Genomic DNA, 57,671 nt, shown 5'->3' with positions numbered 1-57,671 from the left:
CGGCCGATTCCTCGGTACCGTGCACGGATATTTTCCTTTCCTGGAGAACATCTGATGCGACTCACAACCTCCGCCAGTGTCGTCCAAGGAGTTCCGTGAGCGGTAACTCGGCACTCTTTCCCCTGGGAACGGCGCCCGGTGACCAAGGGCTGGCGAGCCGATTAGCGTCTGATTACAGGGCCGTTACGAGGCGCCGGTAGGGTTCCGGACACGTAGGCCTCATAGATAGGGAACCCGACGCGAAATGAATCCGGAGATCGAATACCAGGACCTTGCGGAGCCCTATCTCGGGGGTCTGCTCGCCTCTCTCGGACTGGACGTCCACTATTCCAGGGCGGAAAAGGACACTCTCTTCTACCGTGACGGGACGGGGCGTGAGGTCCCGGTGCTCGACCTCGTCGGCGGCTACGGCTCGACGATCGTCGGGCACAGCAATCCCGAGATCGTCGGCTGTGCGAGGGAACTGCTGGAGCAGGGCGTGCCGGTGCACTCGCAGTTCTCCCGGCACCCGTACGCCAACGAGCTGGCGCAGCGGATCAACGCGGTGATCCGGCGGGAGTTCGGCACCTCGGAGAGCTACTCGGCGATCTTCGCCAACAGCGGTGCCGAGGCGGTCGAGATCGCGATGAAGCACGCCGAGTTCGACCGGGTCGCGAAGGTGGCGGAACTGGCCGCGGAGATCGACGCACACCTCGAGAGGGCCCGGGCGGCGGGCTCCCCGGTGGCCGGCGGCGGGTCCTACGACCGCCTGGCCGCGGCGACGGAGCTGCCGGCCGGGTCCGCGCCCGACGAGGTGATCGCCGCGATCCGTGGCGTCAACGCCTCACGCGTGACCACCGCGCCGGTGTTCCTGGCGCCGGAGGGCTCCTTCCACGGGAAGCTGGTCGGCAGCGTCCAGCTCACTCACAACCCCGGCTTCCGGACGCCGTTCTCCGCGCTGGCCGCGCAGTGCCGCTTCGTGCCGGTGCACGAGCCGGACGCGGTGGCCAAGACCATCGACTCGGTCCGCACGACGCTGTTCGGCCTCCAGACGGCCGAGGGCGCCCTGCGCGTCGTCGAACACGAACTGCCGGTCGTCGCCGCGTTCGTCCTGGAACCGGTCCAGGGCGAGGCGGGGATCCGGGTGTTCGACCGGGAGACCCTGGAGCGCGTCCGGCAGGCCTGCGCGACGGTGGACTGTCCCGTGATCGTGGACGAGGTGCAGAGCGGCATGGGCCGCACCGGGGCCTTCTTCGCCAGCTCGCACGTCGGCCTCCAGGGCGACTACTTCACGCTGGCGAAGAGCCTGGGCGGCGGCGTCGCCAAGGCGGCCGTGACCCTGGTGCGCGGCTCCCGCTACCGCCAGGAGTTCGAACTGGTGCACAGCTCGACCTTCGCCAAGGACGCCTTCTCCACGTCGATCGCCATCAGGACGGTGGAGCTGCTGGAGGCGGACGGCGGCCGGGTCTACCGGCTGGCCGTCGAGCGCGGCAACCGGCTGGCGGACATGCTGCGCAAGCTCCAGGAGGAGTTCGCCACCGTCGTCAAGGACGTCCGCGGCAAGGGTCTGATGATCGGCCTGGAGCTGCACGACCAGTCGGACTCGTCCTCGGAGGTCATCGCCGGACAGGCCCGCGCGGGTCTGCTCGGCTACCTGCTGTCCGGCTACCTGCTGCGCGTGCACGCCCTGCGGATCCTCCCGACGGCCAGTGCCGTGAACACCCTGCGCCTGGAGCCGTCCGTCCACATCACCGACGCCGAGATCGACCGGCTGGAAGCCGGTCTGCGCGGGCTGCTGACCGTGCTCCGCGACCAGGACGGCGCCGCCCTGCTGCCCGCCGGTCCGGTCTCGGGATCCGCCGCCTGAAAAGACCGGCACCCTCGCATCGCGACTGTCCAGGACGACGAAGGAAAGAGCTGTTCAGATGGCGACATGGCATGACGGGCACAGGGACGGTCATGACGAATCGGTGGCGATCGTCGGAATGTCCTGCCGCTTGCCCGGATCAACGGGTACGGCGGAGTTCTGGAATCTCCTCAGCGACAGTCGCAATGCGATAACCGAAGTTCCTGTCGACCGTCGGCAGGGGATATCTGATTCGGTCCGGAACGACGGCGGGGCGCGTTTCGGAGCGTTCCTGGACGGAATCGGGGACTTCGACGCCGCTTTCTTCGGCATTTCCCCCCGGGAAGCCGCGGCAATGGACCCGCAGCAGCGTCTCGTGCTGGAGCTGGCCTGGACGGCGCTGGAGGACGCCGGCATCGTTCCCGCCGGTCTGGCCGGCTCGGCCGCCTCCGTGTTCGTGGGGTCGCTCCGCGACGACTACGCCGGTCTGGTGCTGAGCGGTGGCGACGGCACGATCACCCAGCACACCAACACCGGTGTGCACCGGGGGATCATCGCCAACCGGGTCTCCTACGCCCTGGACCTGCGCGGCCCCAGCGTGGTGGTGGACACGGCCCAGTCGTCGTCGCTGGTCGCGGTCCATCTGGCCGCGCAGAGCGTGCGGTCGGGCGAGTCGCCGATCGCCATCGCGGCGGGTGTGAACCTCAATCTCCTCGCGGAGGGCGCGCTGGGCGCGCAGCGGTTCGGAGGTCTGTCTCCGGACGGCCGCAGTTACGTGTTCGACGCCCGGGCCAACGGCTACGTCCGCGGCGAGGGCGCGGTGGTTATGGTGCTCAAGCCCCTGTCGGCGGCCCTCGCCGACGGGGACGACGTCTATGCCGTGGTGCGCGGCAGCGCCGTCAACAACGACGGTGCCACCCCCGGTCTGACCGTGCCCAGCCCGCAGGCGCAGGAGCGGGTGATCCGGGCCGCGCTGCGGCGTTCCGGGATCACCGCGGACCAGGTGCAGTACGTCGAGCTCCACGGGACCGGCACCCCGGTCGGCGACCCGGTCGAGGCGGCGGCGCTGGGCGCGGCCTTCGCGGAGCGACGCGCGGACGCGGTCGTCGCGGGCGAGGACCCCCTGCTGGTGGGGTCGGTCAAGACCAACATCGGGCACCTGGAGGGAGCCGCCGGCATCACCGGCATGCTCAAGGCGGTGCTCGGCATCCGGCACCGGCGCCTGCCCGCGAGCCTGGACTTCGCCACCCCCAACCCGGACATCCCGTTCGACGGTCTCGGGCTGCGGGTCAACACGGACCTGCGCGACTGGCCGCACTCCGACCGGCCGCTGATCGCCGGCGTCTCGTCCTTCGGGATGGGCGGCACGAACGCCCACGTGGTCCTGAGCGAACCGCCGGCCGCCGACCGCCCCGCGGCCGTGCCGCTGCCGGACACCAGGCCCGAGCCGGACACCCGGCCGGTGCCGGTGCCGGTACCCGTCTCGGGACGGACCCCGGCCGCGCTGCGGGCGCACGCCGCCCTGCTGCGCGACACCGGTCTCACACCGCAGGACCTCGGCTTCTCCCTGGCGACGACCAGGACGGCGTTCCGGCACCGGGCCGTGGTTCTCGCCTCCGACGCCGACGACCTGCGCAGCGGCCTCGACGCCCTCGCGGAGGACCGGCCCGCGCCGCACGCGATCACGACATCCCCGCCCGGCGCCGAACCGGTGGACGAGCCGGCCGACGAGCGGACCGCGCTGCTGACCGGGCTCGCGACGGCGTTCGTCGGCGGCGAGGACGTCGACTGGCTGCCGGCGTTCGCGGACGTCCGGGCCGAGCGGGTCCGGCTGCCGGGCTACCCGTTCCAGCGGGAGCGGTTCTGGACCGGCGAGGCCCTCACCCCCGCACGGGACACCGAGGACCTCGGCACGGGCGAGTCCGGCGCGGATCCGGCGGCCCTGGTCACGCACCAGGTGGCGGCGGCCCTCGGCATCGGCGACCCGGGCGACGTGGAACTGGACACCACCTTCCGGGACCTCGGGTTCTCGTCGCTGATGACGGTCGAACTCATCGACAGCCTGGCCACCGCCACCGGACGTCCGCTGCCCGGCGGCCTGCTGTTCGACCACCCCACTCCCCGGGACCTGATCGGCTACTTCACCGGAACCGGGACCGGCCCGGTCCACGCGGGAGGGAGCGCGCACCCGACGGTCCCGGCGGGGCGGCCGGACCGGCGGTCCGGCCGCGACGGGGACGCGATCGCGATCGTCGGCATGGCCTGCCGCCTCCCGGGCGGCGTCGCCTCCCCCGAGGACCTGTGGCGTGTGGTGGCCGACGAGCAGGACGTGACCGGAGCCTTCCCGACCGACCGCGGATGGCAGCCCGGTGAGGGCTACTCCCGTGTCGGCGGCTTCCTGGGCACCGCCGCCGAGTTCGACGCGGAGTTCTTCGGCATCTCCCCCAGAGAGGCACTGGCCATGGACCCGCAGCAGCGGCTGCTGCTGCAGACCACCTGGGAGGCCCTGGAACGGGCCGGCATCGACCCGAAGTCGCTGCGGGGCAGCCGCACCGGCGTGTTCGTCGGCGGCACCGCCTCCGACTACGGCCCGCGGATGCACGAGGCCGACGAGGACGTCAAGGGCTACGTCCTCACCGGGACCACCCCCAGCGTGCTGTCGGGCCGGATCGCCTACCAACTCGGCTTCGTGGGGCCGACGCTCACCGTGGACACGGCCTGCTCGTCCTCCCTGGTCGCCCTTCACCTGGCGGTACGCGCCCTGCGCGCCGGCGAGGCGTCCGCGGCGGTCGCCGGCGGGGTGACCGTGATGGCCACTCCGGGCATGTTCGAGGAGTTCTCCCGCCAGCACGGGCTGGCGGCCGACGGGCGGTGCAAGCCGTTCTCGGCGGACGCGGACGGCACCGGCTGGTCCGAGGGTGTCGGAATGCTCGTGCTGGAGCGGCTTTCGGACGCCCGGCGCAGCGGACACCCGGTCCTCGCGGTGATCCGTGGAACGGCGATCAACTCGGACGGCTCGTCCAACGGGCTGACCGCGCCCAGCGGCCTGTCCCAGCAGCGGCTGATCGGCACCGCGCTGGAGGACGCCGGCCTGACCGGTGCCGACGTCGACCTCCTGGAGGCGCACGGCACCGGCACCTCGCTCGGCGACCCGATCGAGGCCGACGCGATCCTCGCCGCCTACGGACAGGACCGCGACGTCCCGCTGTTCCTGGGCTCGCTCAAGTCGAACATCGGTCACACCCAGGCCGCCGCCGGCGTCGCCGGCGTGATCAAGGCCGTCCAGGCCATGCGGCACGAGGTCCTGCCGCGCACCCTGCACGTCGACGTCCCCACCTCCCGGGTCGACTGGGAGTCGGGCCGGGTCGAGCTGCTGACGCGGGCCCGCGGCTGGGAGCGCGCGGACCGGCCGCTGCGCGCCGCCGTGTCCGCCTTCGGCATCAGCGGAACCAACGCCCATGTGGTCCTTGAGGAGGGCGAGCGGACCCCCACGGCGCTGGTGTTCACCGGCCAGGGGGCGCAGCGGCCCGGCATGGGCCGGGAACTGTACGCGCGGTTCCCGGTGTTCGCGCGAGCGCTCGACGAGGTGTGCACAGCCTTCGACCGCCATCTGGACCGGCCGCTGAAGGACCTGATGTTCGGTGACGGACCCGACGCCGCGACGGAGCTGAACCAGACCCGTTACACCCAGCCGGCGCTGTTCGCCTTCGAGGTGGCGCTGGCCGAACTCGCCACCGAGCAGGGTCTGGGCGCCGACATGCTGGCGGGCCACTCCATCGGCGAGCTCGCCGCCGCCTATGTGGCCGGTGTGTTCTCGCTCGAGGACGCGGCGAAGCTGGTGGCCGCCCGTGGCCGGCTGATGCAGCAGGCCCGTTCCGGCGGCGCGATGATCACGGTGGAGGCCACCGAGACCGAGGTCGCCGAGACCCTGGCCGACGGAGTCGTGGTGGCCGCGGTGAACGGTCCGGTGTCGGTGGTGCTCGCCGGAGACGCCGAGGCCACCGAGGCCGCCGCGGCCGGCTGGCGCGAACGCGGCCGCAGAGTCACCCGGCTGACGGTCAGCCACGCCTTCCACTCGCCCCACATGGACGACGTGCTCGACGAGTTCCGGGCGGTGGCCGAGACGGTCGGTCACCGGCCGCCGCGGATTCCCGTGATCTCCACCGTGACCGGGCTCCCCCTGCCCGCCGACCCCTCCGGATACGCCGAGCACTGGGTCACCCAGATCCGCGCCACCGTGCGGTTCCACGACGCGGTGTCGGCCCTGCGCGAGGCCGGCGCCGGCCTGTTCGTCGAGATCGGGCCGTCGGCGGCGCTCACCCCGTTGCTCCGGTCCGCGGGCGTTCGGCGGGCCGTCCCGCTGAGCCGGTCCGCCGGGTCCGAGGCGGACGTCCTCGCCGCCGCTCTGGCCCGGGCCCGGGGCGAGGAGCCCACGCACCCCTTCCGCCGGGACCGCTTCTGGCTGCCGCCGCGCCCCACGCGCGGCGCCTCGGGGCACCTGCTGCTCGACTCGGTCGTGGAACTGGTCGACCGGGACGAGGTGGTGCTCGCGGGCACCGTCTCGGTGGACGGCCATCCCTGGCTCGCCGGACACGTCATCAACGGTTCGGTCCTGCTGCCGGGAACGATGTTGCTGGAGATGGCGCTGTTCGCCGGCGAACGGGTGGGCCTGCCCGAGGTGGCGGACCTGACCCTGGAGAGCCCTCTGCGGCTTCCCGCCTCCGGCTCCGTCGAACTCCAGGTCACCGTGCGGGAACGGCAGCTGGCGATCCACTCCCGCCGGGAGGGCGAACAGGACTGGGCCCGGCACGCGTCCGGCCTGCTCGGTGACGCCGACGCGGGGCTGGACTCCGGCGCGGAGGACCGGCTCGACTGGCCGCCCGCCGGCGACCCGGTGCCCGTGGAGGACGCCTACGCGCTCCTCACCGAGCGCGGCTACGACTACCACGGCGTGTTCCGCGGGCTGCGGGCCGTGTACCGCGACGGGGACACGGTGTACGCCGAGGTCGGCGTCCCGGACGGGCACTTCGCCGCGGACCAGGGTTTCCTGCTGCACCCGGCCCTGGCGGACGCGGCGCTGCACCCCATCGTGCTCGGCCTGGTCGACGGCGGGGAGGGGACTCGGCTGCCGTTCGCGTGGAGCGGGGTCCGCCTGCACGCAGGCTCGACCGGCGGGACCGAGTTCCGTGTCCGGATCACCCCGGCCGGAGGCGACACGTACGAGCTGCTGTTCGCCGACCCGACCGGTGCGCCGGTGGCCTCCGTGGACGCGCTGGCCCTCCGGGCGTCGGGGGCGGCCACCGACGCCGTCCCGATGTACGAGCTGTCCTGGCGGCCCCGGAGCGCCACGAGTGCGGACGCCGCCGGCGCGCTCCGGCCCACCGTCGTCGAGGTCACCCCGGACGGCGACCCGACGGCCGCGGCCCTCGCCGCGCTGGGGGCGGTCCGTGACTGGCTGGCCGCCGAGCACGACCCGGACGAACGGCTGGTCCTCGTCACCCGGAACGCGGTGCCGGCCGCGCCGGGCGAGGGCGTCGCCGATCCGGCCGCCGGCGCGGTGTGGGGTCTGGTGCGCACCGCCCAGAGCGAGTACCCGGACCAGGTCGTCGTGGTGGACCTCGCCGGGGCGGCCGATTCGGCGGACCTCACCCCGGTGGCGGAAGCGGTCGAAGCGGCCGTGCGGAGCGGGGAGCCGCAACTGGCCGTCCGCGACGGGTCGTTGCTGGTGCCCCGCATCACCAGGTCCTCCCCGGCCGACGCCACGGGCGCCGAGACCGGACTCGGCTGGAACCCCCGGGGCACCGTCCTCGTCACCGGCGGCACGGGCGGGCTGGGCGCGCTGGTCGCGCGGCACCTCCACCGCCGGCACGGTGTGCGGAACCTGCTCCTCGTCAGCCGCCGCGGCCCGAACGCGCCCGGCGCAGCCGAGCTGACGGCCGAGCTGGAGGGCGCGCGTGTCGCCGCCGTCGATGTGACCGACCGGGCCGCGCTGGCCGGGCTGGTCGACGGCCTGCCGGCGGACGCGCCCCTGACCGCGGTGATCCACGCCGCCGGAGTGCTGGACGACGCCACCATCCCGGCGCTGACCGAGGGCCACGTCCGCACGGTCATGGCCGCCAAGGCGGAGGCCGCCCGGCACCTGCACGAGCTGACCGCGGACCTGGAGTTGGACGCCTTCGTCCTGTTCTCCTCGATCTCCGGCCTGCTCGGCACCGCCGGCCAGGGCAACTACGCGGCCGCGAACACCTACCTGGACGCGTTGGCCGCGCACCGCCGTGCCCTCGGCCTGCCCGGGACGTCCCTGGCGTGGGGGCTGTGGGAAGAGGGCATGGGGCAGTCCCTCGGCGCCGCCGACCTGGACCGCTGGGCGCGTTCCGGCGTGGAGCCGCTGACCGCGGAGCAGGGCCTCGCCCTGTTCGATGGGGCCCTGTCACCGAACGCGGCGGACGCCGTCGACGCGGCTGACACGGCACTGCCGGTCCCGGCGGCGCTCCGGCCGTCCCTGCTGCCGGACGCGGACGCCGTGCCGGTCCTGTTCTCCGGTCTGGTCCGGCGCCGCCGGAAGCCGACCGGTCCCGCGCAGGCCGCACACGCCGGGCGGTCACTGACGGCGCAGCAGGCCGAGGAACTCGTCCGGGTGACCACGGCCGGGGTGCTGGGGCTCCCCAGCCCGGCCGTGCTCGACGCGGGCAAGGCGTTCCGTGAGCAGGGCTTCGACTCGCTGGCCGGCGTCGAACTGCGGAACCGGCTGATCGCGGCCACGGGCCGGCAGCTCCCCGCGACTCTGGTCTTCGACCATCCCACACCGCGGGCCCTGGCCGCCTTCCTCGCCGAGGACGACGACCAGGGCGCGGGCCGGGAGCGGACCGGCGCCCCGCGGCGCAGGAACCGGGGCCGGGGCGACGATCCGCTGGCCATCGTCGGCATGGCCTGCCGCTACCCCGGTGGTGTCCGCTCGGCCGACGACCTGTGGCAGCTGGTGGTGGAGGGACGCGACGCCATTTCCGAGTTCCCGGACAACCGCGGCTGGGACCTCGACGGGCTCTACCATCCCGACCCGGAGCACCTCGGCACCAGTTACACGCGGCACGGGGGGTTCCTGCACGACGCGGACCTGTTCGACGCGGCGTTCTTCGACATGTCGCCGCGGGAGGCGCTCGCCACCGACCCGCAGCAGCGACTGCTGCTGGAGACGGCGTGGGAGACCTTCGAGGACGCCGGCATCGACCCGTCGGGCCTGCGGGGCAGCCGGACCGGCGTGTTCACCGGCGTGATGTACGACGACTACGCGTCGCGGCTGCCGGCCACCCCGCGCGAGGTGGAGGGCTTCGTGCTGGCCGGCAACACCTCCAGCGTGGTCTCCGGCCGGCTCGCCTACAGTTACGGCCTGGAGGGGCCGGCGATCACCGTGGACACCGCGTGCTCGTCCTCGCTGGTCGCGCTGCACCTGGCCGCGAACGCGCTGCGCTCGGGGGAGGTGGATCTCGCCCTGGCCGGCGGTGTCACGGTCATGTCCGGGCCTGGCACATTCGTGGAGTTCTCCCGGCAGAAGGGGCTCTCCGGGGACGGGCGCTGCAAGTCCTTCTCGGCCGACGCCGACGGCACCGGCTGGTCGGAGGGGGTCGGCCTGCTGCTGGTCGAGCGGCTGGAGGACGCCCGCCGGAAGGGACACCGGGTGCTGGCGGTGCTCCGCGGGTCCGCGGTGAACTCCGACGGAGCCTCCAACGGCCTGACCGCCCCGAACGGGCCCTCGCAGGAGCGGGTGATCCGCGCCGCGCTCGCCGACGCCGGTCTGTCCGGCGGTGACATCGACCTCGTCGAGGCGCACGGCACCGGCACCCGCCTCGGTGATCCGATCGAGGCGCAGGCTCTGCTGGCGACCTACGGCCAGAACCGCGAGGAGCCCGTGCGGCTGGGTTCACTGAAGTCCAACCTCGGACACGCCCAGGCCGCCGCAGGCGTCGGCGGCGTGATCAAGGTGGTCCAGGCGATGCGGCACGGCATCCAGCCGCGGACGCTGCACCTGGGCGAGCCGTCACCGCACGTGGACTGGTCCGCGGGCGCGATCGAGCTGCTCGGCGAGGAGCGGGAGTGGCCGGACCCCGGCCGCCCGCGCCGGGCCGCAGTCTCCGCGTTCGGCATCAGCGGCACCAACGCCCACGTGATCCTCGAGCAGGCCGGACCCGTCTCGGGCGCGGACCGGGCGGCCGAGCCCCTCACCGGCGAGTCCGGCGAGTCCGGCGAGTCCGGGGAGTCCGGAGAGCCGTCCCGCCCCGGCCGGCCGCCGGTGCCCCTGCTGCTGTCGGCACGGACCGACCAGGCCCTGCGCACCCGCGCCGCGGAGCTGCGCGCCCACCTGGAGCGGAACCCGGACGTCGGCCTCCCGGACGTCGCCGGCACGCTGGCGCTCCGCCGCGCCCAGCTGGACCGGCGGGCCGTCGTCGTCGGCGCCGACCGGGACTCCCTGCTGCGGGGCCTCGACGCCGTCGCGACGGGTGCCGCCGCGACGGGCGTGGTCCAGGGCCACGGAACCGGCCGCGGCGCCACGGCCTTCCTGTTCACCGGCCAGGGCGCGCAGCGGGCCGGGATGGGACGCGAACTGTACGAGCGGTCCGAGGTCTTCCGCGCCGCGCTCGACGAGGTGGCCGCCCACCTCGACCCGGCACTCGACCGGCCGCTGACCGCCGTCCTGTTCGCCGAACCCGACAGCGCCGACGCGGCACTGCTCGACCGGACCGCGTTCACCCAGGCCGCGTTGTTCGCGGTCGAGGTGGCGCTCCACCGGTTCGCCGAGCACCACGGCGTCACCCCCGACTACCTCCTCGGGCACTCGGTCGGCGAGGTGGCCGCGGCGCACGTGGCGGGCGTGTTCGACCTGCCCGACGCCTGCCGCCTGGTCGCCGCACGCGGGGCCGCCATGCAGTCCGCCCGCGACGACGGGGCGATGGCCGCGCTGGAGGCCTCCGAACAGGAGGTGCGCGACTGCCTGGTGACCGGAGCGGAGATCGCCGGGGTGAACGGCCCCCGGGCCGTGGTGGTGTCCGGGGACGAGGACGCCGTGACCGCGATGGCCGGGCTCTGGTCCGGCCGCGGCCGGCGGACACGGCGGCTCCCGGTCAGCCATGCCTTCCACTCGCCGCACATGGACGAGGTGCTGGGGGACTTCCGCTCCGCGCTGGACACCATCGCCTTCCACGAGCCCCGGATCCCGGTCGTCTCGAACGTCACCGGAGAGCTCGCCACCGTCGGGCAGTTGACGTCGCCGGACTACTGGGTCACCCATGTCCGTCAAGCCGTACGGTTCCTCGACGGTGTCCGGACCCTGCGGGCGCACGGCGTCACCGAGTTCGTCGAGCTCGGCCCGGACGGGGTGCTCACCGCGATGGCCGGGCAGGCGGTCGCGGACGAGGGCGCCGACGTGAACCCCGGCGCCTCGGTGTCGATGCTGCGGTCCGGGCGCGGCGAGGTGGAGACCGCGTTCGCCGCGCTCGGCGCCCTGTACGTGCGGGGCGTGCCCGTCGACTGGTCGGCGGCGCTTCCGGCGACCGGACTTGTGCCGCTGCCGCGTTACCCCTTCCAGCACCGCCGGTACTGGCTGGAGAACTCGTCCGACGCGCACCCGCTGCTGGACACCGTGGTCACCCTCGTCGACGGGGCGACCGTGCTGACCGGCGAGGTCGGGGCGGTCGGCTGGATCGGCGACCACCGGATCCGCGACGAGGTCCTCGTCCCCGGCACGGCGCTGCTCGACATGGCGCTGTACGCCGGGTCCCGCGTGGACTGCCCGACGGTCGCCGAACTGACCTTCGTCGCGCCGCTGGTGGTGCCCGAGGAGGAGACCGTGGCGGTCCAGGTCCGGGTCGATGCCCCGGGTCCGGACGGCAGCCGCCCGGTGCTGATCCACTCCCGGCCGGGCGCCGGGGCGGACTCGTCGGACGGGTGGACCCGGCACGCCCACGGTGTGCTCGTTCCCGGGCCGCAGGCGACCCCCCAACCGGCCGCGGCCGAACCGGCCGGCGCCGAAGCGGAGCTGGCCGGCGTGTACGAGCGGCTCGCCGAGCACGGCTACCACTACGGTCCGGCGTTCCAGGGCCTGCGGTCCGCGCGCCACACCGGCGAGGACCGCTTCGTCGAGGTGGAACTCCCACAGCGGTACCGGAGCGAGGCAGGCCGCTACGGCGTGCACCCGGCGCTGCTCGACGCGGTGCTGCATGTGCTGCTCCCCGGTGTCGTGGACCCCGGCGCACCGGCTGTCCTGCCGTTCTCCTGGACCGGGGTGACCCGGTACGCGACCGGTGCCACGGCGCTGAGCGCCCGGGTCACCGTCCGCGGCGGCGCGGCGAGCCTGGCGGTCCACGACCGGGAAGGCCGGGCGGTGCTGACGGTGGACGAGCTGGTGCTGCTGCCCGTCGGGCGGAGCAGCGCGCCCGCGGGCATGCACACCGTCGTCTGGCGCGATGCCACCGGCCCCGACGCCGCCCTCGAGCCGGCCGTCATCCACCGCGTGAGGACCCCGGCCGGTCTCCCCGAGCAGGACGTGCCGACGGCGGCGAAGGCGCTGGTGCACTCGGTTCTCGTAGAGCTCCGGGCGGTCCTGGCCGAGGACGACCGGTACCGGCACGCCTTCGTCGTCGAACCGGGCCCGGAGCACGCCGCGGTGCGCGGCCTGGTCCGCAGCGCCCAGGCGGAGAACCCGGGCAGGTTCGTGCTCGTCGAGGCCGGGGCGGACGTCGGGGAGGCCGAACTGGGGGACGCGCTGCGGATCCCCGAACCGGAACTGGCGCTCCGCGACGGCCGGACCCTGGTACCGCGGCTGGCCCGCCCGGCCGGTGCCGCGGCGGCCGCCCCGGACGCCGTCGTCGACCTGGGCGCGGGCCCCGTTCTGGTCACCGGTGCGACCGGAACCCTGGGCACCGTGCTGGCCCGGCACCTCGTCGGCCGGCACGGGGTGCGGAACCTGGTGCTGGTCAGCCGACGGGGCGGGAAAGCGCCGGGTGCGGCCCGTCTGCGGGACGAGCTGACCGCGCTGGGCGCCGAGGTGAGCCTGGTGGCCGCCGACGTGACCGACCGGCAGGCCCTGGAGCGGGTGTTCGCCGCGCACCGGCCGGCCGCGGTGGTGCACACCGCGGGCGTCGTCGCCGACGCCACCCTCACCGGACTGACCACCGAACAGGTCGACGCGGTGCTGGGCCCGAAGGTGGACGCGGCCTGGCACCTGCACGAACTGGCGGGTGACCGGCCCTTGTTCCTGTACTCGTCGGTCGCCGGGCTGCTCGGCACTCCGGGACAGGCGAACTACGCGGCGGCCAACACCTTCCTGGACGCGCTGGCCGAGCACCGCCGGGCGCTGGGCAGACCCGCGGTCTCCCTGGCCTGGGGCCTGTGGGCGCAGACCAGCGCCATCTCCGAGCAGTTGACCGACGTCGACCTCCAGCGGCTGGCTCGCTCGGGCCTGCGCCCGTTGGACACCGCGGAGGCGCTGTCCCTGTTCGACGCCTCCCTCGACGTGGTGGCCGAAGACGGCGCCGCGGTGCTCGCCCTGACCAGGTTCGACCGCGCCGCGCTCAGGGGACGGACCGACGTCGCGGGAATGCTGCGGGACCTGTCCGGACCCCCGCCCGTCGCCGCGGCCGCGGCAGGGGACGGCGCGCCGGGCGGGCCGGGCGCGGACACGCCCGAGGTCGTCGCCGACCTCCCGGACCTCGTCCGCGTCCAGGTCGCCGCGGTGCTGGGCCACGCGGACCCGTCCGAGGTGGAGGAGCACCGCTCGTTCAGCGAGCTCGGGTTCGACTCCCTCACGGCCGTCGAGCTGCGCAACCGGCTCGGCACCGCGCTCGGCCGACGGCTGTCCGCGACCGTGGTGTTCGACCACCCCACCCCGGCCGCGCTGACCGAGCACCTGCTCGGCCTGGCCGGGGCCACGGAGAGGCCGGCCGCGTCCGCGACCCGGGACCGTGCGGCGACGGCCGGGGGCCACCACGACGAGCCGATCGCGATCGTCGGCATGGCCTGCCGCTACCCGGGCGGTGTCGCCTCGCCGCAGGACCTGTGGCAGCTGGTCGCCGACGGCAGGGACGCCACCTCGGAGTTCCCGGTGAACCGGGGCTGGCCGGCCGACCTCCACCACCCGGATCCGGACCACCCGGGCACCTCCATCACCCGCAGGGGCGGGTTCCTGCACGACGCGGACCGGTTCGACGCCGAGTTCTTCGGGCTGTCGCCGCGGGAGGCGCTCGCCGTCGACCCGCAGCAGCGGCAGCTGCTGGAGACCACCTGGGAGGCGGTGGAGCAGGCCGGACTCGACCCGCTGGCCCTGCGCGGCAGCCGGACCGGCGTGTTCGTCGGTGTCATGTACAGCGACTACGGCTCCCGGCCGGACCTGCCACCGGAGGGGGTGCAGGGCTACCTGTACAGCGGCAGCGCCGGCAGCATCGCCTCCGGCCGCCTCGCCTACACCTTCGGGTTCGAGGGGCCGGCCCTCACCGTGGACACCGCGTGCTCGTCCTCGCTGGTCGCCGTCCACCTGGCCGCGAGCGCGCTGCGCCGCGGCGAGTGCGAGTTCGCGGTCGCGGGAGGCGCGACCGTGATGGCCACGCCGACGCCGTTCGTGGAGTTCTCCCGGCTGCGCGGGCTCTCCGAGGACGGCCGGTGCAAGTCGTTCTCCGACGACGCCGACGGCACCGGATGGTCCGAGGGCGCGGGCATGCTCCTGCTGGAGAAGCTGTCGGACGCCCGGCGCAACGGACACCGGGTGCTCGCCGTGCTGCGCGGCTCGGCGGTGAACTCCGACGGCGCCTCGAACGGGCTGACGGCCCCGAACGGGCCCGCCCAGGAGCGGGTGATCCGCGCCGCGCTCGACTCCGCCGACCTGGCCCCGGCCGACGTCGGCCTCCTGGAGGCACACGGTACGGGGACCAGGCTGGGCGACCCGATCGAGGCCCGGGCGGTGATCGCCGCCTACGGTCCCGAGCGGGAGCACCCGTTGCTGCTGGGGTCGCTGAAGTCGAACATCGGGCACGCCCAGGCGGCTGCGGGCGTCGGAGGGATCATCAAGGTCGTCCAGGCCATGCGGCACGGGCTCGCCCCGGCCACCCTGCACGTCGGAACCCCGTCCCGGCACGTCGACTGGGCGGAGAGCGGCGTCGAGCTGCTGACGGAGGCCCGCCCGTGGCCGCGGGGCGCACACCCACGCCGGGCCGGCGTCTCCTCCTTCGGGTTCGGGGGCACCAACGCCCACGTGATCATCGAGGAGGCCGAGGCCGTCCCGGCCCGGGTGCCTGAGCGGCCGGCCGGTCCGCCGCCCGTCCCGGTTCCGTGGGTGCTCTCCGCCCGTACCGAGCAGGCCCTGGCGGAGCAGGCGGAGCGGGTCGCGGCGCTCTCCACCGTGGACGAGTCGTTCACCCTGGCGACCCGTGCCGCTCTGCCGTACCGGATGGCGGCGACGAGCCCGGCGGGTCTGCGGAAGGCGGTTGCGGTCCGTGCGGTCGGAGGCCGACTGGCCTTCGCGTTCACCGGGCAGGGCGCGCAGCGCATCGGCATGGGGCTTGAGCTGGCCGCCGCACACCCGGTGTTCGCCTCGGCGTTCGACGAGGTCTGCGCGCACTTCGACACCGCCCTGCAGGCGAGGGTCCGGGCGGCGATCGCCGACGGGGACGGCCTGGACGAGACCGGCACGGCGCAGCCCGCGCTGTTCGCCGTCGAGGTGGCGCTGTTCCGCCTGGTGGAGTCGTGGGGGATCCGGCCCGACGTGGTCTTCGGCCATTCGGTCGGAGAGCTGGCCGCGGCCCACGTCGCCGGTGTGCTGACGCTGCCCGACGCGGCCCGGCTGGTCGCGGCCCGCGGCGCCCTGATGCAGGCACTTCCCCGTGGCGGCGCGATGGTCGCCGTTGAGGCGGCCGCCGCCGAACTGGACGAGCTGGAACTGCCCGCCGCGGTGGCGGTCGCCGCGATCAACGGCCCCGCCTCGGTCGTCCTGTCCGGTGCCGAGGAGCCCCTGCTGGCCTTCGTCGAGGAGTACTTCTCCGGCCGGGGCCGGCGCACCAAGCGGCTCACGGTCAGTCACGCCTTCCACTCTCCGCTGATGGAGCCGATGCTGGACGACTTCCGGGCGGTCGCCCGTGAACTCACCTACCGGGCCGTGGAGATCCCCGCGCTCTCCACGGTCACCGGCCGGCACGCCGGGGAGTGGGCCGACCCGGAGTACTGGGTGGCGCAGGTCCGGGCCACCGTCCGGTTCCACGACGCGGTGCTGGCCGCCCGTGACGAGGGCGTGCGCACCGTGCTGGAGGTGGGCCCCGACGCGGTGCTGACCGGCATGATCGCCGCCGGCTTCCCCGCCGGGGAGGACGACGGCCCGGTCGCCGTGCCTCTCCGGCGGCACGGCCGGTCCGAGGCGGACTGCGCCGCCGGCGCGCTCGGCACCCTGTTCACCCGGGGCGTCCGGATCGACTGGAGGGCGGTGTTCCCCGGCGCGGAGCCGGCCGACGTGCCCACCTACGCGTTCGGCCGTAGGCGTTTCTGGCTCGCTCCGGCCGGACGGGCCGACGTGACCGGCGCCGGTCTGCGTGCCGCGGGGCACCCACTGCTCGGCGCGGCGGTCGACCTCGCGGCGGGTGGCGCGGCGGAAGGCGGCGTCACCGTGTCGACCGGACGGCTGTCGCTGGCCACGCACCCGTGGCTGGCCGACCACCGGGTGCGGGGCACCGTGGTCGTGCCCGGTACGGCGCTGGTCGAGCTGGCCGCGTCGACGGGCGCGATCGCGGAGTTCACCGTCACCGAACCGGTGGTCGTCCCGGAGACCGGCGCGCTCACCCTTCAGCTGGTGGTCGACGGCACCGCGGTCACGCTGTACTCGCGGAGCGCGGACGCCGGCTCCGACGACCTCCTGTGGACCCGGCACGCGGTCGGGACCCTGGCCCAGGAGGAGCCCGGGCCGGTTCCCGACGCCGAGCCGTGGCCGGAGGAGCTGACCGAGATCGATCTCACCGGCATGTACCAGCGTGTCGTGGAACACGGCTACGTGTACGGCCCCGTCTTCAGGGGGCTGTGTGCGCTGCACCGGTGCGGCGACGAACTGTTCGCCGAGGTCGAGGTCCCGACGGAGCCGGCGTTCTCGACGGCGGGGTTCACCGTGCACCCGGCACTGCTGGACGCCGTCCTGCACGCGCTGCTGCCCGGCGTCGGGGGCGACGACCGGCCGGCCTCACTGCCCTTCGCCTGGAGCGGGGTGCGGTTCCACGCGCCCGCCCCGACCGTCGGCGGCGCGGTCCTGCGGGCCCGCCTCACCCCCACGGGTCCCGACGCGGTGCGCCTGCTGGTGACCGGCGAGGACGGCCTCGTCGTGGCGGAGGTGGACGAGTTGGTGCTGCGGCCGATCCCCGCTCTCCCGTCCGGCACCGCCGCGGGCGAGAACCTGTTGTACACCCCTGTCTGGCGCGGGCCCGAGGTGTCCGGCGTGCCCGCGGACGGCACCGCCCCCACGGTGGTGCGGGTCGAGGCCGGCGCAGGCGACCTGCCGCAGCGGGCCCGGCGCGCCGTCCACCACACGCTCGGTGTGCTGCGCGACTGGCTGGACGGCGACGCCGGGGGACGGCTCGCGGTCGTCGTCGGGTCCGACCTGGCCCATGCCGGTGTCCGTGGCCTGGTCCTCAGCGCCGCGACCGAACACCCCGGACGGTTCCTGCTGGTGGACCGCCCCGACACGGACGGCTCCGCCGACGTCCGGGATTCCGTCCGGGAACTCCTGGCCTCGGTCGGTGACCTGGACGAGCAGGAGGTGCGGGTCCAGGACGGCGAACTCCGCGTCCCCCGGCTGGTCCCGTACCGGCCAACGGCCGGGACCGGGTCGGACGGCGTGCAGGACGCGGCCGGTGCGGCGGTGCCCTGGAACGAGGGCACCGTGATGATCACCGGAGCGACCGGCGCGCTGGGGACGGAGCTGGCCCGGCACCTGGTGGCACGGCACGGCGCCCGCTCGCTGCTGCTGGTGAGCCGGAGCGGAAAGGCTCCGGACATCGGCGGCGCGGACGCCGGCGTCGAGGTCCACGCGGTGGCCTGTGACGTGACCGACCGCGAGGCAGTGGCCGACGTCGTCGCCCGGTATCGGCCCGTCGCCTTCGTGCACGCCGCCGGAACGCTGGCCGACGGCACGCTGGTCGGACTCTCGCCCGACCAGGTCGACGCCGTCCTGCGACCCAAGATCGACGCGGCGTGGCATCTGCACGAGGCGGCCGGCGACCGGCCTCTGGTGCTGTACTCCTCGATCGCCGGGCTGCTCGGCACGGCCGGCCAGGCCAACTACGCGGCAGGGAACACCTTCCTGGACGCCCTGGCCGAGTACCGCACCTCGCTCGGGCTGCCCACCGTCTCGCTGGCCTGGGGGCTGTGGGAGGCCGGAATGGGCGACCGGCTGTCCGGGACGGACCTGAGGCGGATCCACGCGCTCGGGCTGCGCCCGGTGGAGGTGGCGGACGCACTGCGGGCCTTCGACACCGCCACCGCGGGCATCTCCGGCCCGGTGACCGCCGACGGCCGGATCCCGGTGTTCGCCGTCACCGGGATCGACCGGGCCACGCTCGGCGCCGCCCCGAACCCGCCCTCGGTGCTGAGGGGTCTCGCGCCCCGACCGGCCGCCGTGCGTGCCGGCGCGGCCCCGTCGGCGTCCCGGACGCGGACCCACGTCGCCTGGGACCAGCCGGGCGCCGTGCTCGACCTCGTCCGCCGCGAGGTCGCCGCCGCGCTGGGACACGACGGGGTGTCGGCCATCGCCTCCGACGTGCTGTTCACCGATCTCGGTCTCGACTCGCTGACGGCGGTGGAGCTGCGCAACCGGCTGACGGCCGTCACCGGGGAACAGCTGCCGGCCACGCTGGTGTTCGACCATCCGACGCCGGCCCAGCTGGCCGGCAACCTGCGCACCATCGTGGCAGCCCGGCAGGCCGCTCCGCTTCTCGACCAGTTGGAGACACTGATGCGGCACGGAGGGCTCGACCCGGACGCGGTGGACCGGATCCGGCAGCTCGTCGGCGGCGCTCCACCGGCCGTCCACGTGCGCGACGAGCAGCTCGAGAAGGAACTGTCCGACCTGGAGGACGCCGCGGACGAGGACCTGTTCGCCATGGTCGACGACCTCGAATGAGCCGCCGCCGGCCCTGTGCGACCCACGGTCGACCACAGCTACAAGCGCAGGCAACAGGCACAGTTACAGGTACAAGAAGGAGAGTGTGACTCATGGACGGCAACGGCGTGACCGGGCTGGTCGAGAAGTACATCGCGATCTGGAACGAGCCCGACGGCCGGCTCCGGCAGGTTCTGGTGGAAGAGGTGTTCACCCCGGACGCGACGTACACCGACCCGAACATCGTCGCTCACGGAACGGTGGCGATCGGGGAGTACATCACCGCCGCACGGCGGAACTTCCCGGGGATGCCCTTCACCCCCGGGACGATCCTGACCCATCACGATGCCGTGCACTTCTCCTGGCAGGTGGGCCTCCCCGCGGGCTCACCCGTGGTGAGCGGCTTCGACACCGCCACCTTCGAGGGGGGCCGGATCAACCGGCTGTACGGCTTCTTCAACGGCTACTGACCTGTTCGTCCGCCGCGTGGTCGCCGGGAAACACGTTCGTCCCGACGACCAGCGGCAGGGCCCGCAGCAGGCGGGCCCGCTTCGCCGACGCGGCGTCGGGATCGCCGAAGACGCGGTGGAACGTCTGCCAGGTCGAGTCGGCGATGCAGTCCCCGATGGTGACGATCAGGTTGTCGAACAGCCGGGCGACGGCATCGACCGACAACGGCTCCAGCAGGATCCGCGCGCTGTTCAGCCGGCCGAGACCCCACTGCGGGAATCTGCGGTGGAAGCCCTCGTTGGCGCAGGCCACGATCAGCAGCATCCCGGACCGGCTGCCCGCTCCCAGCCTCTCGAAGAAGGCGAGGGTCGCCTCGTCGGCAAGGTGAAGGTCGTCCACCGCGATGACGACCGGGCGCTTCCGGGCGATCGCGTGCACGAGGCTCTCGGCCTCCTGCACCCGGCGTACCGACTCCGGCTGGTCCGGACCGGCCGCCTCGACGGGGGCGTCGGGCTCGGCCTCGCGGTGGAGCGACCGCAGCGACCTGACGACGGCGAGCGGATCGATGCCCACCGACCTGCTCACCCGGTACTTCACGATGAACGGAGCGGGCCCGGTGTTCTTCTCGAGCAGGTGACAGAACTCCAGCAGGAGCCGGCTCTTCCCCGTCCCGTGGTCGCCGAGGACGGTGATCAGATGCGGAATGCCGCGCTGCTCGACGCGCTCGAAGGTCCGCCGCAGGATCTCCATCTCATGGTCCCGGTCCATGAACGGCTTGGTGTCGACCGGATACTCCACCGAGGGCGCCTCCGCGACCCAGTAGGGCAGCTTCTGCGCCGCCGGCGCCAGGTACGACACCTGTCCGAGGGTCAGCGACCTGGTGCGGTCCGACACCCAGATCGCGCCGGCCGGTACCTGCGGGAACGTCTCCCAGCACTGGTCGAGCAGGGTGCCGTTGACCGACAGCAGGCTCTTCCGGGGGACCGGGTCGAAGCGCCTCTGGAGATCACCGGTCGCCACCATGGCCCGTATGGTCAGCCCGTGCCGGTTCTCGTCCGACACGTCGAGGCTGTCCCTGAGCAGCAGGGCGAGCTGAGTGGCCCGCGTGGCGCCCTCCGCCGGATCGTCGAGGTCGAAGAGGGCTATCGTCGCGGACCCCACGGAGGCCAGGACCTCACCGCCGCAGCACTCCACGCCGGTCCTGACCAGGGTGTGGATTCCGTCGAGGAGGTCGTCGACACGGACCGGGTGCGCCGAGGACGCCCCGGATCCGACATGGGCCCGGACGATCATCACCGTCACCTCGCGCCGGTGCGAGCCCGCCGGGGGCGGCACCGGGGGCGCCGACCGGGCCGGCTCGTCCAGCACGTCGTGCTTATGCCCGACCTCGCCCTCGCCGGCGGGGGCGTCCGGCGCGAGCGGCGCCCCCGCACCGGCCACGACCGCCCGTCCGGCCGCGCCGAACTCCCCGATCGTCACCTCGGCCCGGGGAAACTCGCCGAGTGTCGGGTCGTGCGTCAGGATGCGCTGTTGCAGGCTCCGCAGCCACGGCCCGGGCTCCAGGCCGAGGCGGTCCACGAGTTCGACGTGCGTACGGTGGTAGACGTTCAGCGCCTCGGTCTGCCGACCGGAACGGTACAGGGCCAGCATCAGCAGCCCACGGGCCCGCTCGCGCAGCGGCTCGGCCTCCACCATCTGCTCGATGCCGCTGGTCACCTCACCGTGGTGGCCGCAGTCCAGCTTGGCCTCGAAGTACAGTTCCTGCGCGTCGATCCGCCCGTTCTCGACGGCACTCGACTCCGGCCAGACGATCCCGGCTTCCACGAGGTCTGCCAGGACCTCACCCCGCCACAGGTCCAGTGCGTCCCGCAGGACCGCGGCCGCCTCCGCCGGGAGCCCGTTGGCCATTTTCTTGCGGCCGAGTTCCAGCTGCCTGCCGAAGACGTGCACGTCGACCAGGTCCTCGTCGATGTCGAGTATGTAGCCGGGAGACCGCGTGATCAACGCCGGATGCGGCCCCCGCGCGCGCAGCGACCGCAGGACCGACCGGAGCGACCACACGGAATTCTGCAGGATTTTCCGCGCCGTAATCGGTGGCTCACTGTCCGGCCAGAGTGATTCCATCAGTCGGCTGTTCGCGACCGCCTGATTCGGTTCGAGAAGAAGACGGCCGAGCAGCGCTCGCTGTTTTACGCCTCCGAGAACCGCCCGTTCACCATCGCAGATCACTTCCAACGGGCCGAGTACACGAAACTGAATCATGAGTGCCCCCCACCTCTTCATAGTCAATTATCTTGCCCGCACACCGCATCGGAATACCCTGTTCGCGCCGGACACATTATGACCCGTGGGCAGAACGCTCGGTGGGGAAGAAGCGTTCCGGTCAGGCCGGTGCCGCGAAGATCGGCACCCTCGGTCCGAGGGTGCCGGACACCCCACTCCCCGGGACTCGCACGGCGAAACCGGCCTCACGTCATGTGCCGCCCTCCCCCACCGCGCAGTCATCGACTCCACGAGAATGGCCGAAATCATCAGCCGTGGTCCCGCAGGGCCCCGGGGAGAATCCCGTTCGCCCGTTTTGATCATGGGATGCCGTGCAGGCTGAGGGCTGCGTCGGGGCGGGTGTGAGCACGTCGGCCGCTGGCGATGTCGGTCCAGCCGGCCCGATCGAGGGCCGTGCGGGTCAGGTCGCGCAAGGCGCTCATGACGGCCGGGGTGTAGTGACGTCGGACCTGGCTGGCGTCCTCGGCGAAGGTGACGTCCTTGGTCCAGTGGACGGTGTTCTCGATGATCCAGTGGCCGCGGGCCCAGGAAGCGAGCTCGGCGGGGGACGCCTGGTGGGTGGGCAGGTCGGTGACGGCGTAGCCCGTCTCGCTCTGCCACTTCTTCGCACCGAGGGGCCGGCGTTTGCGGTGGATGCGAACGACCTGGCGGGCGTGCGGGAAGAGCAGGCCGTCCACAAAGACCACCTTCACTTCGCGTACCTCCTCACGGCCGTGTCCGCGATCGCGTGAACGGTCAAGGACAGGCGCCTTGCCCCAGGGCAGCTTTCTCGACTGGCTCGCGAGCGTGGGCTGGTTGTTCTTCACCGACAGCAGGTAGTGCGCGTGACGGTCCTCGACGAGGTGGCGGGCGTGCTCCTTCTGTGCGTGCATCGCGTCCACCGTGATCACGGCCTCGCGCAGGTCCGCGTCGTCGATGGCGTCCAGGAGCGGGGCGAACTCAGGAATCTCGTTGGTCTTCGCACCGATCTCGTGTAGGGCGGCGGTCAGTGCGTCGTCGTGACGGACGGCGGTCAGGACGAACATCCGGGTGCCGTCGGCGCGGACGGCTCCGCGCAGGCACTTGCCGTCCACGGCGAACGCCCGCCGCCTCAACTGGGCCGGCTCCGGGGCAGGCATGGCGGCTCGGTGGGCGCGGCGCTGTGCACGTTCGGGGACACCGTCGGGGCTCAGCCCTCCGGCCGCAGACGAGGCCGGCGCGGTGAACCGGGCGAAACCCGCGGCGGTCAGCGCGCCGGGACCCCCTTTGGCGAAGGCGTCCCGCAAGGTCCGCTCGCCCGGAGCCCGATACCGGCCGGCGAACGGATCGAACGGGCAGCCCGGACGGGCCAGCACCTCCTGATCGCACCGCTGGGCCCATTCCGCGATCGCAACCAGGGAGTTGTGCCCGGCCGCCGTCATCGCGCACACCCCGATCGCAGGCAGCGTCGCCAGCCGATACCGAACGCCCCGCCGATCACGAGGGCCGGGCACCTTGGCCAGCGCCTGGAGCAGCCCGTCCGCAGAGGCCTCCCCGACCGCACCGGTGAGCGAACAGGGCGACGCGCCCAGGGACACGGACATGAGAGAGGATGGAGCGACGAGCACGGCAGCCTTGCTGATCTGGGAGCGTAGAGAACTCCATGATCCACAAGAGCCGTGCTCGTCTCATGTCCGGGCATCAATGATCAACCGGTCAAAACGGGAGCGACGGGATTCTCCCCGGGGCCCTGGTCGATGTGCTGCGCGGCAACCGCCGTCCCCCGGACCCTGTGTGCGTGGGAGGATGCGGTGGCCACCTGATCTCGTCGGCCTCCGCGTCAGCCCCACATTCCGAAGCCGATTTCTTCGAAGAGCCTGCTCCACTCGCTGTCTTCGTCGCTGAAAGGGATTTCGTCAACCTCGGAAATTTGTCGTTTCATATTTGCCACGACGCGGGCGCGTTCACCTTCTTCGCCCGCCGGAAGCCCTTTGTATTCTCTCTTCCCCTGCTCCAGGACGATGAGGGAATGGACGAATGAGGAAAGGTCTGTGTTCATGGCGGTGTAATTCTCTTCCCCTTCGGGGAAGGAGTAGATTCGCCCATCGCTCGGGTCCATGGCGATCGTCGCGTAGTTGAGGACTCCCAGAATCTCCCACCCTTCGGATTCGGGTGGGCATTCGGCACCGTCTTCCTCGAAGGCGGCCTTCAGGGTCGGCCTGGCGTCGATCCTTTGCAGGGACTCGTCCTCGAGGTCGAAGCGGCACGAGAAGAACGGGCTTTCCGGCAGGCCGACATCTGACAGAAAGTGCGCCACCTCGCTTCGCATGTGGCTGTCGGCGGAACGAGGGAAGTACGTGACGCAGGCAAGACCGAAGCTGTCGACTACCTGGCGTGGTGTGATGCTGATCAACAATTACGCGTCTCCTGCTAACCTCGATTCGTCAGCGGTGATCGCTGCTTCGTGAGGCGGTGAGTTCGCCCCGTTTGTTCCGCTGGTGGGCGGGTGGGGCCGTCGCGTGTCGCCGCGGGCTGCGCCGGGTTCCACGGGCCCGGAGTCTGCGGTTCTCCTTCCTGGTGTTCGTCGGAACGGTTCGTGCTGGTCAAGTGGTCTGGGGCAGGCGGGTGAGCCGGTTCCAGGCGAGGGTGGACGTGGCTGCCCAGGGCCATGATGCGTCGAGGCGGAGGTGCCGGCGTCGGGCGTGGTGGGCGAGGCGGGCGGCCTGGTGGTAGATCCGCAGCCGCATGGTCTGGGGTTCGGCGTCGGCGAGGCCGTCCTGGTCGTGGAGGGCCAGGAGACGGAGCCAGGCGTCGAGGTCGGCGGCGATGTTCGCCGCGAGCATCCAGCTCCGGTTTGTCGTCCAGGCTTTGGCGGGGAGGTTGTGCAGACCCATGGCCTTGTTGGTGCGGACGCGGTCCTCGACGACCGCGTGATGCCGGTGCAGGGCGTCGATCCACTGCACCTGGTGTGAGCCGGGGACGCCCCAGAGTTTGGTGATGTTGGTGGCGATGACCGAGTACTTCCAGCCGGTCCTCTTCTCGAGGTCGGTCAGGTTTTCCAGGTGCCGGCCCGACGGGCGGACCCGGCGGACGATCAGCCGCATGCCCGCCGGCCAGCCCTCCCGCCGGTTCAGGCCGGTCAGCTCCGCCACCCCGCTGTGATCGTCGTCGTGCGGGGTGCCGTCCTGCTTGAGGCTGGACTCCCAGGCGTGCTCGGGCAGTTCGGCGATCGCGGCCTCGTCGACGGCGGTGATCTTCCAGCCGGTGGTGAAGCGGACCCGCCGCCGGGTGGTGGTCAGCCTGGCCAGGTGTTCGTGCAGGCCGTGGGTGGCCCCGGCTCCGTCGGGACGGACCAGGATCTTCGCGCCGGAGGAGCCGGGGATCTGCCGCAGTGCCTCGTCGAGGACGCTGATGTGGTCGGCTGCGGTGTTCGAACCGGCGCTGCCGGGCCGCAGCGTCATGGCCAGGCATTCCTGCGTGTTCGCGCACCACGCCGCCAGCGGATGAAACCCGTAGCTCTTCTTGAAGGTGGCGGACGCTCCTTCCTTCCTGGAGGCGGCGGTGATGATCGTGGCGTCGATGTCGACGATCACCCAGCGCTGCAGGTGCTTGCCCGCGACGGTCAGCCAGGGGAAACCCTGCGGCCGCAGGGCCAGCCACGTCCAGACGATCCGGCGGACCCTCGCCCGGGCCCGCGAGAGCCCGGCGAACGCGTTGTCATCGAGGCCGGCCAGCAGGCGGCGGATCGTGGAGTCCGAGGCGGACCGGCCGAACACACGGCGCTGGTGGAGGGCGGGTTGTTCGGCCTCCAGAACGCTGCGGGCGCCGAGCGCGATGGATATCGCGAGGTGGACGAAGACCACCGCGCGGTCCCGCCAACCGCTTCCGCCCGCGGGAAACACCCTGGTCAACGCGGTGACCAGACCACTTCTGTCCGCGAGACGGCGCAGCAGGACCGCCCCGCTGTGACCGACCATGCCCTTGCCGTCGGCCCCGACCCGCAGGCCGTGGTCCCACGCGGTAATGTTGCGCACCAGAAAGGTGTCCTGACTTCTGCACCGGATATGACTTCGACACTCACATCCTTGCAGGTCACGGACACCTTTCTGCTGTCAGGGCGTCAGCTCACCCAATTCCGCTGAACAGCCGAGGTGAAGGGAAGGCCCGTTCGGGCTGCTCTCCGACCTCGGGCACAGAGAAGAAGGACGGCGGTCGGCGAGCACCGGCAGCCCCGCCTCACACGCGGATCAGGACACGTTCCGCGCGGGCCAAAGCCCGTGACGGGGCCCGGGAACTGGGCGGTGGAAGGGCACCCGATGCGGGCGGGGAGGCGACCACCGGCCTGGACGGTGTCCTCGTGGTCGCCCACTCCGACAAGGAGGACGCCGCCCCGACCTGGAAGAAGACCTACGGCCACCATCCCCTCATGGGTTTCGCCGACCACGGCCCGGGCGGCACCGGAGAACCGGTCTCGGCCCTCCTCAGGCCCGGGAACGCGGGCTCGAACACCGCGGCCGACCACATCACCCCCTCCCGCCTGGCCCTGGCTTGTGGTTCGAGGCCACGTCGTAGGCCAGGTTGCGGGCTGGCGCCTTACGGCCTTTGCCGGGGCAGTGGTTGAAGCGCGGGCCATCGAGTGAGCATGGCTCCCTTGACGGCCGCGGCGAGTTGTCCCAGGCCCTTGAGCCCACTGCCGCCAGCGGTCACCTGGCTGACGATTCCGAGACGGTGGACGAGTCGCTGCCGGGCCGTTGCCGTGCCCCATTTCCAGTCCCGGTTCGGGATCTCGGCCAGGTGGTCGATGGTTCCGCGTTCGGCTCGCTGGACCAGTGCGTCGCCTCGTAGCAGCCAGGCAGCACACGCATCGGTGAGATCACCTTGGACATCGGTGCCCGTCGCGTCGCGCCAGGTCGCGCGATAGGCGGTCTCTGCTGCGTGCAGCAGGGGCTGCGCCGGGGCCGTGGCGCACCAGCAGGTCGGGAAGCCGATGCGCAGATAGGCGAGTTCCACGAGTCCGTTGCCCAGCGCGGCCTGTTCGAAGTCGATGAACCGGACACCGTTACTGGTGTGCATGTCGTTGCCGGGGCAGGGGTCACCATGCAGCAGGGCATGGCCCTGTGTGTCGGCCAGGCGGTTTACGAGGTCGTCCAGCTCGGTTCGGACTCCGGTCGGAACCGCGACGCCGAGCGTCCGGGCAAGTCCGAGGAAGGAGTCGATGTCGCCTTGGGCCGGGCCGGACCAGGCGGGGAGTGTGCCTGTGTCGTCGGTGCTGGTGGCCGCATGGAGCCGGGCCAGTGCAGTGGCGTAGTCGACCACCCAGTCCTCCCGGGGCGGCTGGTGGTCCAAGTGCTCAAGAACCAGGATGCGTTCGTCCGGATCGGTGCCGAGAAGCATCGGCACCACGGGTGGGTCGACCCGGGACGCGAGCTTCAACGCCGCCACTTCGCGGGCATACCTCTCGGCCGCCTCTGGAGCGTCGACGAGCTGCTTGACCACCACGGGTGTGCCGGACAGCTCGGCCCGCCATACGCGAGACCGCGGGCTGCTTCCCAGTCGGCGAGCCCGACGAGGTGAGCCCAGCTCGGACCGCAGCTCGTCCCCGAATGGCAGTCGTGACCACATGGACTCATGCTCGCACGCACACTTACCGCGTGAACTGCCTTTTCGCCACGGCATTGCTCCGCCTATCCGCGTGGCCTCCAAGCTTGACATGTGAGCTGTCCCCGGTTTCGTGGAGTCCCTGAAGCCAGGCATGTGTTCCCGGTCCGTAGGGGAACCACGAGCAGCGGCAGCACCACGTAAATACCCGGACGAGTTCCGTGAGCGGGCCGTCCGCGAGGTCCGCACGACGGGCCGGCCGATCGCGCATGTCGCCAAGAACCTGGGCATCCACAAGGAGGCCTTGTGCGGCTGGGTTCGCCGGGCCGAGGCGGACGCCGGCGAGCGTGACGACCGGCTGACCACCGCCGAGCCCGGGGAGTCGAAGCAACTCCGCGTCGAGCGGGCGATCTTCCAGCGGGTCACCCGGTACGACGAGGAACGACTCCGTTCCGCCCTCGACCACGTACCGCCCGCCGAGTACGAACGCGGCCGGTGGCGACAACAGGAAGCCGCCCCGCAGTCCGCCTGAGACAAGATCACCGGGCTCTACGGATCTCGGGGCAGCTCATCACCACCGGTGAGGCTGGTGACGCGCCGGCCTTCGAGGCGGTCATGGCCGGGATTCGGATCCCGCGCAGCGGACTCGGGAGGCCAAGAACCCGCCCGGTGACCGTCCTGGCGGATCGTGCCTACTCGTCCCGCGCGATCCGTGGTCACCTTCGGCGTCGAGGCGTCCTGGCTGTCACCCCGCAGCCCGCCGATCAGATCGGTCACCGTTTGCGGCGAGGCCGCGCCGGAGGCCGCCCGCCCAGCTTCGACGCCGGGAAATACAAGGAGCGCAATGCCGTCGAGCGGTGCACCGCCCGCCTCAAGCAGTGGCGCGGCCTGGCCCTGCGGACCGACAAACTCGCCATCGCCTACCAGGCCGCACTCCACGTCGCGTCCCTCCTTGTCCGGGCGCGTCAGTGACATGACTGCGGACGCTACAGGCCCAAGCGTGAGACGAAGTCCGAGAAAGCAGGTGCTACGCCCGCCACTGACACAGAAGGGGGTCCGTCCAGAAGTCGCTGCCTACGACGCGGGGATCTGAAGGGTCAGTCCGGTAGTCAAGAGCCAAGGTGCCATCATCTCCGGGGTTGCGGGTGATGGCGATCAGCACCGCCTGTTCAACGTCGAGCCAAGGAAGTTCCAGCTGGGCGACGCCCTTTGTTCCGCGTGCCTGGCGGAAGAAGGCGGAGTGCGGATCATCGGCGATCATGCCCAGTGATCGGGACGCGTACTCCATCTGCTCGGAGTTCGACACGAAGACAAGTGGGTCCCTGAACCACGGAATGACCTTCGCCAGCACCGCATCGCCCGGGTGACGCCAGAGGTCGCGGTCGATGAGCGACGTCAGCAGGGCCGGCAGAGCAAGTCCACGGACTGTCGAAGGCGCCATGACGCACAGCTTCGCACGGCGGATGACACCGAGGAGACACGCTCCAGTGATCAACGGGTGTGTTCGAGCGCCTGGAGGATCTGCCGTACTTCCTGGCGCCATTGGTCGGCGTCGGCGCTGTCGACCCAGCCGGTTGCCATTTCGGATCCGTCCTGGAGAACCCGGTCCAGTGCGAGTCTCGCCGACGCGTGAAGCGAGGCCGGCAGTTCGGGCAGCGGTTCCCCGGGGCCGTCATCGGGGTCGATCACGATGGGGCTGTCGGGGAGGGTGCCGGCCAGGTCGTAACGTGGCAGCAGACCATTGAGGCCCCGCCGAAGCGGGCGAAGCCCGCCGGCCCGGCCCTCCTTCCCGCTGCGCACCGGTACAGGACCGGCCTCCGATGACCGGCGGCTCCTCACTCTCCCCCGTCGGCGGAATGGAGCTGGAAGTCGACGACGACGCAGGCAACCTGTCCGTCATCGGTGCGGCCGATCCAGACGGGGTAGGTCCCGTCGCCCCGGCCGGCACGGAAGGCGATGAGGTTCGGCTCGGGCCCCGTGCCGGGCAGGTCGACGCTGAAACGGCTGTCGAGGGGCATGAACAGGTCCTCGTCCAGCCGGTCTTCGCTCACCGTCCGAGTCGCGTCCATGAAAGCCGCTGTGCCGGTGTCCACGCCGACCCCGTAGAACCGGCCCTCGCCGAGCAGCCCCGGGTCCTCGTCGGGCCGGAGGGCCATTTCCCACTCGCGGGGCGGGATGTCCAGGAACGTCACCCTGGCCGCGGCGACACCGGCCCCGCGCGCCGTGCGCAAGAGCGACAGCGTGACCGGGAACTCGCCCGGTGGCACGGCGACGGTCCGCGGGGTCTCTCCGATCCAGCCGGGGTCCGAGACCACCAGCTGCCCCGACGTGATCCGCAGCCGGCCGGCGTCGACGGGCTCGACGACGGCCGGCCCGTCCGGGGTGTCGCACGCGCCCGGACCGAACAGTTGCTCGATGCCGGTGGCGCGCAGCGGTCCCGATCCTTCGTCCGCCGACACGTCGCTCAGGACCACGGCCGCGGCGGGCTCGTGGCCCTGCTGGGCGAGGAACGGCACGAACACCTGCCAGTCTCCGAACTCCGGTACGGGGCAGAGGAAGCTTTCGACGGGCGCCGGGAACCGCCGCACGGGGACGCTCGACGGACCGGATGTCCGAGCGTGCAGCGGCTCCGCCGACGCTCCCCCCGGCCCGGCGGACTCGGACCTCACCTCGACCTGCCCGTCGGCCGAGACGGTCGTGGTCTCCTGGACCTCCCACTTCCCGGACACGTACTCCTGCTCGCTGGAGAACTGCCACCGGGTGCTCCGGTGAGCCAACAGCATCCCCGTGCCGTGCGGCTTGAGGTCGATCATCTGCACGCGCCAGGACCTGTCGTCGAACAGGTACATACGCCACATCCGACGCGGCCAGTACTCGACCAGTGCCAGCGGTCGCTCCCGCGCGGACAGCAGAACCGCGTAATCCGTCCCGGCGGCATGTCTGCGTGCCGCGACCGCGCGCGGCAGCGGGTCCGGGTGGGTCGTTCCCTGATGGGAACCCCACAGTTCGCCGTACGACACATCAAGACTGTCGAAGATCACAGCCGCGCATCTCCCCCCGTGGCACCAGCCACTTCCCGAGCAGCGGCGCCCGACGGGTGACCCCTGCCGCAACGCGCTGCCCTTCCGGAACTTCGTCGTGCCGCAGTCTGCCACTGGGGTGTGACACACAGGATCGCGAGAGGCCGGCAAGGGGGTGTCGGTTCGACGGAGGGTCCTGGTTGTCGAGTGGTCGGTTGTCGCTCGGGGCCGGGCGGCCCTCGAAGGTGATCCGGAAGGCGTTCAGGGGTGCCTTCCCGCGCATGGTCCACCGTCTGCGGCACTTGCCCGTCGGGTCCAGGCTCATCAGCGCCGTGTGGACGCATCTGAGGGCGGCAGTCTCGTCGGGGGAGTGCCCGCGGGGCCGGACGGCCTTGCGCAGACCGCGGTGACGCCGAGGGGACGTGAGGGAACCGCTTCGGCGCGAGGGGCGAAGGACGGGTGAAAGCCCCAGTGTTCGAGCATCGTCCCCTGGACGAGAGGAGTCCCGATGGCCGTCGGACCAGGCGTCGGCATCGGCACCGCGCGTGCCGATGCCGAGAGCGACGCCTCAGTGATCGCGCGGTCCCGGGAGGAGCCCGAGGCGTTCGCCGCGCTCTTCGACCGGCACGCCGACGCCGTGCACCGCTATGCGGCCCGCCGCCTCGGCGGCGAGGTCGCCGACGACCTCGTGGCGGAGACCTTCACCACCGCGTTCCAGCAGCGGCATCGCTACGACCCGGCCCGCGGCGCGGGCGCCGACGCCCGGCCCTGGCTGTTCGGCATAGCGACCAACCTGGTCGGCCAGCACCGGCGGGCCGAGGCCCGCCGGTTCAAGGCCCTGGCCCGCGTCCCGGCCCTCGCCGACCACGACGAGCCGCTGGCCGACCGGGCCGCGGACCGGGTGGTGGCGCGGGCCGTGCGCCGCGAGCTGGCGGCGGCGTTGGCCGCGCTGCCCGCCCGGCACCGGGACGTGCTCCTGCTGGTGGCCTGGGCGGATCTCAGCTACGGGGAGGCGGCCCAGGCCCTCGGCATCCCCGTGGGCACGGTCAGATCACGGCTGCACCGGGCGCGCGGCAAGCTGCGCGAAGCACTGGGCGGATCCGATCCGACGGCACTGCGAGAGGTATCCGGCCATGAATGACGAACTCGGACTCCTGAGGGAGTGGGACGCGGACGCGGCCCCGCTCACCGGCCCGGCCCGGGACCGGGCCCGGCGCCGGCTGCTCGACGCGATGGCCCATGAGGGAAAGCACACCCGTACCCGTACCCGTACCCGCACCGGCACCGGCCCCGGTCGCCGCCGTGCACTGCGTCTCGTGGCGGCCGCGGCGGTCGCCACGGCGGTCACGGGGACGGCGGTGCTGATCGGCGCGGACGGCTCCGGCGAGGACGGCGCACCCGGCACGAGCACCCCGCGGGTGGAGAACGCCGCCGCGACGGTGCTGAACGGGGCGGCGGCGTGGGAGCGCGAGCGGGAGAAGGAGCCGGTGGCGCCGCGCGACGACCAGTTCGTCTACTCGAAGCGGATCATCAAGGAGACGGAGCAGAAGACCGGCGAGGTCAAGACCTACACCGACGAGATGTGGGACTCGGTGGATGCCTCCAAGCCCTCCTTGGCCATGGAACTGGGCCGCGAGATGTGGGAGGAGACCACGGAGAAGGGCAGCGTGGTGTGGCCGCCCCGGAAGTGGAGCGAGCTGGAGAAGCTGCCGCGCGACCCGGAGAAGCTCGTCCCGGCCATCCTCTCCTTCGGCTCCCGCGGCGGGTCCGACGACCGGTCGGTCAGCGATCTCGACAAGCGCGAGCGGTACGAGGCCTACTGGCTGCTCGGCGAGCTCCTGAAGAACCCGGTGCTGCCCCAGGGGCTGCGTCCCGCGGCGTACGAGGCGCTGGCCCTTGTGCCCGGCGTCAGGACGATCCCGGGAGTGAAGGACTCCGCCGGGCGGACCGGGGTGGGGATCGCCCACACCGGGCGCGGGCCCTACGAAAGCAAGTACCTGATCTTCGACCCGGTGTCGTACGAGTTCCTGGGCTTCCGCGACGAGCGGATCTCGGCTTCCGGGGAGCAGAAGTACATCCAGCTGTCGCACGTGGTGGACTGGGGGATCGTCGACCGGGTGAGGCAGCGCCCGTAGGCCGCTGTCCCGCGACCGGGGCCCGCAGGGCCGTCGGCACCGGCGGATTCCGCCGACGGCCCCGCGGGGTGCCTCCGGGAGGTCAGGGAACCTTTTTCATCTTGAATAGTTGCAGGTCAGGGATGTGCTGGCGGCCTGGACGAGGGTGCCGGCGCGACGGGTGGAGCATCTGGCTCGCCGGAGCGGTCGCCAGGACTTCAGCTGGGCGAAGGCGCGTTCACCGGGGCCCGCGGCGTCGAGGGCGTGCACCAGGTCGCTGTCGAAGGAGAGCAGGCCGAGGACATTGCTCCTGCGGACCCGCCGCAGCGTCTCGCTCGGCAGCCGTCCGCCCCACACCTACTTCTCGTGGTGCAGTCGCGGCTCCTCGGCGTCCTGTTCCTCGCTCGTGACCGGCCTGCGCACAGAGGATCCCCTTTCGCCGGGACGGCCGCGGGAACCCCTGCCGGGCAGGCCGTCACATGCCTCGCATCATGCCGCAGGCCACTGACGACAGGGTTTCTGCGACCGGAGGTGACGTCAGCGACGAGACCGGCCGTCAGCGCGTTCCTGGATACGCCCCGTCCGCGCCGCCGCCCGCCATGAGCGGCCGGTCCCGGCAAGCCGGCGGCGCACGCGGCCGTACCGACGACTCCGGGCGGCGCCCTCCCGGTGGGGAGAGCGCCGCCCGGGGCGACGTCGAGGGCGAGGAGAGCGAAAGGACTTGATTCAGGAAAGGAATGGAGAAGGAAGCCCTTTCATGGCCTCGCCACGGGCAACGCTAGCACTCAGGCCGGGATCAGGTCGCGCAGATTTCCGAGGGTGACGGCCCGGGAGTCCGGGTGCAGCCCCTCGGGGCGTTCGAGACCGATGTACGTCACGGGCCCGTCCGGCACCGACTCACCGTCCCACAGCTCGACGGCCGTGGCGGGGCCGGTCATCAGGCCGGTCAGGTACCGCACCGTCAGATACTCGCGTTCCGCGAAGGCGCGCACCACCTTGGAGACCGACACCTGGTTCTCCTCGACCCGGTTGGCCGCGGAGATGCCCTTCAGGTACAGGTGCAGCCACTTCGCGCGCCACCGGCCGTCGTCCTCGCGCCGGAACACCAGCGGCAGCGCCACCCGGCCCGTGCCGCGCAGCTCCGACTTCATCCGCACCGTGCGCGGCTCGAACGGCCGGCCCTTCTGCCCGCCGTCGCGCACCATGAAGCCGAAGAACGACTCCTCGACCTCCTCGAAGCCCTCACCGGCGTAGATGTCGACCTGCGGGACGATGAAGGCGCCGCGTACCCGGTCCAGGGACAGCTCGATGAACTCCGAGGCCCCGTCGGGTGCTTCGGTGACGTCGCCGGAGTGCACGCCCCCGACGGTCTTGAGCGAGGTGTAGGACAGCCAGGAGTCGGTGCTGTAGTCGGCGCGCAGGAGCAGCGCGGAGAGGTCGTAGTCGGTCCGCCTCCCGCTCTCCTTCCAGTACGTGAAGAAGCGCAGCCGGTCCCCGCCGACCGCCGAGAGCGAGCCCCGCGGCAGGACGCCGAGTCCGGCCGTGGACGCCCGGCCGCTGAGCGGGAGGGCCACGTCGAGGACGTCGGGGTCGAGCAGCAGCCGGTCCGGCGCCGGGAGCCTGCGGCGCATCTCGGCGTCAAGGGCGGCGATGAGGCGGTCGCGGTCGGCGGCGGGGACGGGCGGCCGCGTGTCGGGGGCGACCCAGCCGCGGCCCCGGTGGTTGACGAAGATCCGGGGGCCGCCGCTCTCCCGCTCCCGGTTCCGGAGGTGCTCGCGGACCGACAGCACGACCCGGCCGGAGACCTCGGGCGCCACCCGCACCGCGGCGGCCACCACCGCGTCCCGCTCCTCCTGGCCGGCGGCGGTGCGCAGCAGGTGGTCCAGGGCCCGGAACAGCTTGCCGGGAGCGGACTCCAGCAGCCGCACCGCGCCGGGCACGCCGGACTCGTCGAGCAGCTTGCCGACCCGGCTGTCGAAGGACCGCGCCTCCTTCTCGCCCCGCGCCACCGCGAACACGTCGGCCGCGTGCGGCCAGCGCGGGTACTCGTGCGGGTGGAGCCGCTCGCCGAGCCGCTTGAAGGGCTCGCGGTGCGCGTGCACGTCGGCCAGCTTGGCGGGGTTGGCCGCGACCACGGCGCCGAGTCCCGCGAGCAGCGCACGGCGCACCGGCCGCGGAAACGTCCGGAACCGGGTCGGTTCCCGCAGCGTCACGTCGCCGCCCGACAGGGCGCAGGCCAGCCGCAGCACATCGGTGACGGTGTCCAGCAGCGGGTCCGCGCCGGCCGCCAGACGCGCCTCGTTGACGACCGCCCGGTTCTCCCTGACCGGGAACGACTCCGGCTGCGGTCCGAGCGCGCACCGCCCGGCGAGGAGCTTCAGGTCGTCCAGGTGCTCCTCGCCCAGCGGTGTCGTGCTTCCCGCCAACGCCAGGTACAGGTCCGTGAGTTCCGCGTCCAGGTCCCGTCCGAGGTGCAGCACGGTCACCCGGTCGCCCGCCGAGGCGATCAGCTCGTCCTGCGCCGCGAGCAGCTCCTCGTAGGTGTGCTGGTAGCGGCCGTACGTCGGGAGGCTGAGCAGGTCCAGCACGCCGCGCGTCAGCTGCGACAGCACGTTCTCGCGCGCCGTGTCGTCGCCGAGCGCCTTCACCACGCACCGCGTCCAGAACTCCTCGGTGTCCGGCACGTTCGCCGGGAAGTCGATGAAGTACGCGTTGTGCCGGACGTGGTCGCCCACCATCTCGCCCACGACGCGCAGTGTCCGCCTGGCGGTGTGCACGACCGCGGCCTCGGACAGCCCGGACAGCCGCTCCAGCAGCTCTGCCGAGAGCTTGAACCCCACGGACGTCAGCGCCGCGTCGAACTGCCGCGCGGCGGCGGCGCCTTCCCCGGGGGAGCCCTTGGGAAGGGGGATGCGGTGGGTGTGCCGGATGACCAGTGACTCGAGTCCGTACGCCATCCGGGGATGATCGCAGAACTGTGCGAATCGGCGCGCGGGAGTTTTCCGCGCGAACCCGGAGCACGCCGGGCCCGAGGGCGTCATCGTGGTGGGCGGCGCCGGGCGGCGCTTCTTCCTCGACGACCACAGGAGGTGTCGGTGCGCGGTCTCACGGACTCGATCGAATCGATGGAGCAGCTCGCCACGGTCTGGCGGACCATGGTGCTCGACCGGGACCCGGACGCGGATGTACGGGACCTTCCGGGCGTCGCCGTCCGGTGGGCCGACTGCCGCTTCGCCTTCTGGAACTGCGTCACGCTGACCGAAGCGGGCGCGGACGCCGGGCTTCTGGAACAGCGCCTGCGCGAGGCGGCGGAGATCATGCGGGAGAAGGAACACCCGGGGTTCCTGTGGGTGTTCGAGGACCTCCTCGACGCGGAGGCGCGCGCGGCACTCGGCGCGGCGGCCGGCCGGGCCGGTCTGGAACACGCCTTCTCCGGCACGGGCATGGCGGGCGACCTGCTGCCCCTCCCCGAACCCTCCCACCCCGACCTGACGTTCGTACGCGTCACCGACGACGAGCAGCTCCGGGCCTACGCGGACATCAACTCGCGTGCCTACGGATTCCCGCTGGAGGACGGACGGGACGGGCTGGCCGGCTCCGCCCTGTGGAAGGAGCGGGTCCACGCCTACCTGGGACTGCGGGACGGGACCCCCGTCACCTGCGCGGCCACGGTGGAGGCGCAGGGCCGCCTCTTCGTCCTGCTCGTCGCCACCGACCCGCGGTGGGAGCGCAGGGGCTACGGGGAGGCGGTCACCCGCAAGGCCCTGTACGAGGGGGCCCGGGAAACCGGGCTCACCCGCGCCACCCTGCACGCGACGGCCGCCGGCGCGCCGGTGTACCCGCGCATCGGCTTCGAGCCGAACTCCCCCCTCCACTTCTACGCGCTGGGCGGTCCTTCCTGATCCCGGGCCCGGCCGTGAGGCGCGTACGACTCGGCCTCCCCCGGCATGACCGGGGGAGGAGGGCTGCGTCGTGCCCGACGGGCCGCTCCGGCTCCGCGGCGAGCCCGTCCTCCGCGGCCGGGGACGGGCCGGAGCGATGAGTTCCGGAAGCGCGCCGGGTCATACCTGAGGGAGCCGACGAGGAACAGTCAGGTGCGGCCACCGGTCCGTGCTCCCGTCGGCCGGCCGCGGGCGAGGAGAACGGCATGACCGTCAGCTACACCTACGACGTCTTCTGCAGCCTCGACGGATACGGCGCCGCCGGCGGCGACTGGACCGGCTACTGGGGCAAGCAGGGCCCCGAGCTGCTCGACCACCGTCTCTCCCTGTACGACACGGAGCAGCGGATGGTCCTGGGAGCCCACACGTACAGGGCGTTCGCGCGGATGCTCGCCTCGAGCACCGAGGAGTCCGAGGTACGGGACCCGTGGGTCACACGGATGAGGAACCTGCCGGCGACGGTGATCTCCAGCACGCTGGAAGGCCCTCTCGACTGGCCGGACGCGACCCTCGTGAACGGTGACGCCGTGGACGTCGTGGCCCGGCTCAAGGAGGAGTCCGAGGTGCCCCTGCGCTCCCACGGAAGCCTGTCGCTGAACCGGGCACTGATGGCCGCCGGGCTGGTCGACCGCCTGCAGGTGACGCTCTTCCCCGTCATCACCGGCCGCACGGGGCTGGACCCGGTCTTCCGGGACGCGGCCGACTTCGACCTGGAGCTGCTCGGGAGCCGGACGCTCGACGGCCGCGTCCAGGAACTCGTCTACCGGCCCGTTCTCCACCGACCCGCACGGAACCGGGACCGGCACCGATGACGCGGTCCCGGCCGCTCCCGGCGGTCCCGGCTGTCCTGTACGGCGCCCTCCTCCCCCCACACCTCCTCGCCGGCCCCGCACACCGCGGCCCGGTCCCGGCGGACCCCTCGGCTCGGAGGACCGGTACCCCGCCGCCCACCAGGACGTGGACAGAACGGCCGGGTGCCTGGGACCACCGCCGAACGCGACCGGGCCGGACCGTGAGGAACGGGCTCAGGCGCGGGCGAGCTCAGCGGCGCCGAAGGAGACGTCGAAGCGGTCGCACCAGATGCTCACGCTGGTGTAACGGGACGGATCGACGCCGGCGGGCAAGGCGTAGTTCTGGTTCCCTCTGTTGCCCTTGAGCCTGCCGAGGCTGGTGTGCTCGCCGTCGTCGAACACGTGCCAGCCTGCCTTCCCCGGAATCACCGGTGCGTCGGTCAGCCAGACGTGCAGGTCCGGCCCGTTGCTGGTGTCGAGGTTCTCCACCCGCACGACGTGGGAGCCGTCGGCCAGCCGTATGAGCTTCACCGTGCCCCGGGTCGCGTGCTCGTGGCTCGTCAGCTCACCGCTCGCCAGCGTCACCGGCCCGGCGGGAGCCGCCGCGGAGGCTTTCCCGGACGGTGTCGTGGCGGGCGGCCGCGAGGGAGAGACAGCCTCCGGCAGTGCCTCCTGGACCGTCTCGTCCTGCCACAGCCTCCACGGCTGGAACCAGTACATCCCGAAGGCAGCCGCAGCGACGGTCACCGTCAGCACACCCATCACCCACGGTCTGACCAGCACACTTCGCACACGTTCCATCCCGCCCCTCCCGCAGTCGTCTGTTCGCCCCATTCAACAGAAGGACCGGCCGTCGAAGGCCGCATGACAGATGACGAAATCCTTACGGAGGGTCCTGGCTCCGGGGAGCCGGTGTGGCCGTGACGTGCTGGGGAGCCGCGGGCAGCGTCACCTCGAAACGGCAGCCGCCGGGTACGTTGCGTACGGTGGCACGGCCCCGGTGCGCCTCGACGATGCCGCGGACGATGGCGAGGCCCAGCCCGCCGCCGGCCGGGGGAGTGCGGGTGTCGGTGCCGCGCCAGCCGGTGTCGAAGACACGGGGCAGGTCGCCTTCGGGGATGCCGCCGCAGCCGTCCGTCACCGACAGCGTCACGGCACCGTCCGGCACGCGCTCCGCGGTGATCACGACGGTGCCGTCGGCCGGGGTCCGGCGGACGGCGTTCACCAGCAGGTTGTCCAGCACCCGGCCCATCCCCTTGCCGTCCACCTCCACCGGCACCGGCTCGACGCGGCCGCCCACCAGCCGTACGCCGCGCTCCCTGGCGAGGGGTTCGGCCCCCGCCACCGCATCGCCGACCAGGTCGTACAGGGACATGCGCGTGGGATTCAGGGCCAGTGCGCCGGCGTGGATGCGGGCGAGTTCGAAGAGGTCTCCGACCATGGCGTCGAGGCGTTCGACCTCGGTGCGGATCTGCCTCAGGTAGCGGCCGGGGTCGGCGGCGACGCCGTCCTCCAGGGCCTCCGCCATGGCACGCAGCCCGGCCAGCGGGGTGCGCAGGTCGTGCGAGATCCAGGCGACGAGTTCGCGCCGCGACGCCTCCAGGGCACGTTCCCGCTCCCTGGATTCGGCGAGCCTGGCGCTGGTCGCGGCCAGCTCCCGGCTCAGAGCCTCCAGCTCCGCGGTGGCCGGGCCGTCGGGGGCCGAGAAGTCGCCGCCGTCACCGAAGAGACGGGCGGCGACGGCGAGTTCGCGGCTGCGGGCGACGACCCAGCGGCCCAGCAGCAATGCGGTGGCCAGGGAGACCACGGCCGCCATCGCGACGACGGTGGTGACGACCGTCAGGTCGTGCGGGGAGAGGAACATCGCCCGTGCGACGGCCAGGGTGCCCGCGAGCATCGCGACCACGCCGACCGCCGCGACCACGGCGAGCGATGCCGTCAGGGAGCGGCGCCGGGTCTGCCGCAGGACGCCCGCTCCCGCCAGGCCGGTGACGGCAGCGCCCGCGAAGGAGTAGAGGGCGATGAGGAGGGTGTCGCGCACGGTCAGTCCTTCTCCCCGCCGGGCTCGAAGCGGTAGCCCACGCCCCACACCGTCCGGATCAGCCGTGGCCGGGCCGGATCGTCCTCGACCTTGCCCCGCAGACGGCGCACGTGGACCGTGACGGTCGACAGGTCCCCGAAGTCCCAGCCCCACACCTCCCGCATCAGATCCTCGCGGCTGCAGGCCCGCCCCGGGTTGCGCAGGAAGAAGGAGAGCAGATCGAACTCCCGCAGGGTGAGGGGGATCTCGGTGCCGTCCTTGGTGACCCGGCGGGCGGCGGGTTCGATCGTCAGGCCGGCCGCCGACAACCGGCGCCCCGGGGCGGCGGGTCTGCTGCGCCGCAGTACCGACTCCGCGCGCAGGACCAGCTCCCGAGGGCTGAAGGGTTTGGTGACGTAGTCGTCCGCGCCGATCTCCAGGCCCAGGATGCGGTCCTCCTCGTCACCGCGGGCGGTGAGCATGATGACCGGCACGGGGCCGTCGGCGCGTATCCTGCGGCACACCTCGAGGCCGTCCAGGCCGGGCAGCATCAGGTCGAGCACCACCAGGTCCGGCCGGTCGGCGGCATGACGGGCGAGGGCCGTGGGGCCGTCGCCGGCGAGGTCGACGACATGGCCCGCGCGGACGAGGTATCCGGCGACGACCTCGGAGACGGTCGGATCGTCGTCGACCACCAGAATGCGGGCGGACGGTCTTTCCTGCTCCGTGTGTTCGTAAAGGTGCTCCATGCGCCAAGCGTGGCACCACACCTCCGCCGGTGAGGCCGAGGCCATGGGTGCGCCCGGCACCGAGCGCGGCCGGTCTTCCGGATCCGGTCCCCTTCCCCGAAGCCGCCGCGAAAGAGGCCGCGGGCGGCGGATAACGTGCGGGCATGACGACGACGGGGAAGCGGCGGGTCCTGTACCGGCAGGGCACCGGGTTCTGGCGGATGACGGCGAAGTGGGTGCTGGTCTTCGGGGTGTTGGCCCTGCTGGACGGCGGACTGTTCCGGACGTGGGGCGACGCTCTGGTCTGGCCGTTGATCGGGTTCGTGCTGTGGGTGCCGGCCGGGGTCGGTGTCGTCTGGTACTCGAGGAAGGACCAGCTGGTCACGCTGACGACGCGTGAACTGCGCGTACGACGCAGGCGGTTGCCGATGGAGGAGGTGAACCTGCTGCACGTGGCGCGGCTGTGGCTGGAGGGCCGGTCGACCGCGGACGACCGGCCGGTGCCGGAGTGGACACGGTCCGAGCGGGTGGTGTGGGTGCCGCTGTGGGACGGGCGGGCGTACGGCGTGGAGTTCCGCGACCCGGCCGCCTTCGCGAAGGTGTTCGGCGCCTTCGCGGTCGAGGCGTGCGGCGGCCCGGAGACCGTCCGCGCGAAGGCGGCGGTGACGGCCTACCCGGAGCCGCGCCCGATGCGGGTCCGCTCCGCCGGCGACGGCGGCGGCTCCTGGGCGGACGCCCTGGACATCTTCGACTGAGCACGCCGGAAGCGCACGGAAGGGACAGCGGCCCGTGGGGGACGTACCGGCCGGCGTCGGCACCGGTCCGGCGATCGCCGCCCGGGCACGGGAACCGACCGCTCCGGACGGACGTTCTTGATCCCTGAGGTCCTGACCGGAGGAGATGATGGCCTTGGAGAACCCGTACACGACCCCGTCCCGGCGCAGGGTGCTCGCCCTGGGAGCCGGCGCGGCCCTGGCCACGGCCCTGACCGCGGGCGGGAGCGCCCACGCCGCGACGCCTCGTGACGGCGGTGACGGCGGTGACGTCGTGCGCCGGCTGAGGGAGCTGGAACGGCGGCATTCCGCACGACTGGGTGTCTACGCCCGTGACACCGCCACCGGCCGGACGGTGCGGTACCGCGCGGAAGAACGCTTCCCCGTCTGCTCGCTCTTCAAGACACTGGCCGCCGCGGCGGTGCTGCGAGACCTCGACCGTGACGGGGAGTTCCTGGCCGAGCGCATCCGCTACACGGAGAAGGACGTCACGGACTCGGGCTACGCACCGGTCACCGGCAGGCCGGAGAACCTCGCCGACGGCATGACCGTCGCGGAACTCTGCGCCGCCACGATCACCCACAGCGACAACGCCGCGGGAAATCTCCTGCTCCGGGAGCTGGGAGGACCGACCGCGATCACCCGGTTCTGCCGCTCGGTCGGGGACCGGACGACACGGCTCGACCGGTGGGAGCCCGAGCTGAACTCCGCCGAACCGTGGCGGGTGACGGACACCACCAGCCCGAGCGCCATCGGGCAGACCTACGCGCGCCTGGTGCTCGGTGACCTCCTCGCCCCCGGGGACCGCGAGCGGCTCACCGGCTGGCTGCTGGCCAACACCACGGGCGGCGCGAAACTGCGGGCCGGCCTGCCCCCCGGCTGGACCGTCGCGGACAAGACCGGAGGCGGGAAGTACGGGAGCAACCACGACGTAGGCATCACCTGGCCCCCGGAGCACCCGCCCGTCGTCATGGCGGTCCTCACGACGAAACACGAGCCCGACGCCTCGCCCGACAACCCGCTGATCGCCGAGACCGCCGCACTGCTGGCGGAAGCGCTCGTCTGAACCCGTGTCTCCTCCTCCCGCCTCCATGCGGGGGGAGGAGACACGAGCGACGTTCCTCTACGGCGCGGCCGAGGGCCTCGCCCAGGCGGGAAGACGGTCCACGGAGTCACCGCTCACGCTCGTCGAGTACTCCGTCGAGCCGGCCCGGACCTCGAGGAGGAACTGCCTGGACAGCAGCACGCGGCGCCGGGTCACCCTGACGCCACCGGTGAGCGCCTTGCGCACCAGCTCCCCCACGTGCTCCGTGCGCACGTCCTCGAACGTGAGGTCGTCCAGCAGGAGCCGTACGCTCCCGGGGTGGTTGCGGGCGCCCATGACGAGGACGTACACGTCGTGACCGCGGACGTCACCGTCCCAGTCCGCCACCCAGGCGTCACCGTCCCACCGCTCGCACGGCGCGGGGTCCGCCACGCCCAGCGACCGGAGGGCCGCCTCGAGTTCCGCCGACGCGAGCGGCCGGGGGGCCTCGGCCATGTCTGCGATCACCTTCCTGCTGCCGGGGTCTCTACCGGGGTGAGGGTTCCTTGTCGCTCGCCAGTCTCGCGTGGAGTTCGACGTCGTGGCGCACACCGTCGTACTCGAGCCTCTGCCGCTGCAGCTCCTCGACCGCGAAGCCGGCGGCGGCAGCCACCCGGCACGAGGCGGGGTTGTTGACCCGGTGCCCCAGCTCGAGGCGGAACAACCCGGCGTCGTCGAAGGCCCACCGCGCCAGAGCCCCGCACGCCTGTGAGGCGACGCCCCGCCCGCGGGCCGCGGGCGTCGTCCAGTAGGAGACCCACCCGGTGGCATGGCGCCGGTCGACGCGGCCGACGGCGACGTTGCCGAGTACGCCGCCTCCCGCGTCGACCACGGCGAAGGCGTAGGCCGTCCCCGCGTCCCAGCGCTCCGTCCATCCCGCGATCCACCGTTCCGCGGCGTCCTGCGAGTCGATCGCCTCCTCGGACTGCCCACGCATCAGGGGATCCGCGAACGCGGTCACCACCGGACGGGCGTCGATGCCGGCCCAGCGCCGCAGAAGCAGCCCGGACGGGGTTCTCACGTGATCACGCACGACCGGAGTCTCACCCGACGCGGGAAGCCCTGTCACCCCGTTTCCGGCTTCCCGCTCCCCGGGCGGACCGGTCCGGGAGTACGCCGGCCAGGTGCGGCCGGTGCGGAGGGCGAAGGCGCGGAACCGGTCGCGGAGCAGATGCCGCGGGACGGGCGGCGGGCGGTCACCGCGCACGCCGCCCGTCCCGCGGGACCCGGCCGGGTCAGACGTTCCAGACGCCGGTGGCGGCGGCTTCCCGGGCGAAGTCGGCGAAGTCCTTCGGCTTGCGGCCGAGGGCCTCCTCGACGCCGTGCACCAGATGGGCGTTGCGGCCGTCGAGGATCAGCCCGAACAGGTCGGCGAACTCGACGGGGACCCCGTTCTCCTCGAGGGACTTGCGGTACTCCTCGATGCCGACGGGGGTGTACGTGATGGTGCGTCCGGTCGCCTCGGACAGCTCCTTGGCGACGTCGGCGAAGCTGAGCAGGCGCGGCCCGGACAGCTCGTAGGTCCTGCCGATGTGCTTGTCGTCGGTGAGCGCGGCGACGGCGACGTCGGCGATGTCGTCGGCGTCGACGAACGGCTCCACGGCGTCCCCGGTCGGCAGCACGAGCTCGCCGGCCAGGACCAGGTCGCGGAAGAAGCTCTCGTCGAAGTTCTGGTTGAACCAGCTGGCGCGTACGACGGTCCAGTCCGCGCCGGACTCCTTCAGCTTGTTCTCGCTGACGACGGCACCCTCCTCACCGCGCCCGGACAGCAGCACCAGGCGGCGCGTGCCCTTGGCGACGGCGGCCTCGGCGAACTCGCCGACGGTCTCGGCGGCGCCCGGGAAGGAGAGGTCGGGGTAGTAGGTGACGTAGGCGGCGCCGACGCCGTCGAGCGCGGCGTCCCAGGTGGAGGGGTCCTCCCAGACGAAGGGAGGCGTGCCGGAGCGGGATCCGATGCGCACGGGCAGCCCCTTGGCGGAGAGCCGCTCGGCGACCCGCCGCCCGGTCTTGCCCGTGCCGCCGATCACCAGGGTCGTGTTCGTCATGTTCGTCCCGTCTGTCGTGGCGCGCGTGCGTGCGTGCGAGGTGTGCGAGGTGTGTGAGGTGCTTGGTGCGGGTGGGGCGCGATGGGGTGTGAGGGGTGCGGGCGGTCCGAGCGCTCGTCCCGGCAGACCCGCGTGCGGGCGGTGTGGCGTCCGCCGTGCGGTGGCGGCGGCCGGTGCTCCCCGGCCCGGAGCTGTCGAGAGAGCCGTGGCCGGCCGTCTCCCGCAGCGTAGGCAGCCTTCCGCCGCACGGACCACGCTTCACGACCGGCTCTTGAGCGGCCCTCTAGCGGATCACCGGGACCCGGCTGACGGCCGGCGCGGGGACGGGGCGGCTCAGCCGGTGCCGCGGACGACGGTGCGGTGCCGCACGATCGTCGTCCTGTGGGGCCCGGGCCCCGCGGCGGAAATTCGGATGCGGGTGCCGCACGGCCCGCTCTAGGCTGCGCCCGCGGGGAGGGTGAGGCACCGTCCCGGCCGTCAACGGATAGGAGACGCACGGGACATGACCAGCCAACTGTCCGCGATCTGCTTCCACGCGGCCCGCCCGTCGGAGCTGGCCCGGTTCTGGGCCGGGCTCCTGGGCTGGGAGCCGGCCGACGGCCCCGGCGACGACGTCGCGATCCTGCCCCCCGACGCCACCGGGTTCCGTATCCGTTTCCTGCCGGGCCGGGTGCCGAAGACCGGCCAGAACCGCGCGCACTTCGACCTGACGAGCACCTCCCCCAGGGACCAGCGGCGGACGGTGGCCAGGGCGCTGGAGCTCGGCGGGAGACACATCGACGTGGGCCAGCGCCCGGAAGAAGGACACGTGGTGCTCGCCGATCCGGACGGCAACGAGTTCTGCGTCATCGCGGCGGGCAACACGTTCCTCGCCGGCACCGGCCTCATCGGAGCACTGGCCTGCGACGGCACCCGGGAGGTCGGTCTCTTCTGGAGCGAGGCGCTGCGGTGGCCGCTGGTCTGGGACCAGGACCAGGAGACCGCGATCCAGTCGCCGAACGGCGGCACGAAGATCACGTGGGGCGGTCCTCCGGTGGCGCCGAAGACGGGCACGAACAGGCTGTTCTTCGAGCTGGCGCTCCCCGCAGGCGCCGACGGGGAGGCGGAGACGGACCGCCTGCTCTCCCTCGGCGCGACACGCACCGGCACTGGCACCGGCACCGGCACCGGCGAGGGCGACGGCGGCCGGGTGATGATGCTCGACCCCGACGGCAACGAGTTCTCCGTACGGAAGCCGCGCTAGCGGCGGGTGGCGCGCTCCCGGGGGCACGCCACACCCGCCGTCCACGGGAAGGGGAACGGGAACAGGCCCGCCCCCGGCCGCGGACGCCGCCCCGGTCCACGGACGGCCCCGCCGGGCGTGCGCCGGTGCGGGGTCCGGCCCAGACTCGCAGCCGTGGCTACTGACGACGAGACGAACGTGCCTCCGTCCGCCAGGGCCGGTGGAACAGGCGGTACCGCCCCCGCAGGAGGCCCCGCCACCGGGGCGGGCGGTACGGCGGCGGGGCAACCACCCCCCTCGGCCGGCGCCGGACACGACACGGGCGCCGTCGCCGGACCGGGCGTCCTCGTGGCGGACCGGGACGCCGCCGTCGGGGCGAGACTCGCGGGGCTCCTGCGGGAAGCCGGCGTCGGCGACGCAGCCCACTGCGACGACCTGGAGACCTTCCTCCGCATGCTGCGGACGCAGCCGGCGCGGTGGCAGGTCGCCCTCTGGCACGAGGACCTCGAACCGGACGCCCGGCGGCGGCTGGGGCTGCTCAGCACCTGGCAGCGGGAGTTCCCCGGCACCGCGATGGTGCTCACCACCGACGCCCTCACCAGCGCGAGCACCCTGACGGCGCTGCGCGGCGGAGCCGCCGAGATCGTCCCGCGCACCGCCTCGGCCGCGGAACTGGCGGCCGTCGTACGGCACGCCCACGAGGCCCACCGCCTGCGGCACGCCCCGCCCGGCCACCCCGAACCGCCCCGGATGCTCGTGGTCGGCGCCCACCCCGACGACGGGGAGATCGGGGCCGGCGGGCTCATCCACCGCAGGGTCCGGGACGGGTGGGAGATCACGATGCTCGCCATGTCGCACGGCTCCTTCGGGGGCGACCCCGACCGCCGGGCGGAGGAGGCACGGCGGGCGGCCGCGGTGCTCGGCGCCTCCTTCCGCCTGGAGGACTTCCCCGACGGACACATCACCGACGCGACGGAGACGGTGCAGGCGATCGAGCGGACCGTCGCCGACGTCGCCCCCGACGTCGTCCTCGTCCACTCCGAGCACGACACCCACCAGGACCACCGGGCGGTGCACCGCGCCACCCTCGTCGCCGCCCGCCGGGTGCCGCGGATCGCCTGCTACCAGTCCCCGTCGGCCACCGTCGAGTTCCGTCCCAACCGGTTCATCGGACTGCGCGAGGCCGACGTGGAGGCGAAGCTCGACGCCATCAGGGCCCACCGGTCGCAGGCCGACACCCGGGCCTACCTGGACGAGGACCTCATCCGCTCCACGGCCCGGTACTGGGGGCGGTTCACCGGCGACGCCTACGTGGAACCGCTCGAAGTCGTCCGGTACAGCGCGGAGCTCGAAAGGTCCCTGGTGTGAGCGACACGTACTCTCCCGACCCCGCGCGGCCGCTCGGTGCGCCGCTGCCCGATCTCTCCGCCCCGCTCGGCCGGCCCCCGCGCGTCCTGGTGACCGGGGCGGGCGGCCCCTCGGGCGTCTGCTTCCTGCGGGCGCTCGCCGGCACCTGCGAGCTGTGGGCCGGCGACATCGACCCGAACGCGGCCGGTCTCTACCTGGTCGGCCGCGACCGCCGCTGGCTGCTGCCCCGCGGTGACGCCGACGGGTACGCCGCGGCGCTGCTGAAGCTGTGCGAGCGGCTGCGGATCGACGTGCTGGTGCCGACCGTCGACAGCGAGCTGGTGCCGCTGGCCCGGACCGCGGACGCCTTCGCCGGGGCGGGCGTGCGCACGCTGGTGTCGGACGCCGCCGCGCTGGAGCGGTGCCTGGACAAGTGGGCGCTGGCCGAGGCGTGCCGCGAGGCCGTACGGGTCCCCCACACGGTTCTGCTGGAGGAGGGCCCCGCGGACGGCTTCCGCGCCGGTTTCCCCGCCGTCGCCAAGCCCCGCCGGGGCAGCGGCTCGCGGGGGATCGTCAAGGCCGCCTCGCCCGCCGTGCTGGACGGACTGCCGCGCGACGGCTCCTACCTGCTCCAGGAGCTGCTGCCCGGCACCGAGTACTCGGTGGACGTCCTGGTCGGCCCGGACGGCAGGACGCGCGCCGCGGTGCCCCGGGCCCGGGACAAGACGGACTCCGGCATCATCGTCGCCGGCCACGTCCTGGACCGCCCCGAGCTGTCCCGGCTCGCCGCGGACGTGGCCGCCGCGCTCGGACTGCGCGGCATCTGCAACGTCCAGGTCCGCGAGGACCGGGAGGGCCGCCCGGCGCTGCTGGAGGTCAACCCCCGGCCGCCGGGCGGGATGTCCCTGACCGTGGCCGCGGGCGTCCAGATGCCCGCCTGGGCGGTGGCCGGGCTGCTGGGCGCGGCCGTCCCCGACCACATCGCCCACCGGGCGCTGTCGGCCGTACGGCACTGGGAGGACGTGGTGATGGCCTTCGACGGGCTCGGCGACGTGGCGGGCCGGGCGTGACGAGCGGCGGCGCCGGGACGGACCACGGCGGGACGGACCACGGCAGGGCGGACCACGACGGCAGAGCGGACCACGGCAGGGCGGACCACGGCAGGGCGGACCACGACGGCGGAGGCGGCGACGTCCTGACGGTGGACCACCACACCCACACCTCCTTCTCCGACGGCCGCGACGGCCTGGAGGAGATGGTGCACGCCGCCACTGCCGGCGGACTGCGCACCCTCTACGTCACGGACCACGTCCGCCGGGACACCGACTGGCTGCCGGCGTACACCGCCGCCGTCCGCGAGGCCGCCGGCCGGGCCGGGCCGCTGACGGTGGTGTGCGGGGTCGAGACCAAGATCCTCGACACCTCGGGCCGGCTCGACCTCCCCGAGGACCTCACCGGCGTCCGTCACCTCGCCGTCGCCGACCACCGCTTCCCCCTGCCGGACGGCCCCGCGCACCCGGCGGACGTCGCCGGGATGCTCGCGGACGGCCGGCTCACCCCCGAGGCGGCCCTCGACGCCCTCACGGACGCGACGGCCGCCGCCCTCCACGCCGTACCCGCCGGCCGCACCGCCCACCTGGCGCACCTGTTCAGCGTGCTGCCCAAGTCGGGCCTGGACGAGCGGGCGGTCGGCCGCACCCGGCTCACCCGCATCGCCGAGGCGTGCCTGGCCACCGGCAGCGCCGTCGAGGTCAACGAGAAATGGCGCTGCCCCTCGCCCGGCACGGTCCGCGTGCTGCGCGCACTGGGGGTGCGCATGGTCGCCGGCAGCGACGCGCACACCGCCGCGGCGGTCGGGAAATGGGAGTACGCCGCCCACGTCCTCGAAGGAGACGGGAAGGACGGCCGCCGGTGAGGACCCTGACGGCCGTCGCCCACACGATCGCGTTCGTCTGCGTCTTCTTCGGCGCGCTGCCCCTGGTCACGGCCGTGGCGCAGTTCCTCCTGGTCGGCCTCGAACGCTACCGGCGGATCTACGACCACCTCGTGCCGCACATGCCGCGCACCGCCGTGCTCATCCCGGCACGCGACGAGGCCGCCGTCCTGACCACCTCGATCGACGCGCTCCTGTCCTCGGCGTACCCGGCGGGACGGCTGCGGGTCTTCGTCATCGACGACGCGAGCACCGACGACACCCCGGCCGTCCTGGCCCGGCTCGCGGCCGCGCACCCGGGCGCCGTGGTCCACCTCCGCCGGGAGACCGGAGGACAGGGCAAGGCGCACACCCTCAACCACGGCCTGCGCACGGTGCTCTCCGACACATGGGCCGAGGCCGTGCTGGTCATGGACGCCGACGTCGTCTTCACCCCCGACACCGTCTGGCGCATGACCCGCCACCTCGCCGACCCGGAGGTCGGCGCGGTCACCGCGTACATCCAGGAGGGCAGCGGCAGCCGCGGCAACTACCTCACCCGCTACATCGCCTACGAGTACATCACCGCCCAGGCCGCCGCCCGCCGCACACAGAACGTGCTGGGCGCGGTGGCGTGCCTGGCCGGCGGCGCCCAGCTGCACAGCCGCGCCAACCTGGAGGCGATCGGCGGGGAGTTCGACACCGGCACGCTCGCCGAGGACACCGTGACCACCTTCGAGAGCCAGCTCGCCGGCCACCGCGTCGTCTTCGACGGCTACGCCCTGGTCCTCGCGGAGGAGCCGGACAACGTGGCCGGCCTGTGGCGGCAGCGCCTGCGCTGGGCCCGCGGCAACTACCAGGTGACCCGCCGCTACCGCCGCCTGTGGTTCCGCGGCCGTCTCGCCGGCGACCACCGCCTCGGCTCCTGGCTCTTCGGGCTGATCTGGTTCTCGGTGCTGCTCACACCGTTCCTCATGCTGCTCAGCGCCGCCTCGCTGCTCTTCCTCTTCTACACGGACACCAGCAGGTCGTGGTTCGCCTTCCAGGCGCTGTGGGTCGTCAACCTCGTCAGCTACCTGTTCGTCACCCTCCTCAGCCTCGCCGTCGACCCGGTGACGGCGCGGCGCTGCTGGCGCGAGGCGCTGATCTTCCCCGGCCTCGTCTCGTGCTTCTTCCTCGTCGTCACGGCCGTCCCGAGCGTGACCCTGCCCTGGCTGGACGGCCTGGGGCTGGGCCTCACCCGCGACTCGCCCCACCCCCTGATGCTCTTCGCGTACTGCTGGCTCGCCCTGTGCATGCCGCTCGCCTGGGCCGCCAAGTTCCTCACGGGCACCCGGCTGCGATGGCTGTCGGCCCCGATCATCCACCTCGTCGGCTACGGCTCCCTGCTGGCCGCCTGCTCCCTGTCCGCGTTCCTCCTCCAGATCCGCGGCGCCGAGCAGAGCTGGGGGCGGACGGTGAAGACCGGGAAGGTCCGGGAACCCGATCCCGCGACGGCCCCGGCGACGGCCCCGGGAGCGGACCCCGCCGCACCACCACCGGAACCGGCCACCGGACGACCGGGCACGCAGCCGGCACACCCCACGGGGACGGACGTACGCGCGGAGGAATCCGGCGGCCTCACCGACGACGACCTCACCCGCCGCTTCACCACAAAGACCCGCCGGGACGCCGAACGGGACCGCGGACTCCTGTGGTGGCAGGCCGGCGTCATGGCCTTCCTCGCCCTGCTCATGATCCTGCGGGAGATCTGGCTGGTGTGACAGCACACCCACCATCCCGGCACCGCGCCCGGGCAGGCCGCGGCCGCCTCCGCGGCGGGGGCCGTGGCGGGCCGCAGTTCCGCGCAGGTGTGCCCCAGTCGGCGTCCTCCCGCCGAGGACACGAGGTCAGCGCACGACCCGGCCCCGCAGGACGACGCGCTTCGGGCGTCCGAGTATCTCCGGCTCCGCAACGGGGTCCCGGTCGTACGCGACGAGATCGGCGGGCGCTCCATCGATCAGACCCGGCAGCCCCAGCCAGTCCCATGCCGTCCACGAGGCGGCCCCGAGCGCTTCCTCCGCCAGCATTCCCGCCCGCACCAGCCACTGGGACTCCGTGGCGACGGTGCCGCACGGGAAGGTGTCCGTCCCGGCGAGGACCGTGACGCCCGCTTCGTGCGCCAGACGCACATTGTCGATCATGCCTTGCCAGCCGAGGAGCCAGTCCGAGCGCCTCGCGCTGGCTTCGCGGCCTCGCCACATCTCTGCACTCCCCGCGAACGCCGAGAGCGTCGGTACGTACGCGGTGCCCTGGCCGGCCATCAGGTCCAGGAGGTCCGGATCGAGGTGCATCCCGTGTTCGAGGCTGTCGGCTCCGGCCAGGACGGCGTTCCGCGAGCCCTCACCGGTCTGGCAGTGCACGGCGACCCGCCCACCGACGGCATGAACCGCGTCCACGGTCGCCTTCAGCACCTCCAGAGGCACCGCGGGCTCGTCCCACCGCCAGTCACCGATGACCTTGCACCAGCCCGACGAGGCCGTGGCCTCCTCGACCGCCGCCCCCGCCAACTCGTGCTCACCGACATCCCGCCCCGCCCCGGGGAAAAAACGCCCGGGCGTCGCCAGCCACCGCCCCGCCGATCGAACGCGTGGCAACTCGGATGCCGTGTCGACCCAGCCGGGCATGCGCTCCACGGTCCCCGGTGTCCGCACCAACAGCACGCCCGCGTCCCGGTGCTCCGACAAGTGCCGTCGCAACAACGCCTCGTCGAACCTGTCGTCCGGACTCTCCGCTCCTGGATGCGTATGGACGTCGACAAGACCTGGCAGCAACCATCCGCCGTCCACCACGGTCTCCACCTGCTTCGCCGCCGCCCCGGCAGGCGGCTCGGTCCGCAGCCGCTCTCCGTCGACCCAGAACGTGCGCTCCTCGCGCCCGGGCAGAACGACACCGCGTATACGCATGATCATGACTACGAACCTACGCGACCCGGCCGGGCCGCACCCATGACCTGACCTCCCCCGGCTTCCGGCCGAGGGCACCCCCGGCCCGCTCCCATCGGATCACCGGATCACCGGATTCACCGGAGCATCCGGATCTGCGAACGCCAGGGGACACCCGCCTGGCGGAACTCGCCTGCCGGGGTGCCCTTGTTTCGCCGGGCTGGTGTGACAGCGCGCCCACGAGCCCGGCGCACGGTGCTGCAGCACCACATCGCGGAGATCTCCGAGAGCCGGGCCGCACACGGCGGGTGGTCAGGGCCTTCCCACCTCGAACCAGAGCAATTTCCCGGCACCGCGTCCGGGCAGGCCGTCACCGAGCGACCACGCGCCCCAGGAGTGGGCGTACTCCCGCAGGAGGTGCAGTCCGCGTCCGCCGTCCGCGCCGGCCGGGGCGGGGGAGGGGCGTTCTCCGGGCGGTTCGGTGAAGGGGGCGGGGATGTGCGGGTGGCTGTCCCACACGCCGATCCGCAATCGTCCGTCGGGCAGTGCGGTGAGCCGCAGCGAGCAGGGGCCGCGGGTGTGCCGGTAGGCGTTGGTGACCAGCTCGGACGTCAACAGTTCGACGTCGTCCGCCAGTTCGCGCCGTCCGTGCCCGTCGAGGGCGGCCCGTACGGTCATACGTGCGACGCGTGCGGCTCTGGGGTCGTGCGGCAGGCGGAGGGCGTACGCCCAGGTGCCGGACGGGGATACGGTGCTCATGGAGATGCCTCCTGGTGAGGAAGGGGGTTCGGCCTGCCCGATGTCCGCACCGAGCGGTGGCAGTGCCTGGGAGGTGCGCTTCCGGCTTACGGGGGCGGGAAGTCGGGCGGTGGAGCACAACGTAGCCAGGAAACTGTAAGTTCTTCCATGAAAACTGCGAAGAACTACCAGAGATCATCCGTGTGGGTGACGCCACCCGTCCGCACTCGAGGGAGACACACAGCCCGTCATGCCTCCAGCCCCTGCCGCCACCCTGCGCCAGCAGCGCCTCGGCGCCGAGCTGCGTAAGCTCCGCGAGCGCGCCGGTCTGACCTCGACCGCGGCCGCCGCGCTCCTCGGCGGCCCGCAAGCCCGGATCAGCAACATCGAGGCCGGCCGGTACGCCGTGAGCGCCGACCGCGTACGCACGCTGGCCCGCAACTACAGCTGCGACGACGAGGCGTACATCGACGCCCTCGCCGGTATGACCGGTGCCCGGAAAAAGGGCTGGTGGGAGGAGTACCGCGACAATCTCCCGTCCGGCCTCCTCGATCTCGCCGAACTGGAACAGCACGCCACGGCGATACGCGTCGCCGTCACCGTCCACATGCCGGGCCTGCTTCAGACGCCGGAGCACGCACGGGCCACCATGCGCGAAGCGGTTCCGCCGCTACGCCCGTACGAGATCGAGCACCGTGTCTCGTACCGGGTGAAGCGCCAGGCCGTCCTGTTCGAGGGCACTCCCACGCCGTACGCGGCCGTCGTCCATGAGGCGGCGCTGCGCATGGGATTCGGTGGTCCGTCCGTCGCCCGGGACCAGCTCCGCCATCTCCTGGCGATGAGCGAGGAGCCCACCGTCACCGTGCGGGTCCTGCCCTTCGGCCGGACCGGTTTCCCCGCCTCCGGCCAGCCGATCACCTACGCGACCGGGCCGGTGCCTCAACTCGACACCGTCGTCCTGGACACCGACCACGGCTGCGAATTCCTGCACGCCGAAGCCCAGTTGAACCGGTACCGCTCCGTACTGGACCGTATGGAGTCGTGCGCGCTTTCCGAACCCGAGTCCCGAGACCTCATCCACCGCATCGCCACGTCCCTGTGAGGAGCCACCCATGACCGAACCCACCTGGCGGAAGTCCACCTACAGCGCCGAGGCCGCCAACTGCGTCGAGATAGCCACCACCCCGACCACGATCCTGGTCCGCGACTCCAAGACCCCCACGGGACCACGCCTCGCCTTTCCCCCCGCCGCGTGGGCGGACTTCCTCTCCCACGCGGCGGAGGCGAGTCACTGAGACACCCTCGCCCGGACGGGGAACGCCGACACCGGCTTCGAGCGCCTCCGGGCCGGCGGCACCACGGAGATACGTCCGTGTGCGCATCCGCACGACCGGCAGGAACCGGCGGCGGTCAAGGCCGGTCTGTTCGTTTCCAGGTCGCGGGGTCGTACGGGCAGGATGGCGAGGTCGTCCTCATCGACGGCACCCTGATCCCCTCCCGCTTGCCGGCGGGACCATCCCCGCGGGTGCGGGGAGCAAGGTCGGCCAACGTCGGACCCGACCCGGGCAGGGGGACCATCCCCGCGGGTGCGGGGAGCAGCGGCCCTTGCCCCGGCGGATCTGGACGTGCCAGGGACCATCCCCGCGGGTGCGGGGAGCAGCCTCGCGCACGGCTACGCCGGGAAGCCGTGAGGGGACCATCCCCGCGGGTGCGGGGAGCAGGGCCGGGAGCACCAGGTAGATGTCGACCTCCCGGGACCATCCCCGCGGGTGCGGGGAGCAGACACCGAAGATCGGCACCATCGGCATCGGAGAGGGACCATCCCCGCGGGTGCGGGGAGCAGTCCTGCAGCTCGGCGAGGACCTGGTCGCTGAGGGGACCATCCCCGCGGGTGCGGGGAGCAGTTCTCGGTGGCGTCGAGGGCACGGAGGAGAGCGGGACCATCCCCGCGGGTGCGGGGAGCAGGTGGGGGTGGACTACGCCAGCGACCTGGCCGCGGGACCATCCCCGCGGGTGCGGGGAGCAGGGCCGCGGCGGACCAGGTAGCGCCGGCCGCGAGGGACCATCCCCGCGGGTGCGGGGAGCAGGACGAACTGGATGGCGTCGATCTCTACGGGGCGGGACCATCCCCGCGGGTGCGGGGAGCAGGACCGGCTGCCCAGCCAGTGCGGGCTGATCCTGGGACCATCCCCGCGGGTGCGGGGAGCAGGTCGGCACCTCGGCGTCCCGGGCGAGCAGAGCGGGACCATCCCCGCGGGTGCGGGGAGCAGACTGGGTGACCTGCAGGTTTATTGGGGCGGGGGGCGGTTTTTGAGTACTTTCTTCGATGTCGACAAATGGGGCACAAGGGACTTGACGCGCATCAGCCTCTCCCGAAGCGTCGGCGTTTGGAGGCTCTGCTCCAGTCGGTCGGTGGTCCGTTCCGGGAAGTGGGGGCGGGGATGTTCGGGTCGGGGCGGTGGATGAGGGTGATGCCCTCGTGGTCGGTCGGGTGCCAAGAATGGTCGTGGGGGCGGAAGATGAAGCCTTGTTCGTTGTTGGTGGTGTGGGCCAGCAGGGCGCGGCCCTGTCCCGCGTACTGGTCGACCTGGCAGGCGAACGCTGGGGTGGCCTTGCCGATGTCGTGCACCCCGACGAGCCATGCGGCGAGAGCGCGCGCGTCCGACTCGCCCCGCGGCAACGCCTCGGCCATCAGCCGCCGTACCCCTGCGGGCAGCCACCGGTTCCATAGCAGGCCGGCCACCGCGGCGCTGTCCTTCATGTGCCGCCACAACGGCAGCCAGCCATCGGTGTCACGGTCGTGCTTGGCCCACACCGACCGCGCCGGCCCCCCGTGCCGGCGCAGCAGGCCGGCACGGGCATCCCCCCAGTGCTCATGGGGGATTGATACAGGCAAAGGCCGCCCCTCGGCAGCAGAACGAGCAAACAAGATGATCAACAGACAGGCGACACCGGCAGGTCGTATGATGCTCGGCTCCCCGCCACCCCATCGCGGAGCCACTACGCCCCCGAACGAAGCCTCATGCCCCATTTGCCGGATTCTCTAATACTCACCGATTTCACGCCCCGCCCGCACTAAACTCGCAGGCCAGCCAGTCTGCTCCCCGCACCCGCGGGGATGGTCCCGAGCGTGGCTCAGTCGGTGGATATGGTGAGGCCTGCTCCCCGCACCCGCGGGGATGGTCCCAAATCCCGAGTGGTGGGCCTGGTGGGCACAGGCTGCTCCCCGCACCCGCGGGGATGGTCCCGGTCACAGCAAGTGGCGGAGACGATCACGCTTCTGCTCCCCGCACCCGCGGGGATGGTCCCGCCCTCACGGCGGGCCCCGGCGGGCTGCTCGTCTGCTCCCCGCACCCGCGGGGATGGTCCCCGCCACGCCCTCCGCGGGCGCACCGCTTCCGGCTGCTCCCCGCACCCGCGGGGATGGTCCCTCCGCTCTCGAGGGCCGTGAGACCCCTTCCCTCTGCTCCCCGCACCCGCGGGGATGGTCCCCCCAAGGACCACACCGGCAACAAGAAGAGGGTCTGCTCCCCGCACCCGCGGGGATGGTTCCTGCTCTGCGATCCGCCGTGCAAGAGGCTCTTCACAGTCCAAGGTGTAGTCGTGGCCTGAAGCCGCCGGTTTCCAGCAGGGACCTGGTGATGTAATTGGTGAGGTTGCGGAATCCGAGGGCGGAGCCGCAGAGGTGTTCGAGCCGTCCGTCGATGGCCTCGGTCGGTCCGTTGGACGTGCCATGGTGTTCGAAAGTCGATGCAGCGGTAGCGGCGGATCGTGACGTGAAGGGTCGTGGGCCGCCGGCCGAGTGGCTCGTGCGCCGGCCGCCGGTCGCCGGGTCACGGTGTCACGCGGTGTGCCTTCGCAACCGCTACCCGGTCACCGATGCGGGGTAGCTGCCACCGCCGGTGGATACGAGTTCCTGACGGTTGATGAACCGAAGTCAACCAGGTGAGGGCGGATCGTCCTGCTCCGGTCCCGGTCCCGGTCGCGCGAAGGCGACCGGGACCGGGACCGGGACCAGGACCGGTGGCTTCGGTCGTGGCTTGTGGGCCGTTCGGCTACGGGGCATTCAGCGGCCGATGTCATCCAGCTCGGTCAAGTCCTCATGCGAGAGGGAGAGTCCCGCGCCGGCGATGTTCTCGCGCAGGTGCGCTGTCGATGACGTGCCGGGGATGAGCAGGATGTTCGGTGATCGCTGCAGTAGCCAGGCGAGCGCGACGGACATCTGTGTCGCCTCCCGTCGAGCGGCGACCGCCGAGAGAGCCGAGGACTGAAGCGGGGTGAAGCCCCCGAGGGGGAAGAAGGGCACGTACGCGATGCCTTCGGTGGCGAGCCGGTCGATGAGCTTGTCGTCGTGGCGGTGGGCGAGGTTGTACATGTTCTGCACGCACACGATCGGCGCGATGCTCTGTGCCTCGGTGACCTGCTCCTCGGTGGCGTTGCTGACCCCGAGGTGGCGGATCAGGCCCTGCTGCTGGAGTTCCACGAGCGTGGCGAACGCCTCGGCGAGCGAGCCGGGCTGGGGACCTTCGGCGTTGCCGAGTCGGAGGTTGACCAGGTCGAGTACGTCGAGCCGGAGGGACGTGAGGTTGTCGTGGACCTGGCGGCGCAGATCTTCGGGTCGCCGGGCCGTGGGCCAGCCACCCTGTTCGTCGCGGGTCGCGCCCACCTTGGTCACGATGTGCAGCGACTCGGGATAGGGGTGCAGTGCCTCGCGGATCAACTCGTTGGTGACGCGCGGCCCGTAGGCGTCGCTGGTGTCGATGTGGGTGATACCGAGGTCGACCGCTTCACGCAGAACGGCCAGGGCACCCTCGCGATCGGCGGGCGGCCCCATGACCCACGGGCCGGCCAGTTGCATGGCGCCGTAGCCGAACCGTGTGACGGTCAGGTCACCCAGAGTCCAGGTGCCGCCGGGAAGAGAGAAGGAGGGTGTGCTCATCCTGTTGCCTTTCGTCGTGCGAACTCGGGGGAGGGGGGTGGCGCCTGCTGCCTCCCTGCATCAGCATGGGAGAGGAACTTCCTGTCGGGAAGTAGGCACTTCGGAGTGCGTAACCCACCCATCGGTGAGAGGTGCGATCAGTGACGACGGCGAAGGCGGCCCAGAAGAGGGCTCAGGCCAAGGTGGAGTACAACGCGTTCCTGGCGGGGTGCCCCAGCCGGCAGCTGCTCGACCGCATCTCGGACAAGTGGGTCGTCCTGATCCTGTGTGCGCTGGGCGGCGACAACGACCCTGGCCGGCCCGGTGCGGCACACGCAGACGCCCCGAAGGCGATGCGTTACTCCGAGATCTCTCGTCTTCTGGCCGGGGTCAGCCAGAAGATGCTGACCCAGACGCTACGGTCGCTGGAGCGCGATGGCCTGCTCACCCGTACCGTGACGCCGACCGTCCCTGTCACCGTCTCCTACGAGCTGACCGACCTCGGTCTCTCGCTTCATCACATGACGCGCGGGCTCAGGAACTGGGCGCAGACACACATGGCCGAGGTCCTCGCGAACCGCGAGAGCTACGACTCTCGCACCTCCTGACGTCTCGCACCTCCTGACGACTCACATCCGACCGTCCAACAGCTCTGTGTTCTCGGCGCTACACCCTCAACCGCGAAGAGCGGTGCAAGATCCGCACCCTGCTCCCCGCATCCGCGGGACTGGCCGGGGACGGGGCGGACGCCGTGGCCCGTCTGGAACGGGAGAGGGCCGCCCTCGAACGGCTCGGGGGGCTGGGGACGGCCCGGCACGCTGAAGCTCTCCTAGAGGAGGCGTGTTGTACGGATCAGAGCAGTTC

General features: G+C 72.5%; 36 protein-coding genes, 6 pseudogenes and 2 CRISPR repeat arrays. Of the genes and pseudogenes, 20 read left to right on the top strand and 22 right to left on the bottom strand.

Features of this window, described 5'->3' with window-relative positions:
* Positions 1-244: 244 nt before the first annotated feature.
* The 3 genes from ACFYOJ_RS17525 (at position 245) to ACFYOJ_RS17515 (ending at position 19,411) form a co-directional block, all read left to right on the top strand.
* Positions 245-1,846, top strand: a complete 1,602-nt coding sequence (locus tag ACFYOJ_RS17525) for an aminotransferase class III-fold pyridoxal phosphate-dependent enzyme (protein WP_356553139.1) — start codon at positions 245-247, stop codon at positions 1,844-1,846.
* A gap of 58 nt (positions 1,847-1,904) precedes the next feature.
* Positions 1,905-18,962: an SDR family NAD(P)-dependent oxidoreductase gene (locus ACFYOJ_RS17520; RefSeq protein ID WP_356553141.1), complete on the top strand. Its 17,058-nt coding sequence runs from the start codon at positions 1,905-1,907 to the stop codon at positions 18,960-18,962.
* Positions 18,963-19,054: 92 nt separating this feature from the next.
* Positions 19,055-19,411 carry a nuclear transport factor 2 family protein gene (locus ACFYOJ_RS17515; protein WP_356553142.1) on the top strand — a complete coding sequence of 119 codons (357 nt, stop codon included), beginning with the start codon at positions 19,055-19,057 and terminating at the stop codon, positions 19,409-19,411.
* Here ACFYOJ_RS17515 and ACFYOJ_RS17510 read toward each other — a convergent pair.
* From ACFYOJ_RS17510 to ACFYOJ_RS17495, 4 genes are all read right to left on the bottom strand, one after another.
* On the bottom strand, positions 19,398-21,395 hold the full coding sequence (locus ACFYOJ_RS17510; RefSeq protein WP_356553144.1) for a BTAD domain-containing putative transcriptional regulator: 1,998 nt from the start codon (positions 21,393-21,395) through the stop codon (positions 19,398-19,400). The genes ACFYOJ_RS17515 and ACFYOJ_RS17510 overlap by 14 nt on opposite strands.
* Before the next feature lie 578 nt (positions 21,396-21,973).
* Positions 21,974-23,260: an ISAs1 family transposase gene (locus tag ACFYOJ_RS17505; RefSeq protein ID WP_388597207.1), complete on the bottom strand. Its 1,287-nt coding sequence runs from the start codon at positions 23,258-23,260 to the stop codon at positions 21,974-21,976.
* A gap of 212 nt (positions 23,261-23,472) precedes the next feature.
* Positions 23,473-24,045: an SUKH-4 family immunity protein gene (locus ACFYOJ_RS17500; RefSeq protein WP_356553147.1), complete on the bottom strand. Its 573-nt coding sequence runs from the start codon at positions 24,043-24,045 to the stop codon at positions 23,473-23,475.
* Between the two features lie 190 nt (positions 24,046-24,235).
* Positions 24,236-25,666, bottom strand: a complete 1,431-nt coding sequence (locus tag ACFYOJ_RS17495; RefSeq protein WP_356553149.1) for an IS1380 family transposase — start codon at positions 25,664-25,666, stop codon at positions 24,236-24,238.
* Positions 25,667-25,887: 221 nt separating this feature from the next.
* On the opposite strand from ACFYOJ_RS17495, the pseudogene ACFYOJ_RS17490 reads away from it, so the two are divergent.
* Positions 25,888-26,181: pseudogene (locus ACFYOJ_RS17490) on the top strand (transposase); the annotation flags it as partial.
* Between the two features lie 44 nt (positions 26,182-26,225).
* Here ACFYOJ_RS17490 and ACFYOJ_RS17485 read toward each other — a convergent pair.
* Positions 26,226-27,254, bottom strand: a complete 1,029-nt coding sequence (locus tag ACFYOJ_RS17485) for an aminoglycoside phosphotransferase family protein (protein ID WP_356553150.1) — start codon at positions 27,252-27,254, stop codon at positions 26,226-26,228.
* 130 nt (positions 27,255-27,384) lie between these two features.
* Between ACFYOJ_RS17485 and ACFYOJ_RS17480 the strand changes: the two are divergent.
* Together ACFYOJ_RS17480 and ACFYOJ_RS17475 are read left to right on the top strand one after the other, a co-directional pair.
* Positions 27,385-27,573 (top strand): annotated as a pseudogene (locus ACFYOJ_RS17480) (transposase); the annotation flags it as partial.
* Between the two features lie 99 nt (positions 27,574-27,672).
* A pseudogene (locus tag ACFYOJ_RS17475) lies at positions 27,673-28,202 on the top strand (transposase); the annotation flags it as partial.
* Between the two features lie 55 nt (positions 28,203-28,257).
* Here ACFYOJ_RS17475 and ACFYOJ_RS17470 read toward each other — a convergent pair.
* From ACFYOJ_RS17470 to ACFYOJ_RS17455, 4 genes and pseudogenes are all read right to left on the bottom strand, one after another.
* A complete protein-coding gene (locus ACFYOJ_RS17470; RefSeq protein ID WP_356553153.1) occupies positions 28,258-28,671 on the bottom strand; it encodes a hypothetical protein in 414 nt (137 codons plus the stop codon).
* Positions 28,672-28,721: 50 nt separating this feature from the next.
* Positions 28,722-28,919: a DUF4259 domain-containing protein gene (locus tag ACFYOJ_RS17465; protein WP_388597204.1), complete on the bottom strand. Its 198-nt coding sequence runs from the start codon at positions 28,917-28,919 to the stop codon at positions 28,722-28,724.
* 146 nt (positions 28,920-29,065) lie between these two features.
* Positions 29,066-30,271 (bottom strand): DUF4241 domain-containing protein, encoded by a 1,206-nt coding sequence (locus ACFYOJ_RS17460; RefSeq protein ID WP_356553157.1) that lies wholly within the window; start codon positions 30,269-30,271, stop codon positions 29,066-29,068.
* A gap of 199 nt (positions 30,272-30,470) precedes the next feature.
* Positions 30,471-30,650: pseudogene (locus ACFYOJ_RS17455) on the bottom strand (IS256 family transposase); the annotation flags it as partial.
* A gap of 108 nt (positions 30,651-30,758) precedes the next feature.
* Between ACFYOJ_RS17455 and ACFYOJ_RS17450 the strand changes: the two are divergent.
* The gene (locus ACFYOJ_RS17450) at positions 30,759-31,391 is read left to right on the top strand and encodes an RNA polymerase sigma factor (RefSeq protein WP_356553158.1); all 633 of its coding nucleotides are present in this window, start codon (positions 30,759-30,761) and stop codon (positions 31,389-31,391) included.
* Positions 31,384-32,385 carry a CU044_5270 family protein gene (locus ACFYOJ_RS17445; RefSeq protein ID WP_356553160.1) on the top strand — a complete coding sequence of 334 codons (1,002 nt, stop codon included), beginning with the start codon at positions 31,384-31,386 and terminating at the stop codon, positions 32,383-32,385. Before ACFYOJ_RS17450 ends, ACFYOJ_RS17445 begins: the two co-directional genes overlap by 8 nt.
* A gap of 96 nt (positions 32,386-32,481) precedes the next feature.
* Here the strand turns inward: ACFYOJ_RS17445 and ACFYOJ_RS17440 are convergent.
* Together ACFYOJ_RS17440 and ACFYOJ_RS17435 are read right to left on the bottom strand one after the other, a co-directional pair.
* Positions 32,482-32,610: pseudogene (locus ACFYOJ_RS17440) on the bottom strand (IS5/IS1182 family transposase); the annotation flags it as partial.
* A 539-nt stretch (positions 32,611-33,149) separates the two neighbouring features.
* Positions 33,150-35,321: a hypothetical protein gene (locus ACFYOJ_RS17435; protein WP_356553162.1), complete on the bottom strand. Its 2,172-nt coding sequence runs from the start codon at positions 35,319-35,321 to the stop codon at positions 33,150-33,152.
* Positions 35,322-35,459: 138 nt separating this feature from the next.
* On the opposite strand from ACFYOJ_RS17435, the gene ACFYOJ_RS17430 reads away from it, so the two are divergent.
* Positions 35,460-36,266: a GNAT family N-acetyltransferase gene (locus tag ACFYOJ_RS17430; RefSeq protein ID WP_356553164.1), complete on the top strand. Its 807-nt coding sequence runs from the start codon at positions 35,460-35,462 to the stop codon at positions 36,264-36,266.
* A 245-nt stretch (positions 36,267-36,511) separates the two neighbouring features.
* On the top strand, positions 36,512-37,117 hold the full coding sequence (locus tag ACFYOJ_RS17425) for a dihydrofolate reductase family protein (protein WP_356553166.1): 606 nt from the start codon (positions 36,512-36,514) through the stop codon (positions 37,115-37,117).
* Positions 37,118-37,330: 213 nt separating this feature from the next.
* Here the strand turns inward: ACFYOJ_RS17425 and ACFYOJ_RS17420 are convergent, their stop codons facing one another.
* The 3 genes from ACFYOJ_RS17420 to ACFYOJ_RS17410 form a co-directional block, all read right to left on the bottom strand.
* Positions 37,331-37,897 (bottom strand): DM13 domain-containing protein, encoded by a 567-nt coding sequence (locus ACFYOJ_RS17420; protein WP_356553168.1) that lies wholly within the window; start codon positions 37,895-37,897, stop codon positions 37,331-37,333.
* An 82-nt stretch (positions 37,898-37,979) separates the two neighbouring features.
* Positions 37,980-39,137, bottom strand: coding sequence for a HAMP domain-containing sensor histidine kinase (locus tag ACFYOJ_RS17415; protein ID WP_356553169.1), 1,158 nt, complete (start codon positions 39,135-39,137; stop codon positions 37,980-37,982).
* A gap of 2 nt (positions 39,138-39,139) precedes the next feature.
* Positions 39,140-39,865 (bottom strand): response regulator transcription factor, encoded by a 726-nt coding sequence (locus ACFYOJ_RS17410; protein ID WP_356553171.1) that lies wholly within the window; start codon positions 39,863-39,865, stop codon positions 39,140-39,142.
* Between the two features lie 143 nt (positions 39,866-40,008).
* Between ACFYOJ_RS17410 and ACFYOJ_RS17405 the strand changes: the two genes are divergently transcribed.
* Together ACFYOJ_RS17405 and bla are read left to right on the top strand one after the other, a co-directional pair.
* Positions 40,009-40,599: a hypothetical protein gene (locus ACFYOJ_RS17405; RefSeq protein ID WP_356553173.1), complete on the top strand. Its 591-nt coding sequence runs from the start codon at positions 40,009-40,011 to the stop codon at positions 40,597-40,599.
* A gap of 145 nt (positions 40,600-40,744) precedes the next feature.
* Entirely contained in the window at positions 40,745-41,683 is a 939-nt protein-coding gene (gene bla / locus ACFYOJ_RS17400) for a class A beta-lactamase (protein ID WP_388597201.1), read from the top strand.
* Positions 41,684-41,740: 57 nt separating this feature from the next.
* On the opposite strand, the gene ACFYOJ_RS17395 is transcribed toward bla, so the two are convergent.
* From ACFYOJ_RS17395 to ACFYOJ_RS17385, 3 genes are all read right to left on the bottom strand, one after another.
* Positions 41,741-42,157, bottom strand: a complete 417-nt coding sequence (locus tag ACFYOJ_RS17395) for a hypothetical protein (RefSeq protein ID WP_356553177.1) — start codon at positions 42,155-42,157, stop codon at positions 41,741-41,743.
* Positions 42,158-42,188: 31 nt separating this feature from the next.
* The gene (locus ACFYOJ_RS17390) at positions 42,189-42,734 is read right to left on the bottom strand and encodes a GNAT family N-acetyltransferase (protein ID WP_356553179.1); all 546 of its coding nucleotides are present in this window, start codon (positions 42,732-42,734) and stop codon (positions 42,189-42,191) included.
* 202 nt (positions 42,735-42,936) lie between these two features.
* The gene (locus ACFYOJ_RS17385) at positions 42,937-43,746 is read right to left on the bottom strand and encodes an NmrA family NAD(P)-binding protein (RefSeq protein WP_356553181.1); all 810 of its coding nucleotides are present in this window, start codon (positions 43,744-43,746) and stop codon (positions 42,937-42,939) included.
* 502 nt (positions 43,747-44,248) lie between these two features.
* Between ACFYOJ_RS17385 and ACFYOJ_RS17380 the strand changes: the two genes are divergently transcribed.
* The 5 genes from ACFYOJ_RS17380 (at position 44,249) to ACFYOJ_RS17360 (ending at position 49,990) form a co-directional block, all read left to right on the top strand.
* Positions 44,249-44,989 carry a VOC family protein gene (locus ACFYOJ_RS17380; RefSeq protein ID WP_356553182.1) on the top strand — a complete coding sequence of 247 codons (741 nt, stop codon included), beginning with the start codon at positions 44,249-44,251 and terminating at the stop codon, positions 44,987-44,989.
* Between the two features lie 153 nt (positions 44,990-45,142).
* A complete protein-coding gene (locus ACFYOJ_RS17375) occupies positions 45,143-46,336 on the top strand; it encodes a PIG-L deacetylase family protein (protein WP_356553184.1) in 1,194 nt (397 codons plus the stop codon).
* Positions 46,333-47,385, top strand: a complete 1,053-nt coding sequence (locus tag ACFYOJ_RS17370; RefSeq protein WP_356553185.1) for an ATP-grasp domain-containing protein — start codon at positions 46,333-46,335, stop codon at positions 47,383-47,385. The genes ACFYOJ_RS17375 and ACFYOJ_RS17370 overlap by 4 nt, the downstream gene beginning before the upstream one ends.
* On the top strand, positions 47,382-48,230 hold the full coding sequence (locus ACFYOJ_RS17365; protein ID WP_356553187.1) for a PHP domain-containing protein: 849 nt from the start codon (positions 47,382-47,384) through the stop codon (positions 48,228-48,230). The genes ACFYOJ_RS17370 and ACFYOJ_RS17365 overlap by 4 nt, the downstream gene beginning before the upstream one ends.
* Positions 48,227-49,990, top strand: coding sequence for a glycosyltransferase (locus tag ACFYOJ_RS17360; protein WP_356553189.1), 1,764 nt, complete (start codon positions 48,227-48,229; stop codon positions 49,988-49,990). Before ACFYOJ_RS17365 ends, ACFYOJ_RS17360 begins: the two co-directional genes overlap by 4 nt.
* 126 nt (positions 49,991-50,116) lie before the next feature.
* Here the strand turns inward: ACFYOJ_RS17360 and ACFYOJ_RS17355 are convergent, their stop codons facing one another.
* Complete coding sequence (locus ACFYOJ_RS17355) at positions 50,117-51,178, bottom strand: amidohydrolase family protein (protein ID WP_356553191.1); 1,062 nt, start codon at positions 51,176-51,178, stop codon at positions 50,117-50,119.
* A 285-nt stretch (positions 51,179-51,463) separates the two neighbouring features.
* Complete coding sequence (locus tag ACFYOJ_RS17350; protein WP_356553193.1) at positions 51,464-51,910, bottom strand: ATP-binding protein; 447 nt, start codon at positions 51,908-51,910, stop codon at positions 51,464-51,466.
* Between the two features lie 229 nt (positions 51,911-52,139).
* Here ACFYOJ_RS17350 and ACFYOJ_RS17345 point away from each other — a divergent pair, with 229 nt between their 5' ends.
* Both ACFYOJ_RS17345 and ACFYOJ_RS17340 read left to right on the top strand, forming a co-directional pair.
* A complete protein-coding gene (locus ACFYOJ_RS17345; RefSeq protein WP_356553195.1) occupies positions 52,140-52,991 on the top strand; it encodes a helix-turn-helix transcriptional regulator in 852 nt (283 codons plus the stop codon).
* Positions 52,992-53,001: 10 nt separating this feature from the next.
* On the top strand, positions 53,002-53,184 hold the full coding sequence (locus ACFYOJ_RS17340) for a DUF397 domain-containing protein (protein WP_356553196.1): 183 nt from the start codon (positions 53,002-53,004) through the stop codon (positions 53,182-53,184).
* 214 nt (positions 53,185-53,398) lie between these two features.
* A CRISPR array of direct repeats spans positions 53,399-54,159; the repeat unit is 29 nt; unit sequence GGGACCATCCCCGCGGGTGCGGGGAGCAG.
* Positions 54,160-54,251: 92 nt separating this feature from the next.
* Here the strand turns inward: ACFYOJ_RS17340 and ACFYOJ_RS17335 are convergent.
* From ACFYOJ_RS17335 to ACFYOJ_RS17325, 3 genes and pseudogenes are all read right to left on the bottom strand, one after another.
* Positions 54,252-54,920 carry a type I-E CRISPR-associated endoribonuclease Cas2 gene (locus tag ACFYOJ_RS17335; RefSeq protein ID WP_356553197.1) on the bottom strand — a complete coding sequence of 223 codons (669 nt, stop codon included), beginning with the start codon at positions 54,918-54,920 and terminating at the stop codon, positions 54,252-54,254.
* 66 nt (positions 54,921-54,986) lie between these two features.
* Positions 54,987-55,442: a CRISPR direct-repeat array (repeat unit 29 nt; unit sequence CTGCTCCCCGCACCCGCGGGGATGGTCCC).
* Positions 55,443-55,472: 30 nt separating this feature from the next.
* Positions 55,473-55,634: pseudogene (locus tag ACFYOJ_RS17330) on the bottom strand (transposase); the annotation flags it as partial.
* Between the two features lie 321 nt (positions 55,635-55,955).
* Complete coding sequence (locus tag ACFYOJ_RS17325) at positions 55,956-56,828, bottom strand: aldo/keto reductase family oxidoreductase (protein ID WP_356553198.1); 873 nt, start codon at positions 56,826-56,828, stop codon at positions 55,956-55,958.
* A gap of 140 nt (positions 56,829-56,968) precedes the next feature.
* On the opposite strand from ACFYOJ_RS17325, the gene ACFYOJ_RS17320 reads away from it, so the two are divergent.
* Positions 56,969-57,415 carry a helix-turn-helix domain-containing protein gene (locus ACFYOJ_RS17320; protein WP_356553200.1) on the top strand — a complete coding sequence of 149 codons (447 nt, stop codon included), beginning with the start codon at positions 56,969-56,971 and terminating at the stop codon, positions 57,413-57,415.
* The last annotated feature ends 256 nt before the right edge of the window (positions 57,416-57,671 follow it).

This window comes from Streptomyces sp. NPDC006384, assembly GCF_042870695.1.
Taxonomy (GTDB): domain Bacteria; phylum Actinomycetota; class Actinomycetes; order Streptomycetales; family Streptomycetaceae; genus Streptomyces.
Note: the sequence above shows the minus strand (reverse complement) of the source record. Positions and strands in the feature narration are given on the sequence as shown.

What these genes read in the sequence shown, in the direction of transcription:
- ACFYOJ_RS17525 (WP_356553139.1), top strand. Translation starts at nt 245, where the DNA reads ATGAATCCGGAGATCGAATACCAGGACCTTGCGGAGCCCTATCTCGGG.
- bla (WP_388597201.1), top strand. Translation starts at nt 40,745, where the DNA reads ATGATGGCCTTGGAGAACCCGTACACGACCCCGTCCCGGCGCAGGGTG.
- ACFYOJ_RS17350 (WP_356553193.1), bottom strand. Translation starts at nt 51,910, where the DNA reads ATGAGCACCGTATCCCCGTCCGGCACCTGGGCGTACGCCCTCCGCCTG.
- ACFYOJ_RS17470 (WP_356553153.1), bottom strand. Translation starts at nt 28,671, where the DNA reads ATGGCGCCTTCGACAGTCCGTGGACTTGCTCTGCCGGCCCTGCTGACG.
- ACFYOJ_RS17340 (WP_356553196.1), top strand. Translation starts at nt 53,002, where the DNA reads ATGACCGAACCCACCTGGCGGAAGTCCACCTACAGCGCCGAGGCCGCC.
- ACFYOJ_RS17520 (WP_356553141.1), top strand. Translation starts at nt 1,905, where the DNA reads ATGGCGACATGGCATGACGGGCACAGGGACGGTCATGACGAATCGGTG.
- ACFYOJ_RS17395 (WP_356553177.1), bottom strand. Translation starts at nt 42,157, where the DNA reads ATGGCCGAGGCCCCCCGGCCGCTCGCGTCGGCGGAACTCGAGGCGGCC.
- ACFYOJ_RS17445 (WP_356553160.1), top strand. Translation starts at nt 31,384, where the DNA reads ATGAATGACGAACTCGGACTCCTGAGGGAGTGGGACGCGGACGCGGCC.
- ACFYOJ_RS17355 (WP_356553191.1), bottom strand. Translation starts at nt 51,178, where the DNA reads ATGATCATGCGTATACGCGGTGTCGTTCTGCCCGGGCGCGAGGAGCGC.
- ACFYOJ_RS17405 (WP_356553173.1), top strand. Translation starts at nt 40,009, where the DNA reads ATGACGACGACGGGGAAGCGGCGGGTCCTGTACCGGCAGGGCACCGGG.
- ACFYOJ_RS17450 (WP_356553158.1), top strand. Translation starts at nt 30,759, where the DNA reads ATGGCCGTCGGACCAGGCGTCGGCATCGGCACCGCGCGTGCCGATGCC.
- ACFYOJ_RS17410 (WP_356553171.1), bottom strand. Translation starts at nt 39,865, where the DNA reads ATGGAGCACCTTTACGAACACACGGAGCAGGAAAGACCGTCCGCCCGC.
- ACFYOJ_RS17325 (WP_356553198.1), bottom strand. Translation starts at nt 56,828, where the DNA reads ATGAGCACACCCTCCTTCTCTCTTCCCGGCGGCACCTGGACTCTGGGT.
- ACFYOJ_RS17420 (WP_356553168.1), bottom strand. Translation starts at nt 37,897, where the DNA reads ATGGAACGTGTGCGAAGTGTGCTGGTCAGACCGTGGGTGATGGGTGTG.
- ACFYOJ_RS17335 (WP_356553197.1), bottom strand. Translation starts at nt 54,920, where the DNA reads ATGGGGCATGAGGCTTCGTTCGGGGGCGTAGTGGCTCCGCGATGGGGT.
- ACFYOJ_RS17435 (WP_356553162.1), bottom strand. Translation starts at nt 35,321, where the DNA reads ATGGCGTACGGACTCGAGTCACTGGTCATCCGGCACACCCACCGCATC.
- ACFYOJ_RS17380 (WP_356553182.1), top strand. Translation starts at nt 44,249, where the DNA reads ATGACCAGCCAACTGTCCGCGATCTGCTTCCACGCGGCCCGCCCGTCG.
- ACFYOJ_RS17485 (WP_356553150.1), bottom strand. Translation starts at nt 27,254, where the DNA reads ATGTGGTCACGACTGCCATTCGGGGACGAGCTGCGGTCCGAGCTGGGC.
- ACFYOJ_RS17425 (WP_356553166.1), top strand. Translation starts at nt 36,512, where the DNA reads ATGACCGTCAGCTACACCTACGACGTCTTCTGCAGCCTCGACGGATAC.
- ACFYOJ_RS17345 (WP_356553195.1), top strand. Translation starts at nt 52,140, where the DNA reads ATGCCTCCAGCCCCTGCCGCCACCCTGCGCCAGCAGCGCCTCGGCGCC.
- ACFYOJ_RS17385 (WP_356553181.1), bottom strand. Translation starts at nt 43,746, where the DNA reads ATGACGAACACGACCCTGGTGATCGGCGGCACGGGCAAGACCGGGCGG.
- ACFYOJ_RS17515 (WP_356553142.1), top strand. Translation starts at nt 19,055, where the DNA reads ATGGACGGCAACGGCGTGACCGGGCTGGTCGAGAAGTACATCGCGATC.